This window comes from Weissella sp. ESL1139, assembly GCF_058506735.1.
Window position 1 is genome coordinate 1,095,759 of sequence record NZ_CP196375.1, and the last position, 57,671, is coordinate 1,153,429.

Consider the following 57,671-nt stretch of genomic DNA (forward strand, 5'->3'; position numbering starts at 1 on the left):
CGTGAGGCTTGTGTTGAAAAGCCGTATTTGAGTAAGATACCTTGGTACTTCACGGCGTCCCATGCTGGGTAAAAAAATGGGTTCTCAATCGATTGTTGCAACCAGTTAATAATCCAGTCATTTGGTGCTTCCTCGTCGACCATCTGCAAGAATGTGACTGCCATGGCTTTGTTTTCTTCGGCTTGGATTTGAGAGTCGGATTTCAATAACCCATCCAGCTTTTTGCGGGCATTGCCTTCCTTGGCGGTTTTAACCCATTGTTTCATCTGCTTGTTGAAGTAGCTGGTCGTCCAATTGTGGCGTTGTTTGAATACCCCTTCTCCCTCTGTAAGTACCTCGACAAGGTACTTGGCTGTTGTCTTTTGGAATGCCATTGGTATTACAGTTAATGCCCTTTGCACCTCACCTTCTGAATATGAAGTTGTTGCCACGTGGTTACTCGTTTGATTGTCGACAATGCTGTTACCATTCCCATCTTCATCAGCCACAAAGAGCTTCATTTCAGCATTAGATGCCTTGTGGTTGGCTCTGATAAGGTCTTTTTTTGCGTAATTAATGCTTGCCCGTTGCTTACCTGTTAGCACCATTGTGGCATCATCCAAGTTATGCCTGTGCATGGTTATCTCTGTAATCAGCAGTTGCTGGGCATCTGGTAGCTTGATGTGAAGCTGAGATGATAAATCTCGTGCTGTCACTTTAAAGGTCTCGCTGTTGATGATGTTGCTGATTGCTTGCTCATTAAATTGTGTGGTCATTGCCCTGCTACCCCTTGTTGTCTGGCTGTATTTGTGTTATGGTGTATTTTTGGAAATTTACGCCATTCTTTCGTGTGTTAAAAAATAAAATTGGTGTTACTTGTGGTGGTCATGATGGGTCGCCTCATATTGTTGGTAAAAGACCTGCTCAAGCACGAATGCCAATACCAATAGTAGGACACCGGCTACCCAATCGCCGTTACTGCCGAAAAGAAACAATCCAGCAAAGCCTGCCAACACACCCACCAGAAATATTTGAAATTCGGTCATATCCATTAGTCTGCCTCCTGTTCTTTATTTCTCATTGCATCCTCAACGTTAATATCAGGGACGACTTGCGAGACGTCAATTTGATTTTTCCACTGCCCCGACCGCTTATCCTTAAACAACTTCAGGTCTCCAATCAGTAACAGGCTCACACTTGCCTCATGAGCTGCCTCGAAGAGCTCTGGCTCAATGAATGACGTGAACTCAATAATCACCTTACCCCGATTGCCAACGCCCTCAATACTACCCAGACTCATGGTATTACCCTTACTTGTGTCGAACTGAGTCAACTGGGTAATTGTTCCTGATAAGGCGATAAAGTTAACGCCACCGTTGTTCTTGAATGTCTCAATTGCGTGTTCTGTTGCTGGGTTTGTTTCGAACATAAATATTTCCCCTTTTTAATTGATGCCCTCGCTGTATTTGGGCTGCTGGCTCTTACTGTTATTTGGTCGCTGATTAATGACGACTTGTGACCGTGTACAAGTTGTGTGGCTCGTATGGGTTATCGATTGAGCTGTCCTTCATCAACACCTTATACTTGCCTTCTTGTTTTACCAAGAAGTTATTTGCTACTGCTCGATGCAGTGACCATGTGTGGTCTTGACCATTAACTCTGGTTTTGAAGTTCTTGTTCGTTGGATACTTTGGGTTTGCGATTGAGGTCTTAACTTCAACCTTTTCACCCCTCTTGTTAATGTGATAAATGTGGGCATCGGCGGTAATGCTATAGCCTGCCAACACATTGCCTCTGTCATCCAAAAGAGGCACCTTGCCTTGTGCGATACGGTCGTTAAGGTATTGTTGGTTGGCAATATCAGTGGCATTATCACGTCCATCAAAGAAACGAGATACGTTATCGCTGTTGGTCGTCATCATCAGATTATCAATGTGGTTATTCGCCTTATTGTGGTCGATATGATGGATGACTGATTTATTCATCTTAGCCGACCATTCACCACTGTTAAATGAATAATAAACAAGGCGATGCAAGCCGATACTGACCGTCTTGTAATGCTTTGTAGTTCGCAAGGTGATGTAATAGTAGCCGTCTTTGCCTTTGGTAATTTTAACGGGGTGCCTATCAGCCCATGCAACTGCACCATCCTCCTTAACAATTAGGGTGCTATCAAGTACCCCCATTGGTGTAATTGTTACCCGTGCGACACGTTGACCATCTTCTTCCCTGATGGGGTTAACGATTGTTGTGAAGTTTTTGATTAATTGCTTGTCTAATGTTGTCATTTTATTACCTCCATGGTATTGACTGGTTCTGATTTGGTTGCTGATTAATTGGGTATTTTTTACCCTTACGCTTTACAATATACATCGGATGAAAAAAAGTTGTTTACCCCTTACCCCTCTAATGCCTTAACGACATTTTTCTTTGCCATTTTGTTGTATTTTTCAACAAATTTTCTTACTGACATGTTCTTAACATCATTCTTAACTTCTTTAAGTTGCTTAACTTCTTTAAGTTGCTCATCTGATAGTCCATTAAGCCAAACCTGTACCTTGCCTTTTCCTTGGTGCTTAGCCCCATTAACTTCAGAGATATGCTTGTCGTAAATCAAGCTGGCGTAATTGGGCTTGAAGCCATTCTTTAATGCTTGGTTGGCATCGAAATTCTTGAACTTCAATACAAGTTGCTCTTTCGTGTAAGGCACTGATGTGACATTGTAGTCCGACAACTCTTCCTTGGTTGCGGTATCAGGTTGCACGACCTCGAATACTTTGAGATACATTTCGTAAATTTGGTCAAGGTCTAACTTTCCTGACATCTGGTAGAGACGATTGAATAACTCTTGTACTGCAACATCAGCAACACGATGTTGCAATCTTTGGGTTGCACTGATTGGGTGAATATCGAATTGCTTGCGCATCTCATCCGTGTTACCCACTAACTGAGTAGCGTTGCGACTTCTTGTAATTGTGGTGAAGATTTGGTTTGATGAGTAAAAATGTTGTACCTTGCCTGCTGGTATTGTTTTATCACCGAAATAATACACGGCATCATCAACTGTTGCCCCTTGTGATACATTCACAACGACATAGGCTGTGAACTCAAGGTTCTTTTTATCCACGTTGGCTGGCAATTCAGTCAGGAATGGATACTTCTGCTTTAATTTATCTTGGTCATGGTGTAATGGGTTAAGGTAAACCTTTGTACCATTTGCCTCTTTGACAAAGGGGAAGATTGTACCGTAATCGTCTGGATAAGCCTGATTGACGTACTCATTAACCTCAGCACCCTGCTTGTGAGTTGGGGTAATGATTAAACTGTAATTCTTAACTGCTTCAATGACTGGCTCTGAATAATCTTGGTCATCATCCTTCGCTGAGTGGTCAATTGCCTTACTGAACAGGTAATCAACATACTCGGCGTCATACCCTTGGAAGCCCAACTTGTTAAGTCTGTAATTCTTAAGCATGACTTCGAATTTAACACTGCTTTCCAAGCGCCAGTTCTTCGGTGCAGTCAACTCACTGAACGTCACGTTATCATAAGCTTCAGCAACCCAATCCCACACGTTACCTGGGACGTTTAAGCGCAATAACTCTTCAATCATTGAATTGCCTTTGATGGCGTCCAGTTGCTTCGCATCACCATAAGCCGTAATGCTGATATTTGGTAAAAAGTAGGTGTCCCAGAAGAGCGCTTTTAACGTCGGAATATTAATCATTGACATCTCATCAATCAACACGACATCTTCGCCTGAGTAGCCATATAGGACGTGGATGTTATACCGCAACTTGTGCAATGCGTTGATTTTTGTCTGAGTAGCTAAGGGGCGTTGATACTCCTCTTTCAGCAACTCATCAATTTTCGACACAAGATTATCCTTTGCTGTACGTGTTGGCACAATAATAATCACGCTCTTTAATTGTAAGATGGCATCAATACCGTCATTGATTAATCGGGTACTCTTTCCTGTTCCTGGAGCTCCTGCGACTACCTTTAATTCTGTCATTTTATTACCTTCCTTTTGTCTGATTGGATGTATTATTTTTGCCTTCCTATAAGAATATACATCGAAAAAGTTAATTATTTGTATTTTCATTACTTATGGTGTTTTCCACCTGATATTCAGGGGTTGACTTTATTTCTGAACGTGATATCATATCATTATTGATATGATGGTCAGAGTTTACCCAATTTCCTGAAAATGAGTTAAAAATATTAGGGGCAATGTTGACGCCCCTGACTGTTATTACCATTATAACGCAACCAAATAACTTTTTGTGGAGTCTGAACACGCTTGAGGTTTGGACTCTTTTTTAATTATATGGCCAAGCAAACATTTCTTCAATACTATTAAAAAAGTTCTTGAATATTCCCCATATTGTCTTACTTTGTGAATGATTGCACGTATCGGCATTGACCAACTCGACTTTTTCGCAATTCTGCACGCCAAATGACAAAAGTACCACAAACGTTGATATATCAATGTTTCTAGCACGTAAACTGCACGCAAATTAAAGTGTAACACTTCCATCTCAGTATAAAGTAACAGGGTACAATTGTATCACCCAATAAGTACAGCATTTCACAAGCTCCGAGGAAGGGTCATAGACCCTGACAGAGCTTAACCCATTGCTGTTGGTTCGTGCCCTCCCTGAAGTAATCTGCTAACAGGTGGAACACCTGCCGAAGTCATTTCTGATAAGGGCACAGTTAAAGGGGTGTACCCCAAGGCTACCAGGTAAGTGACGACCGCAGGGAGGAGAGTGGAGCGAAGCGTAACGGTAAGCGCGACCAAAGGGAGTAAGACAAACAGGTTGTGGGTTTGGAAGAGGAGTGGTTTTCTCCTCTTACTAAGCCACATAAGGGTTAAGGGGTGTTAACCCCTTATCAGGGAAGGAGCTTTAGCGACTGGGGCTGAAAGCCCTACTTACTTGTTTTAAACCTGATAAACTTAATCCTTATTCTTACCCTGTTAACCCCAAGTCTTTTTTACCTGGTGGGTTACTGGGTTACGTATCGGGCTAAAGCCCTCAACTCCACCCCAAGGAACTTATCAGACATGTTCCCCTGTTTTCTTACCTGGTATGAGGCTTTCAGCCTCTGACAGCAAAAACCGCTGTCATTCACTGATAAGGGTTAACACCCTTAACTCATTGCGTGGACTAAGTTTGAGAAAACCACTCAAACTTCTTACCACGCTTCCAAACATGTCTTGATTCTTTCAGAATCGCTTACCGTTTCGCTTCGCTCCACTCTCGTCGCTTCGCTCCTCACGTACCTGGTAGCCTTCCTGGTCTTTTACCGAACTTATCTGATGTGGCTGGCTTCGCTTACGCTCGCTAACAGCCAACTCCCTGGTATTTCTTCAGATACTTATGGTATTGGCTGGTTACGTTACGGCTTCGCCTCCACTCCACAACAGCCCTATCAGCTACCACCGGTATTTCTTAAGGCTATTCCCGATACAGCTGGTTACGTTTCAGGCTAAAGCCCTCCACTTCACAACAGCTCATCAGGTATTCCCATCAGATTTAAAGTATTTCCTTCAGATATCCAAAAAATTGTTTAATGTTTTTCCCCTGTCTGACGTGCAGTCTGCAATGCTTAAAGTCGCTTGGCGTGCGGATTTGCGTGCTGTCAGGGGATGTTTTTAGGCTAAATATGCAAGAAAAAAGCCATGCCCACTCATGAGCACAGCCCTAACTTTTATTATTTATTCAATCAGATGTTTAATCTTCAATATCGCTAAATTTGTCGTAAAGAACTTTACCATCCTTCACCTTCAAGAGCTCTGAACTTCCATCTCGTGAATCTATTATTATAAATGTGCTTCCTTTACTTCTATCATCGTTACTTTTATCTTCAACTTCAGGTATAACTGTATTTCGCCAAGAGTAAATAAAGGAGGTCCTAACACTATCGTAGGTATCATATTCGTCACTGTTTGACTCTAAAACTTCTTGCCATTCCGTTCCATCTTTAATAACCAGCTTAAAAACATCTTTTTTTGGCTTATAGCTAACATGGAACTTAGAATGGTTCGTTAACTCAGACGCATAATCTTTCTTATCCAAAACAATTCTATCATGTCTAACTGAAATACCCACGCTTATAAAGAATACAATAATGAGACCAATTACAACCATAAAGCTAATACGGTTATTTTTCCTCTCAGCATCATTTTTTTCAACTTGTTTAGCCGTTTCTACTGCTTGTGGGTCAGGTTCTGGCTCCTGAGTCACATCATCACCGCTCAAAGTGCTATCCAATATGAACTTTTTTTGTCTCTCAAAGTCCTCATTACTAATTAACCCATTATCCAATAATTCCTTTAATCGCTTAATGTCATCAAATTTTCCCATAACGCACCTGTACTTATTATCTTAGTAATACCATGGAAAGATGAAGTAGTTATTTCCCTGTTGTCCACTTCCAGTTACTACTGCACCCATCAACATCCCAAATACTGCGCACCCAATGCTTACAATCATTATGATGGTACCTTTTTGTTTAGAACCCTCAATCTTACTAAGCAGGTAACCAAATATCACACCAGCCATTCCAAAAAGAACAGGTATAAATCCAATTGATACCAAAGCAGACCCTACCCCAAGCACCGTGTATAATTGTTCATGATTTTCTGAAGAAGCAGTTGGATTATTTTTTTCAATTTTCTCCTGCTCTGCTTTTTTATTAAGCGTTTTTTGAAAATTTATTTCCATTGCCTGTTCGTTCAGCGCCCTTTTTTTCAGTACATTGTAATCTTCCTCATTGATTAACCCTTCATCAAGCATTTGCTTATAGCTCTTCATCTTTTGTACAATGTCTTCTTCCCCATTGCTCATAACTAAACTCCTTAATTACTTAAAAATTTGATAACCCAAAAAACATCCAATTATAAATACCACTACCACAGAAAAAGCAATCCATAATATTTGCTTCATATTGCCCTTATTCGTTCTTTCAAGCCTACTTATAGACTCCTCTGTAGTTTCAGACGAAGGTATATCTTCAGACTTGTCGCTATCATTCTCAGTATCTTTTAAACTTCTCTCGGTACCTTCAGCCGCTCCATCTACAGTATCATTATTGTTTCTTTGGTCAGTTTCAGACTCTGTAGTATTCTCAATTAATTTTTCGGCACCTTTGTCATCCACAGTGTCATTTCTGTCCACTTGGGCAACTTTAGACTCTGTACTATTCACGCCTAATTCTTCTGTACCCTTGTCATCTACCTCTTCAATACTCTGTTTAGGTTTAATAGGAATACCAAGTATTCGAGACTTTTGTATCTCATATTCTTCCTCAGTAACTAATCCTTCATCTAATAATTCTTTTAGTGACTTCAAATCATCATACTTCATCGATTAATTCCCCTTTTTCTGTAGTTTTATTATAATTGATTGTTTCTTATTAAGGTTGATACTAACAATAATTTTCTCATAATTAATAATACCTTAAAATTTAGTCTGATTTACACCTTTTATTTAAGGTTGTTTTATAATTAACCTATCAATTGAAGTGGAGATTTAAAAAAATGAGTAGGAAGAAAGTTATTAAATTAATTTGTTTGCTTGTTGTAATACTAGGTATTGGAGTAGCATCAGGAGCAGTCATTGCTTCCCAACAAAAAACATCTACTCATATACAAGCTAAAAAAGATAAAAAAACTACTAAGAAAACAAATAAGCACGTTGATAAGAAAGCTACTAAGAAATCATCTTCAAGTTCAAATACAAATGACAGTAGCAGTAAGTTTGATAAACTACCTCAGAAAACACAACTTGCTTTGCTAGTTAATCATTACTCATTGTCTTATAAGACGACCCCCGTTACTAGCGGTGTGCATTACCTTCCATATATGGGTGTTAAAGATAAGATTATTATTACTAACGATGGTGGCGCAGGTAATATCTTAGAGCACTCTTTCATGGTGACTGATAACCAGGATGGTACATTCACCTTTTCAAGTGTGGAGTCATCCGCAGAAACGATGGCTTATATGGGAGCAAAGAATAGTTATTGGAAAAATTATGCTAAGACATCAAAATCAGCATTGATGTCAGAATACAATAAGTCAACAAGCACGATTGACAAACTTAGCTCATTAATCGATTTATCTCATTCATCGGAGGATTTCCAAACACTACCTGCTAGCCAAGTTACAATGCCTGAAAATGGTGAGCAAGGCGATAATGCATACAGTAGTAGCGACTCTAGCTATGATGACTCAGAGGATGCTGACTCAGAGAATGACGACTCTACAGCAGACGATGATGATGATTATTATTATAATAAGGCTCGTGAGCCTAATGCTGATTATAACCTTCCCGATGGTACCCACATTCACAATGACGACCAAGGCAACAGTTACACAGATGATGGTCAAATCATCGGTAAAGGTGATTAACCTATAATAAAGTATTAAAAAACGGTTTACCATTTAGCTATGGCAGGCCGCTTTTTATATGTCATCATTGATAACACCTATACACTTTGATATTTAATCAAATACTGTCTCACAGTGCTATTTAAAGCCTCTCATGTGCTCTGTGACACGTTTTATTACTATTCCAGCATAATTCACCATTAGTCACAAATAACGCTATATGTGCCTCTCACAAGCTAACGCAACATCATGTATTTAACCAGCAATCACTGCTTTATCAGAAGTAACAAACATCTCTTTCCCAAAACGTCTTTTAAACGTCCTATTTTGCCTTCTAAGCCATTTAAATCATCTTCATGAGTAATTACACGTTTACTTGATAAATGCTTTATATGAAGCTCTCACGTGCCAAATAAAGCACAAATCAATCGGAAAGTTATAATTTAATAAAATTGTAATAATGATGTTTAAGCCTATTCTGACGCATAAAACCGCTTGTCAAGGACTTTTTTTAGCAATTTAAAGTTTAACTTAATCGGATGAGTAGTTTATACTGAACATTGTCAGTTAAGCCCCCAAGCCTTTTCAAAATAAGAAAGGGAGTGGTTGCATGCTAAATAAATGTTTGACTCTTTCAGAAGGGTTAGGTATTCCGTGAGTTTTCTCATGTCAATACTTGTTGATGTTGTGGCTCTGCTAATTGTAGAGACATTAAAGGCATTGGTTGCCTTATACTTCAACCGACGTAAGTAGTTTAGTCCGTGTAATGGCATAAAAAAAAATACTCTGGTCACCATCCAAAGTTTACCAGAGTATCATATTTAGCTTTTACACTGTTGACTTAGTGCTTAACTGATTGTCAGGTGTAAGGGCATTAACTGATTTGAGCCTTTGGTAGTCGGGCATGACTACTAAGGGTTCTTTTTTGTAAATCAGCTAACATGTTTTTGTTTGAGGTTTTAAAGTTGCTCGAACCCCTACTAAATTCCTCTTTGTACCAAAGTACAGTACATTTGTTCTTTACTTTGGTACACATAGAGTGTAACACAATTCACCCAATTTGGCTGTAATTAATTGCGCAAATACTTGCTCAACTTGGTAAAAAGCCTTGTTATACCTGCTTTTACCGATGTTATTAATTGTGCAACTTATTGACAGCTTTTTCAATACCCTTACCCGCTAACTGGTCCGCAATCTGTAAAACTTCATCGTCATTGACGTGCGTGTACACGTCCATGGTGATTTCAACATTGGAGTGACCCAGTTGCTTTTGAACCAGTTTAGGCGAGATGCCTGCTTTAACAGCCTCGGTCGTGTACTGATGGCGCAAGGCATGCAACCCACCAATATCAGGTACCCCAGCCTCTTTCATGGCTTTCTTGAACCACTTGTAAGGTCGATTGAAGGACATGTATTTGTCTTCATCTCCTGTTGTGAAAAGTATGCGGGGGTTCAACTCACGGGACTTGATGTAATCTCGCAAACGGCTGGCTGTATCTTGGTCAATGCCAATCACACGATTACTGTCTTTTGTCTTCGTCGACCCCAGATAAACCCCGTCCTGACCGTATTTCAGCGCCTTGTTAATTTGGATGGTACGCCGGTTAAAATCAATATCTTTAACGGTCAGTGCCCCGATTTCTTGCCTTCTCATTCCAGTTTTGGTCAATAAAATAAGGTAGACCGATTGCTGTTTGTGAGTGTACCACAGGTCATTATACAGGTAGTCCAGCCACTGCTGGTATTCGGTATCTGACCACGTCTGCTTCTCCTTAGCCGGCTTCCTGTGAGGCATGGTGACTTTGCTAAATGGGGTCTCTTTGAGGTAACCCATGTGCACAGCATAATCGAACAATGCTCGTAACTGTCCCGCATTTTTAACAAAAGAGACCCACTTGTTTGCCCCCTTGTTAAGCCACTTTTGCACATCTTGGCTGGTCACCATAGACAAGTCTTGGTTGCCAAATAATGGCTTTATATCACGCTTCCAAAAGCCGTTGGTCTTATAAAGGGAGCTCTTGGTAACCCCACCTGCAATGTATTGGTCAAGCCACTCGTCATGGAGTTGATTAACCGTCATACCAGTTGCGTCGGGTAATTCGTCCATGTCATTTAACAGCATTCGCTGGACAAGTTCCGCCTCCTTTTTGGTTGTAAAACCTGAGAGACGTTGCCGACCTGTTTTCGTATAAACATCAATTGTCCATGATTTTCCTGCATGTCGAATTGCCATAATTATCCACTCTCCTGTGGTGAAATTTAAGCGTGCACGAGGTATACCAATTGGGGGGTGTAAAAATTTTGGTCAAATTGAGGGGGTTCATTACCTACCGGAAGCGCCAGAAACGTTGTTATACCGGTGTTGAGCCGGCGCACGGGTTCAAATCCCGTTGGCTCCTTATTAGGTTTTAGCAAATGCCTAGAAATCAACGTTTTACATGATATGGAAAAGTTTAAGTACACTAGTAATACACTGCGAAAGTCGTTTAAATCTGTTGGATACCATTGAAATTTGACAACAGGTGTATTGTAGAACCCAAATAAAAGAGGACTACCAACCGTGTAAATATGTCGCTGTTCATTCTTTGGATAGCGTTTTTATTTTGCCTTTTTTATTAGGAATATGACTGTATAATACCAACAATAAATTAAAAAACGCCGACAAGTCTTGAAGACTAGTCAGCGCTATCTAAAAATGTTTTCAAACCCCGATCTGTATTGTCTCACACAAACTTACAGTTTTTGATTTAACACTTATTTTATTTTTGGCTATCTACCCTATTCCATAGATATCTTGAACTTTCTATTTCTTGTTGTGAAAATGAATATTGTTTCATTTTACCAAAGTACTTATAAATTGCCCACTCATACCAATGGTTGATATATAATTTTAACATCCACTTTCGCCTTTCCTTTTGTGACACATTTGTGACATTTCTTATTTCATATTATAATTCATATAAATCGCATTGATAGAAAATAATGAGGTAAATGCACAAATGACCAATAATGTGATAAATAAACCAATTACTAGACAATCTCAAGTAAATCAAACGAAAACAGAATTTTTGACAGCTTTAATCAAGTTACTACAGACAAATAATATAACAAATTTACACGTATCAGATTTAACAACGGCAGCTGGCTACTCACGACGCACCTTTTATCGCCATTTTAGTTCTTTAGAGGATGTTTTAAAGAACCATACGAATTATTTAATTCTTATCCTATTTAAAAACTTATACCATCTCGATTTAAGTCAATCCCACTTTCAAGAATTTGTACAAGAATTCTTTTCATACTGGAAAAACCAAAAATTATTTTTAAAGATTTTACATGACCAAAATATGTTTTATTTATTACAACAAGCATGTTTTGAAAATATTGACAAAAGTAAGTTATCTACACTATTACATGATAACGAAAATTTTGATTTCATTATTTACTTTGCGCTATCAGGTATGTTTTCGCTATTAAAAAAATGGGTTGATGATAACTTTCAAAAATCCATTGATGACATGAAACAGATTGCCAGAGATATTCAAAAGTACATAAATTAGAAATATTTCCCAAAAATCGAATTATAACCAAAAAGGACTAACTATAGAAAAGTTTTCTTTCATACAGTTAGTCATTTTTAAATTTATTCTCCATGCTCTTTATCACTTAAAACATGGTCAGCATGTTCAAATGTTTCATTAATAACGTCCAAAATATGAGGATCAGTTAATCGATAATAGCTATATTTCCCCTCACGTTGACTGTTAACTAATTGATGTTTTCGTAATAAAGCTAAATTATGAGAAACAACAGACTGTTCCACTTCCAAAATTTCACTCAATTCTTTGACACTCATTTCTTGTTGTTCTAATAAAGAAAGCATTTGAATTCTAATTTGATTACTCAACAATTTCATAATACTCGTCATTTCATTCAGATACTTTTTATCCATCATGCTAATCACTCCTTAAAAATAAGACATTAAATGATTAATTAGACCACTATCCCAAAATATATATAATCCAACCAGGGTATAGCAACATTTCATTAACATTTCACCATATCGATTCATTAAACCAGTGACTAATTTGCTGTCAGAAACCAATCTAACTAAAAATACTACTAAAACAGTTAAACAACCAGTAATCAAGATTATGGCTAGTAAATTTTGCATAGTTTGTCCAAACATTACTGGTAAAAATATTGCCAAAACACAACCTGAACAAACTGATAAATACGTTATTAAAACTGTAATGATTGCACTACTTTGTTTCTTCTGTTCTGATTTTTCATCATTGTCATGTATAGCCATATAGATAGGTAATATACCTAATACACCTAATAACCATTCAGGTATAAACGTTGCTAATGATTGACTAATAATATAGCTCATTACAAGTAATATCATAACACCACTTAAATAGCCTAAAATTACCTGACTGATGTGGTACCTTTTCAATAAAAATAACAAAATAAAGAAAAAATCAAAATTAACGCCCCAAAAAGATAACAATAAAACACTTAAATTCATTTCGCTTTCCGCCTTCATACATGTCATTTATAACATATGTTATATATTAACATGTTTCATGGATTAAAAAAGTGTTCCTCAATCATGAGCAACACTTTTTAATCAATTAATCTCCGAAATTATGAAAATCATCAATGCTAACATTAAACCTAGCCATTGTATTTTTTGATTTCAAAAGATCTTCACGTGTGAAAGCATATTTTTTATTCTTAGCTAAATGCTTTGGTATTGGGCCTAGGAAAGCCATCCAATAATTAAAGATAATCCAGATAAACGCAATTAACAAATCCCACCAGCTATACAAACTAGAAATATCAACTGTGGTTAAATACCAAACTGAGATGACACCCAAACATACTGCAGTAAATAAACCTGGATTATAAAAACCCTTTAAACCAATAGGAAATACAATAACGTGACCTAATAATTCAACAAAGGCAAAAATAACAGCGGCTAGCATTGTCCAATGCCATTGTGGTGTGAACATTGATAATAAATATACTGCAACGGCAAACCAATTATTACCCCACATTGAATTCGTCTGATTTAATATCCACTTAGAGACATCTGCATCAACCGCATGTCCTTCTACTTTTAAACCGCCCCAGGCAAAGCCACCTGGCAAACCAAATTCCTCAAAGAAATGTAAATGAATAAAAATCATAGCAAGCAACAAGACCGTCATTTGATGATTCCATTGTCCCATACCTAAAATCAGCGCAAATATGCCCGCAATATAAACACTAAATAAATACCAATGATTGATTATATATTTCATATTAACCATCCCCTCCTCTTTAGATGACATACACCTTATTATATAGTAATGATTAATAAAGCATCACCGATTAGGGCTTTAAATGCACAATTGATTGATATTGTGACATATATGCTTCCGTTCAAACTTTCATTATTTATCTATTAGTACTTAACCATGCGTATCAAATGAAAAATTTCTAAATAATCACATTCCTATATTTGCGTACCATTTAAAATAAAAAATTGGGTAACAGCCATAAAATATGACTGCTACCCAATTTTCATTTTACCATCCTATATGATGACGACCTGCTGGTTCACTCAACACACCTTTTTTATAATCCGTAAATACATCATGGATAATATCAAAAGCTCGTTGTAAATCAGCCTCTTTAATAACTAGTGGTGGCTGAAAGCGTAACGTATAGCCACGTAATGAAATCATTAGTACCCCACGTTTGAACAAATTATAAATAATCGTATTTGTTGCTCTTTCATCACCCAAACCAGTTTCAGGATCAACAATATCAATACCGCCATTTAGACCATACAATCGAACATCACCAATAAAATCAAAGGCTTCCTTTTGTTGATTAAAGAAATCTTTAGCTACTTCGCCTAATTTAGCAGAACGTTCAACTAGGCCTTCAGATTTAATAACATCCAAAGTTGCTAAAGCAGCTGCAGAACTAACAACATTTCCGGCTGTTGTATACACATTAGCTGGCGCATCAAGACTTTGCATAATCTCACGTCGTCCTAGTACAGCACTCAAAGGTAATCCAGATGCCATTGACTTCCCCATTGAAATTAAGTCAGGTTGTAAACCAAAGCGCTCAAATGACCAGAACTTACCAGTTCGACCATAACCTTGATTAACCTCATCAACAGCTAACAAGATACCATTTTCATGAGCAAATTCAGCAACTTTCTGCCAATAACCAGCTGGTGGTGCCATAATACCACCATCCCCCTGGATAGCTTCAATCATAATGACCGCTGTTTCTTCAGCCGGCAAATAATTTTCAAATGGCTCTTTGAATTCTGCAAACATGCGATCAACAAAGTCTTCATCACTTTCACCAGGCAACTGCTTGTCAGCTGATGGAAATGGTACTTTAAAGAATCCTGGCATTAATGGTCCCATTTTACGATTCATATTTAAGCTAACTGCTGATGCCGACATAGAACCGTATGTTGACCCATGATATGCACCCATAAATGACACAACATTTGGCCGTCCAGTATAAGCACGCGCAAACTTAATGACGGCATCATTAGCATCTGATCCAGAATTACCAAAAATAACCTGCCAGTCATCAGAATTACCTGGTGCTAATTTAACCAATTCTCCCGCTAAGCTAGATTCTGTTGAAGTGGCAAAATAAGCTGCCGTATAATGGACTAATTTCTCAGCTTGTTGCTGAATAGCAGCAACAACCTTGGGATGTGCATGACCTGTATTAGTAGCACTTGCACTCGCCAACAAGTCAATATACTCATTACCAGCGACATCTTTTAAAATAGCGCCTTTTCCGGAATCAATCACAACATCAAAATAATATACACGACCAGCACCAGCAAAATTCTTTTCTTCTTTATTCAGAACTTCATTATTTTCGACCATAGTTATTTTCAATCCCCCTTTTCCTTAAAAATAACGTTAATCTTTAGCTTGCTTTCTTAATACTGAATGGTTTGCACCATAAGTGAAATAAACAATAATTCCCACAATAAACCAAATTAACGCATAAACCTTAGCTTCAACACTAAGTCCCCAGAATACCCATACGGACAAAATTGCACCAATTGCAGGTGTTACAGGATAACCAGGCATTTTAAATCCAGCTTCAGGTAAGTCTTTACCTTCACGCTTATGCAATGCGTACATTGCTAATGACACAAAGATAAATGCAATCAATGTTCCTGCTGAAATCAACTCAGACAAAAATGAGAATGGGAAGAATGAACCAACAAGAAGGGCAATGATTGTTAAGATAAGCAAACCACGGTTAGGTAGTCCTTTATCTTCACTAACTTTACCCAACCACTTTGGTAACATACCATCACGACCGAATGAGTAAAGTAGTCGTGACCCAGCCATCATCATTCCAATCAAAGCTGTTACCATTCCAACAACCGCGATTGTTGATGTAACAGCTGCAACAATCGGATGTCCAGCTTCACGTAATGCCCAACCAACTGGTTCAGCATTGTCAACATATGCGGTATACTTAAACATTCCAACCAAAACAATTGAAACGGCAACGAACAAAATTACCGCAATAATCAATGAACCTAAAATACCACGAGGCATTGTCTTCTGTGGGTTAACAGCTTCAGCTGAATTTGAGGCAATCGAATCAAACCCAACATACGCTAAGAAGATTCCGGATACACCAGCCCAAATTCCTTGGAAACCACCCATTGTAGCGCCATGTGGATCATATGCTGGCACAAATGGTGAGTAGTTTTCTGGATGAATAGCTGTTAAACCAACAAAAATAAATAGTAAAATTGCAAAGACTTTCACAACAACCAGAATAACTTCAATACGTGATGCTTCATGCACACCACGAGATAATAGCAACGCAACTAATCCGATGGCAATAAAGGCAACAATATCAATCACCCCACCTTTTGGACCACTAACAGATGAAGACCAACCAAATAATGTGTGCGTATCTAATGCCCCGGACAAGGAAGCCGGTAAAGTAACACCAACTTGGGTTAACAAACCTCTAAAATTGGCTGATAAACCAGATCCAACAAAGGCCACAGCAATAATATATTCTGCTAACAGTGCCCAACCAGCAATCCAACCGAATCCTTCACCAAATAGTACGTTAATCCAAGAATAAGCCGAACCGGCCACTGGCAATGTTGAAGCCATCTCGGCATATGCTAATGCCACAAAACCAGCAACAACTGCCGCTAACAAAAATGAAAAGACAACACCCGGGCCAGCATATTTAGCTGCCACAACACCCGGTAAGGTAAAAATAGCTGTTGAAACAATTGTTCCAACTCCTAATGCCAAGAAATCCTTTGTATGCAAGATACGTGGCATTTCTGAATCTTTACTGATATATGTTGACGCGTCCTCTCGCGCCATAAACTTTGACCATAGCCCCATATATTCTTCTCCTATCCTAAGATAACTTTAATAACTATGAACATGAACTATTACAATTCTAAAAAGTAATAACAAAACAACAAAAATAGTTAAATAATGACTACTCTATCCTCTATAATTTCTTCAATAAATTTTATATACGATAATAAAAATAACCATTCCAAAACCAATTATTATCCATAATACCGCGTCAGTGACAAAAGTCAATAATTTTCTAATTTTCTTATCATTTATTACACAGAAAAGCCCATGAATACAGCCTAAAAAACATTACAAAAAATCAATCCAACTAAAAAAGCAGGTAAGAAAAATATAAAATTCTTATCTGCTCATAAATTTATTTGTTATCAAAAAGATTGTCTATTACTCCAATCTTAACAAAAAATCTAATTAATTTAATTCCTTTGTTGAACCGCGGTCAACATAACCGTGTGGCAAAATAATATTATTCATCGCAAGGTCTTCGCGATTCATTAATTTTGTTAACATACGCATTGCAACCGCACCAATATCATAAATTGGTTGTGTAACAGATGATAATTGTGGTCGTGTAATTAAAGTAACCTTTGAATCATTACTTGTAATAATTTCAAAGTCATCTGGCACCTTAACCCCAATATCAGTTAAGCCATTAATTAACCCAGCTGCCATTTCATCATTAGCTACCACTGCTGCTGTTGCGGCTGAATCTTTGATTGTATTAGCCAATTGGTAACCTGATTGATAACCATAATCACCCTGGAAAGTCAATTGTTCATTATATGAAATTTCAGCAGCTGCCAAAGCATCTTGATAACCAGGCAAACGTTGTTCTTTATTCATATAATGATCTAAATCACCCGTCACAAAGGCAATATTTTGATGACCACCCTTAATTAAACGAGCCGTTGCATCATTCATCGCTGAACGATACTCAATATTAACTGAAGGTTGTTCTGAATATTCATCAAGTAAGCCGGCCAATACAACTGGTACATCAGCCTTTTTAAATTCTTCTCGGATAGCATCATTAATGATATTACCCATAAAGATAATCCCATCAACTTGCTTGCCCAACAAGTTCTCCATTACTTGAACTTCTTTTACATTTGATTCATCAGAATTTGCCAAAATGATTTGATAGTGATACATTGCCGCAATATCATCAATACCACGTGCTAACTCAGCAAAATAATGATTAGTAACATCTGGAATCACAACACCAATCGTTGTTGTCCGGCGTGATGCTAAACCACGGGCAACTGCATTTGGGCGATATCCCAAACGTTCAATCACTGCATTAACCTTTTCTTTTGTTTCAGATTTAACATTTGCATTACCATTTACAACACGTGATACAGTGGCCATAGACACCTTGGCTTCACGAGCGACATCATAAATTGTTACTGTTTGTTTATCCATTACTATTCTCCTACAAATACAAATATTTACTTAAGTTCTTAATTGGTTAAAACGATTTTTAAATCTATTTTATTAAATTTATGAACTCACGTGCTCAAATGAAACCGTTTACACTGTGATTGTAACATGTTTTCATAATTTGTTTCATCATTTAATAATAATTTCACACAATGACTAATTGTAACATATCTTTTCTTCATTGATAGGCAATTTTTAAAAATGAGCGTACAATTGACCATATAATTATTTAAAGGAGAATTTTTTAATGACTGATAAACTTTCATCAATCCAAAGTTGGCTTGAAGAACAACAACTAGATGTCGCTTACTTCTCAGACTTTCATTCAATTGATTATTTAACTGGATTTAGTTCTGATCCAATCGAACGTGTTTTAGCTTTATTTGTGTTCCCACAAGATGAACCATTCATCTTTGCACCAGCACTTGAAGTTGAAGCTGTTAAGAGCACTGGTTGGCAACACCCTGTTTATGGTTACCAAGATCAAGAAAATCCTTGGGAATTAATTAGCAAGCATTTGCATGAACACACAACGCACACAGAAAAGTGGGCTGTCGAAAAGGATCAATTAACACTTAACCGTGCTTCATTTATTCAAACTGCTGTTCCTGAGGCAAAGTTCATTGGTAATCTATCACCATTAATGACAGAAATGCATCTTATTAAAACACCTGATGAAATTGTTAAACTACACAAGGCTGGTGATGATGCTGATCGTGCTTTTGAATTTGCCTTTAATGCTTTGCAAGAAGGCGTTTCTGAACTTCAAGTAATGGCAAAACTAGAATATGATCTTAAGTCATCTGGTGTTGCTGGTATGTCATTTGAGACCCTAGTACAATTCGGTGCTCATGCTGCTGAACCACATGGAGATACTAGCAACAATACCCTAAAGTCAGGTGACCTAGCACTATTTGATTTAGGAACCATTTATGATGGTTACGTATCTGATGCCACTCGTACAGTTGCTTTCCAATGTGTTAGCGATCATCAACGTGATGTTTACAACGTTGTATTAGAAGCCCAATTAACTGCGCAAAACGCAGCTAAGCCTGGTATGACTGCTGGTGAATTAGATGGTATTGCACGTGATGTCATTGCCAAGGCTGGTTATGGTGAATACTTTGTTCACCGTTTGGGTCACGGTATGGGTTCATCTGTTCACGAATCTATCCAAATTGCACAAGGTAATGAACTTGTACTGCAACCTGGTATGTCATTCTCAATTGAACCCGGTATCTATATCCCTGGTGATTTAGGTATTCGTATTGAAGATTCTGTTATCATGACAGAAAATGGTGTTGATCCTTACACACATTCATCAAAGGATCTTCGTATAATTGACTAAAATATAAGATTTTACAATAAAAGCACTAGCTCATATTTTGAGCTAGTGCTTTTTAGTTTAATTAACTTTACTTTTCTTCAGTGTCAGATAATCCCTTTGCCCCAGTCTCTGATAAACCAAGGTTTGGATCTAATACTTCAGGTTCAACTTTTTCTTCAGTTAATTCTTCAAAAGATTCTGAATCAACAGCATCATCAGTTGGTGATAATACAATATCTTCTTCCTCTTCTGGTTCACTATGTAAGTTGCTTACTTTTTCTTGAGCAGATGAAATTAAATCATCGGCCTTACCACGCAACTCAGCTGACTTATCTTCAGCAGAAGCCTTTAAATCAGCTACCTTTGAATCAAAGGCATAACTTTTATCTGATACAAAGTCATCGGCCTTATCACGTACAGAAGCCACTGCATCAGTAGCAGCATAGCCATAATCAACAGCCTTATCACGTACATTTGCAACTGTTTCATTAACCTTAGCCTTTAAATCAGCTTGTTGTTCTACTGTTAACATTTTATAGTAGCCATATCCTGCTGCTGCTACGATACCACCAAAGATCGTTCCTGCTAAAAATCCCTTTGTTTTTGACATAATCTGATCCTCCTATTATATTAACTATTCTGATTTTTTAGCTGCTTTTTTATTCTTATGGTTCTTGCGTGCAGTATTAGCAGCAAAAACAGCTGATGCAACCTTAGACGTATTAGAATGGCCTGAATTCTTTACCTTACTTGCTAAATTACTTGTTGCTGTATTTAACTCAGATACTGATGTTCCCAAATCAGCAATTGCTTGGAAAGCTGGGTCAATCGTTGATACCTTACCATTCACATCCGTTAACAACGTATCAGCGTTAGCTAAAATATCATTAGCGCTGCGAGCGATAACATCAACATCCTTGGTAATCACACCCAACGTTTGCGTCAACTTGACTAAGAATAATCCAATAAATAGAACTAATAATAATACAGCTACTGCTAATATTATTAGAGCAATTTGTCCACCTGACATATCTTCCCTCCTTGTTTATAAATTTCATTTTACATTTTTATTGCGCCACTGGCAATTACCATATGCTAATAATTCAGTAAATTTGATTTTATACAATATACAATAAACCTTGAAAATATTTATTTATCCAATGATAATTCATTGACCAATTCTTCAAATTCATCTAACCGTTGCTCAAATACTTTAAACGTCTCTTGCAAATAAGTTGGCTTAGTCATATCCACACCGGCCTTCTTCATGACATCAATCGGAAAGGCTGAAGCACCTGCCTTTAGGTAATCCTTATAAGCATCCACAGCAGCCTCACCACCGTGAAGAATTTTATCTGCTAATGCCGTTGCTGCCGCAAATCCAGTACTATATTGGAATACATAATAATTATAGTAGAAGTGCGGAATGCGTTCCCATTCATGCGCAATTTCTTCATCAAATGTTAGTGCGGGACCATAATAACGCTTATTTAGTTCACCATAGGCTTCATTCAACAAATCAGCCGTTAATGGTGTCCCTGCAGCATCCGTTTCGTGCATCCATTGCTCAAACTCAGCAAATTGTGTTTGTCGGAACAAAGTTCCTTTAACACCATCCAAATATTGATTTAGGATATAGGCTTTTAACTTTTTGTCATCAACCGTACGCAATAGATAATCAGTCAATAGATTTTCATTAGTTGTTGATGCAATTTCAGCCAAGAAAATTGGATAGTCTCCATATTGATAAGGTTGATTCTTACGAGTTAAATATGAATGTACTGAATGTCCCATCTCGTGAACCAATGTACTCAAATTATTTAGGTTATCAACCCAATTTAGCAGAATATAAGGGTTAGTGTCATAAGCACCACCTGAGTATGCCCCTGAACGCTTTCCTTTATTTTCAATGACATCAATCCAACGATTATCAAAAGCTTTTTGCACAATTTCAAGGTAGTCTTCACCCAAAGGTGCTAGTGCTTTTAACGCTTCTGCCTGAGCACTTGGGTAATCAATGTCATAATCAGGTTCACCTAGAATTGGCGTATATAAATCATAAGAATGTAATTCTGATAGCCCAAGAAGACGCTTACGTAATGCCATATAACGATGCAACAAAGGCAAGGCATTATTTACTTCTGTAACCAGTGTATCATAAACAATTTCTGGCACATTATTAGCAGCCAAAGCAGCTTGACGAGCTGAATCATAATGATGCACATTTGCTAAATAATTATGACCTTTAACATGACTACCAATTAATGATGCAAAAGTATTATCCAAGGCCATATATGATGCATAAAAAGTTTTAAAAGCATTTCGACGTACTTCAGGATTAACTGATTCTAACAATCGTGAATATACACCATCTGACAGTGTTTCTAACTCACCATCATCATTTTCAACAGCATCAAAAGTGATATCAGCGTTATCTAACATACCAAAAGTCCGTTCAGAAGCACCGAAAACATCCCCAGCTGCTGCCAAAAGCTTTTCTTGGTCTTCAGATAAAACATGACCTCTTTGTGTCAAAATATCTTCAAAGTAATGAGTGTATTCTTTTAAGCGTGGTTCTTCATCAAAATAAGCTGATAATTGCTCTTCAGAAAGTGACAATACTGCTGGATCAAAGAATGCAATTGCAGCTGATACTTTTGCAGCTAGTGACTCAGCTTTATTAATCAATCCTTGATAAAAACCATTTGCAGTATCTTGATCAGACTTCATTGATGCATAAACATATAATGTTTCCAAATCACGCATAAGGCCTAGACCATATTGCAAAGCATTATATAGTTCCTTACCTGAATTAATCACAGTTTCTGCAAAAAAATCAGCACTTGTTAATCTTTCGGTCAATTCATCGTATGCGCTTTGCCATTCATCATCACTTGCAAAGATTTTTGATAAATCCCATGTAGCTGATTCTGGTAAATCTTCACGCAAAGGTAATTCTTTTGCCATAATTTTTCCTCATTTCAGTCTAATATATGGTTCATTTTAACATACTTCTCCCACTTCTTCAGACGAAATCAAAAGATAAAAGTCATACTTGTTTGTATTTTTTAGGTAAGTTAGCCAATTTTTCTTGATAAGTCGAAAACCACACCAAAGGCTTAGTTAAACTAACAACATCCGCTGATAAGGTTATAACCTGTGCTTGCTTCAAATCCATTAATAAATAATACAACCACAATTTTTGCACCACTTTTAATGAAAGACTACCAAATTGTTGCCAGTCATTATTTGAGAAAAGCGTCATTATTTCATTAAAAGTACAATCTTTATCCTCTAACGCAAGTAAAATATGACTAATTATTTGCCATTGTGGTATTTTCAAACCGCCAGGTAATGGATAAACAGGATGACATATCCACGGAATTCCGACTACAATGCGGTTTATTGGATATAATTTATTTTGTAATTCCCGAACGGCTGGATTAGCCTGTAAGACCTTTTGTTGAAGTTTTAATAATTGCTGTGGTTGGTTATTAATATACCGCCGCTCCATAACATGCGTTTTACCATCCATTTGCCACCAAGTTTGCCAAATAAGCCCGCCAGTTATTGGCCAAAAAGCAATCTGTAACTGCCTTTTATATATTGTTGCAAACTTAGCATAAGTTCTTGCTTGGATTTTCTTCTTACGATACGTATCTCCTAGAATCCAAATGACTTTTAAGTCCAACTGTTGATAACCATACGTACGTTCTTTTATTTTTTGTGTTGTGATTGGGGCACATTGAAACTCAACCACAAGCCATTTTGAGCCTTTCCTAACCATTAAGTCTGGTCGTTGTTTAATCTTAGCAAGCCATGGTTCTAACAAAACCTCATCATAATGAGACGATAAAAATGTGAACAAATCTAACTTTCCTTGTAGATGCATGGTCGTCTCTCCCTCAGTCGCTACTGAACATGCAGCGCCTTTTGTGTGTGCAAAATGCGGTAAATTAATTTGTCCTTTTTTTAAGCACACATCACTTGCACATCCTGGACAATAATACTGACCATTAGATAAAGCCTGATCAGCTCGGATTAACTCTCCGCTATTTTTTACTTTAGCAATAAACATTGTCCTACCTCTCTATCTAATAAAGACGGCATATCTCAAAGTTTGTCCACAAAAAATATCCTTTAATGATTGCGACTTCATAATTGCCCAATCGTTAAAGGATATCTTATTTGTTTATTTAATTTTAACTAACCAAAATAGCTAACAACATTCTTAATTGCATCATTCTTAAAAATAACCTGACCATGTTCAACAAGAACATCAGCAGATATGTCAGAAATCTGTGCAAATTCTTGACTCATAGCTGTTACATCTGCCATTGTATATTGATACTCAAGATATTGGCCATCAATATGCACAATATAGTAAAACTTTTCTTGATACTTTATTAACGTTGTATCAACAATGAATTCTTGTTTTTGCATATTCAACGAAAATTGAATAACATTTTCAAAATCATCAAATTGCAAAACCAATTCTCTATCTAACTGTGGTGCAGAAACTGATTGTGTCATATCAACTTCTTGATTAGCTTCGCTCACTTCTTTTTCATTATTAGGTTTATTTACCGATGGTTTTGGTGCTTCGTGCGTTTCTGAACTATCATCATCTAACAATGCATCAAGTACATCATCAGAAACATCGTCATTTGAGTCAGTAACATCACGTTTACCGAGAACTGAATTAAGCATTCCTTCCATCACTGATTTATCATCAATATTTTTAGAAATAAATAACTCTAACCCATTTCGATTAGGCAAAACTTGGAACGTTACTGCTTCATTATTTTCAAAATCACCTTCAATATCAATTTCTTCTAAAATACTATAAAAGAACTCTTCGATCTTATCTTGGTTGCCCAGCAAATCAACAATTGAGATATCCCGCTCTGCTAAATCATCATTTGTTACCACAACGCGAATTGTATCATCATTTATTCGTTCCATCTCCATAATGGGCACCCCTTTCTTCCCAATAAAATTCTAATAATATGGGAGTTTTCCTTCTAAAACATTATAGCAAACTCTATGCGCTTTTAGTCGATTACATCAGAAAAAAGTTGATGTAAAACGACACATCAACTTTACTATAAATTATTATCATATATCATAAAACACGATTCACTACAAATCAACCATTGCAGTGACACGCGCTAACTCTGCCTGGCGCATCTCATGAGGTAAGAAGCGACGAATTTCGTCTTCATTATAACCAACTTGCATACGCTTTTCATCTATAATCAATGGACGCTTTAACAGCGCTGGTTCTTCATGTAATAGATCAATCAAATAACTTAATGACATGTCATCAAGTTTAACATTCAGTTTTGTAAACAATTTTGAGCGTGTTGAGATAATCTCTTCCGTACCGTCCTCAGTCATACGTAAAATATTTTTGATTTCATTTCGTGTTAACGGCTCTTTAAAAATGTTTCGCTCTTCATATGAAATACCATTTTCTTTCAGCCATGCACGTGCTTTTCGGCATGAGGTACAACTAGGTGATGTATATAACGTTACCATAATGGCCTCCTCTCGGCACTACAATGATTCAACTATTCCTTTATATGATACATTATAACTTTATCAACCCTAACATGTAACCCTTTTTTGTCAAATTTTTGTAATAAATTAAAAAAATCTCATTAATTAGCGTTAAATTACTGAAAATACTGTTATTTATCCCCTACACCCGCTTCAATCAACAATTGTTCCAATTGCCCAATCAAACTATACATTTGCTTTTCTGTTTGCAGCTGTGTGTTATTTTCGGAACGTTGCGTGCTAATGGCTGTTGCAACCACTTCACTTAAGTGTTGCTGCATTTTTTGTAACTGCATAATTGCATCTATTTCTTCATCAAGAATAGCTTGGCGTTTATGACCACGACGACTATTTTTTTGCTTAAACAGCGTTAATGTTAATACAAATTGATTTTCAAAAGATATTAATATCGTATAAACATTGATATTGATCTCATTAATTAACAATTGATTACTCTCATAAAATGCCTTTATGTAGTCAGCTTGTTGCGACACAATTTGATTAGTGTCATCTAAATTTGCCAGCCGATTATTAAGTAACTGTTGAAAGTGCTGCAGTTCTTTTATTTTCGCGTCATCCTCTGAAATATCTGCATCTTTAAATGCATTGGGTAATTCTCTTTTTTCAATATCACGCATCTTCATAGCAATACCAGCTTGATACATACTGAACTCTCGCTGGAATTGATCGTTTTTATGATAGATGCTATCTAATAACTCATTATCATCGATAAGTTGCTTTTGATAAAATTGTAATTTTTGACTGATTTCGGCAATATCTATACTAATTTCTTGATATGTCTGAATGATATTTTCTTGAATAGTTTGGTCCTTTTTCAAAATTTTGGTAAAGAAAGGCGTTTTACCAGGAATTAATTCATTCGCATCAATTTTTTGCAAAACTAGTTGCAATAAGATTAACACATCATTTATTTTAGTCCACGTATCATGTTCTTGATTTTGGTTTGAAATACGTTGATAAAATTGTAAAACTCGTGCTTGCGTTTCAGTAGCGTATCCATTAACTGCTTCTTTTTCGTCTGCATCTAAAGTATGGGCTAATGCCAGTGCCTTCACACGTTCTTTTGAGGACAAATTTTTATAATTTTCTTTTGCAATTTGACCTTGTAAAACTTGTTTATGCATAACCTTTTCTACTCCCCACACCTACATATGAATATACCTTTATCTAACAACATTTACCAACTGATGACTGAATATTTATTTTTTATGAGTATTCGGGTGCTCTTCAGCAAAAATATATTCAGCGCGTTCTTCTTGATGCTCCAAATCAGCCAAGTGCCGACGTGACCAGCGATATAAAATTAGAACCAAAATCATTATACCAATCGCAATTGATTGGATTAAAATGCCGATTGTATCATCATGATAGACTAATAGATTACGTAACATTGCTGTAATTCCAATATACATAAAATTTTGTAATGAAATATGATTTTGCAAAAAATACTCTTTCGTTAATACCACAAACTCAAAAAACAAAAATGTTTCTAAAACTAATTGTGTCACTTCATAAAAATTATCTGAAAAATTAGATTGCCAAAGCATTTCAACTAACAACCAGACATCCCTTAAAAAGAAACCAAACATAATGATACCTAAAAGTAGCATACCAAGACCCAAAATGACATTGTACACCCTTTCAAGATATTTATATTCCATAGAATAACCCCCAATATTTGTTATCTTTATAATAGCAAAGGCAATTAATTAGTGCTACTACAATCAAAAGTAAGCATCATGCATTGTACTATTATGGCTTAAAATAAAAGCTCTAAATAGTCTCTACCAAGACCTTTAGAGCTCCATGTATTATCAATTCACTACCTAAACACTTTGTTTTGAGAAAGCGGCAAAGCTTAGTTGCTTCTTTCTAAAATTATATTGGCTACTTTCATAACGATGATAAGGGAAATCAGAAGATGATTCCCAATCTGTCCAATTCTTTTTAACTTGCCAGGTTGATAAAATAGAAATTTCATGGGCATTATCAGTTCGTTGTAAAATGTATGAACTGATAAAACCTGGCGTCTCTAAATCAAACGTGTCTGAATTGTAACGAAGAATAAAATTATCTCGTTCCATATCATTAAGCGTAATTGTCGTAAAATTCATCCAACCACGTAATTCTTCGGTAGCGCCGTGACTTGAAATGATTTCATAGCTAACTGGCATAGCGAAGATCGATTTTTTATCCGTTGTCTTCTCCAACAATTCATATCGTTGCCGATCAGCATCATCCTGCATTAAGAGTAATTCACGCTGTAAATTCTCATTCTTAAGATTCTGTAAAACTGCTCGTGATCCAAATGTTTCATGTAAATACTCTGTCATACTAAAATCTCCCTATTTTGTGCGACGTGCGACGTAAACCAATACCAAAACATTGACGAACCTAACTAACTACCTAAAGCAATACTAATTAAACCAAGTGCGGCAATGCCGTTATTTAACATATGCAAAGCCATTGAATATTGAATCTGCTTTGTTTTTTTGTAGACAATTGCTAAAGCAACTCCCATTAAAGAATATTGTAACAGGGCAAACCATTGGAAATCCTGAAAAACATGGAAAAATCCAAATAAAATTCCAGAAATAACAACATTTAACCACCATGGACCATCCTTGAAAAAATAATTAAGAACAATCCCACGGAAAATTAACTCTTCAACTAATGGTGCAATGAATACTGCCAAAACGACTACAAAAACTAACGCTGAGCCCCCACGACCCGCCATTTCTTCTAATGCGACTTGATTACTAGCTGTCGTTGTTTGACTAGAAAATATTTTTTGCAAGATGACGGTAATCATGCCTGCACCCAATATCATCATGTACCCATAACCGATCCAAAGCAATTTATCTGCTCGAAATGGATGTAAACCTGTTTTAGGAGATTGTTTTCGAACTGCATAAAGCAAAATTTTAACACTAATATATGTCAAAATAAATGCCACAACCACCATCGTAATGGTACCTAACGGATTATTGCGATCGACATATAGCCACTTTGTAACACCTACTTTACTATAGGTACTGCCTAATTGAATAACAAAATCTAAAATAATACCCACAATTAACCAGATTACACCCATGATCATGATGCCGATATTTTCAATCTTCTTCATCTTTATCTTTATCCTCCTTCTTCTTAGGTTGCAAGGCTAAAGACAAAACAGTCATAAATCCGGTTCCTAAAATAAATAGCAAAACTAAACCGCCACCTGTTAACCAAAGTGACCACTTAGCTACCTTAGCGAACCAGAAAAAACAAATAAATATAATTGTTAAAATTAAACTTGCGCCAATTTGAATTACGAATCGCATTTAATTACTTACCTGCCAATACGTATTGATTGAGCACCTCAGCAATAGCACCTTCATTATTCGTACGCTTTGTTACCACATCAGCAACATTTTTAACAGCTGTAATACCATTTGCCACACTAATCGCTAATCCAGCAGCCTCTAGCATCTTTAAATCATTGTTGTTATCACCAATGGCCATAATTTCATCTTTGGTAATACCCAATTTTTGACCCAATAATAACGAGGCTGTACCTTTATCAACACCTTTGCGATTAAATTCAACATATCGATCAGACGAATAAGTTGCCTCAACGCTATCAACACCAACTTTGGCAATTACGGCATCGTGGATTTCTTGACGTACCTGTGCATCCTGATGTTCAAAAATAACCTTCATGATTGGCTGTTCGTCATCTAAAAATGATAAATCGTCACTTGTTAGTGCTTCATATTCAACACCACGAGTCGCCAAATAAAGTTTATCAGTATCGCTAACATTATAAATAAACAATTTATCAACTGTATAGACATGGACATCCACTAAATCATTAATCAAACCTGCTACAAATATTTCTTTTGCTAAAGGCAATGGCATCTCCTGTGTTGCAATAAGCTTATTATCTTTATTTTCAACAATAGCTGACCCATTATATGAGATAACATATTGGTCAGCATGATTAAATAATTCCAATTTCTTTAGCATATTTTGTACAGATTCAAATGAACGGCCAGTATTCGGAACAAATTTAAATCCTTGCGCAACTGCACTTTTTACTGCTGCGACATTTTCTTCATGAATTGAGCCATCATCATTTAGAAACGTTTCATCCAAATCTGATACTAACATTTTGTATGTCATTGGCTTTCCCCTTTATTTATTCTTATTGTGTATATTTTAACAGAAATATTTGCTTAACTAATAATTATATTTGTAATAGCATACTAGTTTAAGAATTTTTAGTATTTGATTGATATTTTTTGACTTCATCAATAACATATGTCACTATTGGAAGAAGTTTAATAAAGGAGATAGTTTTTTATGCGTGGTTTTGTTAATGAGTTCCGTGATTTTATTATGCGCGGTAACGTAATGGACTTAGCAGTCGCTTTCATTATGGGGGCTGCCTTCCAAGGTGTTGTTCAAGCAGTTGTTGATGATTTAATCATGCCATTGATTGGTATTATTACCGGTTCAATTTCATTTTCAAATATTGTTTGGCATGTTGGATCAGCCAATATTAAAGTCGGTTCATTCATCGGTACATTGGTTACTTTCCTATTGACTAGTTTAGCTGTTTTCTTGATGATTAAGGGAATTCGTAAAGCCCAATCTTTGACTAAGAAAGATGACGAAGAAGAAGAAATCCCAGAAACCGAATTAGAAGTTTTGCAAGAAATTCGCGATGCCTTAGCTGATAAAAAAGATTAGCATTGCACACTAATAGAAATTTTATTTTTTAAAAAAATGCCCTTAACAGTAGTGCTGTAGCTGTAAGGGTGTTTTTTTAATTTTGTCAAGACGTTGAATTTATTAATTATATTGGCTAATATAGTTATCAGCTGGTAAGCTCACTCATGTACTTTATAAGTTGAGTATTTAGAGAAAATAAATATAATCCTGAAGGAAGAAGGACTACCATGGTGATTATCACAGCTGGTATGATCGGTGTTGGGAAAACAACACTAACTGATTTGATTGCAAAACATCTTAACACGCAGGCTTTTTTTGAACCCGTTGGTGAAAACCCCGTGTTGCCTCTATATTATGCGAACCCAAAACAATATGGATTCCTATTACAAATTTACTTTTTAAACAAGCGTTTTGCGATGATAAAGAAGGCTTTATCAGACGATAACAACGTTTTGGACCGTTCAATCTACGAAGATGCTCTATTTACACAAGAGAATCACCGTGAAGGTAATATTTCTGATGCTGAGTTAAAAGTTTATATGACGCTATTGGATAATATGATGACGGAAATTCAAACGATGAAAAAGGGACGTCCTGATTTAATGGTTTATGCCTACGCTGATTTTGATACGATTTTGTATCGTATCAAGAAGCGTGGTCGTGATTATGAACAATTCGAAGACAATGATGAATTACGTCAATACTATTTCAAAATGTGGTCAGCATATCAAAAATGGTATGAAGACTATGATGCATCCCCTAAGATGAAGATTGATCTTCAAAAATATGATTTGGAAGATGAAGAGAGTCGACGAATTGTCTTAGAACAAATCGATGATCGTTTAGCAACATTATCTAAATAATAATTATTCACTAAAAAAGACGAAGAACAAACGTTCCTCGTCTTTTTGTTGTATTTCAAAAATATTATTTAAAATTATACGACCCAACAAAGTCTGGTGCAATTTCAGCATCAGTCAATGATGCCGTTTGAACCTGTTGTCCCGGTTGTGATGCTGTCACATATTGACCGTTACCTGTATAAATTGCCACTTGCCATGGTGCACCTTGGCCACCCCAGAAGAGCAAGTCTCCTGGTTGTGCCGTTTGACTAACTTCTGCACTAGAGTGTACTTCTGATGCCTTAACATGGGCCTTTTGCGCCACAGTATACATTGGCATATTTACACCAGCATCATGATATGCTTTAGCAACCAAACCAGATGAATCTAATCCAGCAGTGGTTTTACCACCCCAAGCATATGGAATCTGTTGGTCAGCATAATCCGTAGCAGCTGACACAATAGCTGCACGTTGTTCAGCTGTTAAATTAGCAACTGTCTTCGTTTGGCTAACCATTTTTGATGCATCATCATTCGTTGATGTTGTAGCCACACTCTGATCTTGCGTTGCCACATCATCCAATGAATTTAACACAACATCTCCATTAGTCATTGTAGTTGCTTGCTTATCTGACTGTGTTGACTTTGCTGACTCAAGTGGTGTAACTGTAGTCGTGCTCTTAGCTGATACGCCTTGTGTTGAAACTGAAGCATCACTATATGTTTGTGACTGAACAGAAGCGTCAGGTGCTAAAGATTGATCTGATACAACACTACTATCAGTATAAGGTACAGTATCAGCAGCACTACTATCAACTACTGGAGCCTCAGATTCAGCAGGAGCGCTTTGAGCCACACTACCACCATTTGGAATGTTAAGTGATTGTCCAATACTTAGCATGGTTGTATCAGCATCTGGATTAGCAGCTTGTAAATCAGCTACTGAAACACCATTCATCGCTGCTACAGTTGCCAATGTATCCCCATCTTTAATGGCATAAGTCCCCATATCATCTGAACTAGTACCATTATCATTAGCTTCAGAAACAACTGCATCCTCAGCTGGCGTACTTGGTTGATCAATATCAGACTCATCAGTAGTCGAGTCATCATAGTATGAAGCTACTTTATCAGAACTTTCATCTTCAACATCTGATTCACTAATGGCATCTGTCATTGCTTTAGAAGCAACATTGTTAATGTTACTCTTAGGGGCTTTAGTTTTCTTTGTATCATCTTTAAACGTGGCTAACTTTGAATCTTTATGACTTTTACCACGAAGAATGTCTGACTTCATTGTAACTTGGCTAGACTTTTCATGAATAAAGTCTGCTACATTTGAAAATTGTCCAATTTGTTGCTTGTTAGATGTAACATCTACTGCATCTTTAACTGCTGCCTTAACATCAGGTATTTGTGTTGTTGCAATTACACCAGCTGCACCGGCAATACCTGTGAAAAGCAATTTAGTTGAAGCCTTTACCATAGGTTCAACTCCTCTCAACTTATTTTTTAAAGGTCAACCTAAATACACATTCCCCAATCATACTTAAATCTCACTTAATATTTATATAATACCTTATATTTCTTTAAATTTTTAGGGGAACATACGTTCTTTTTTATTATACAAAAAAAGAAATTAAAATAAAGCTGACTTATTTATCAGATACACTGATTAAACAACATCATTTTAATTCCTTAGATATTTATTTATAATTTAAATTGATTCTTCGTCTAATGGGAAAAGTCTAGTTGCTTTAACGGCACGTTGCCATCCCCGATAAGCTTTTTGCACCTGTTGTTGATGCGCCAATATTGGATCTTTCACTTCTAAATTATTCCCCACCGGCAAACTAGTTTGATCTGCCCAGAAACCAACGCCTAATCCTGCAAGATATGCCGCACCTAAGGCCGTTGTTTCAAGCTGGGTAGGTCTTTTAACTGGCTTGTTTATTAAATCAGCCTGGAACTGGTGTATATAATCATTTGCAGCTGCCCCACCATCAATCACTAAACTTGCGACTTCAAGGCCAGTATCATCTTGCATTGCTTCTAACACATCACGCGTTTGATAAGCAATCGACTCTAGCGTTGCACGAACAAAATCTCCTTTAGTCGTCGCGCGCGTTAAACCAAACATTGCACCACGCGCATTTTGATCCCAGTAAGGTGCACCTAGGCCGGTAAAAGCTGGCACTAAGTACACTGGAGCAATATGTTGCTCACGAGCTAGTGAAGCAATTTCAGCTGTTTCCTTAGCATTATCAATAATCTCAAGACCATCTTTAAGCCATTGAATAGCCGCACCGGCAATAAACACGGAACCTTCCAACGCGTATGTAACTTCACCATTAATACTATAGGCAATCGTTGTTAATAAGCCATTTGTCGACCGAGAAATATCATGACCAGTATTCATGACAATAAATGATCCTGTGCCGTATGTGTTTTTAACATCACCCTTTTTAAAGGCTTGATGACCAATAAGCGCTGCTTGTTGATCACCAGCAATACCTGATATTGGCACCTGTAATCCAAAGAACACATAATCAGCAGTATAACCAAATACACCGGCTGAATCACGGACTTCAGGCAATAACGCTGCTGGAATATTAAATTCAGCCAATAAATCAGTATCCCATTCTTTAGTATGGATATTAAACAACATGGTACGTGAAGCATTTGAATAATCAGTTGCATGGACTTGGCCATTTGTTAAATTATACAAAAGCCAGGTATCAACAGTTCCAAACAATAATTCACCTTTTTCAGCTCGTTCACGAGCACCAGGCACATTATCTAATAACCACATGATTTTAGTTGCTGAAAAATATGCATCTATCCATAAACCAGTTTTTTCATAGATGTAATTCGTAAGACCTTTTTCTTGTAAGCTTTCAGCAATTTTATCACTTTGCTTTGATTGCCAAACGATAGCTGGTGCAATTGGCTCACCAGTTATGCGGTCCCAAATGATGGTTGTTTCACGTTGATTAGTCAAACCAATACTGGCAACTTTATAAGGCGGAATATTAGCTTGAATAACAACTTGTGCCATAACTTGACGAGCATCATCCCAAATTTGCATCGCATCGTGTTCAACCCAACCAGGATTGTTAAAAATCTGTGGCAATTCTTTTTGCGCCTTAGCCACCACCTGGCCATTTTCATCAAACAAGATTGCTCTTGTACTTGTTGTCCCTTGATCAAGCGCCATTATATATTGATCAGTCATCTGTTTCCTAGCTCCCACTCTTATTCTTAATATGATTTGATACAAAAAAAGATGGAACTAAATCCGTTCCATCTCTATCATACGAGATTATTTTTCAGAACGTAAAACGCCACCGTCCATATAACGATCAGGTTGCATCTCATTAACAACCACCTTAATATCTTGACGTGGTACACCAATATGCGTTTCAATTGCGTCTGTGACATCTGTCATCATCGCCTTCAACTGCTCATCACTGCGTCCTGCAACTAAATCAATATGAACTAATGGCATCTTTATTTCCTCACTTATTTTTCTTCACTATTTAAATTAATTTTATCAGCTTCTTCGTCGATATTCAACGCGTCTGTAATTTGAGCTTTAGCGGCAACACGTTCACGTTTAATTTGTGATTGTAAATCTTCATTCCAAAAATTATTTGATACATCAACCGTACTAACAATATTCACAAATGCATTGGCATCGATCGATTTGACTAAATTCTGCATTTCAGTCAACTCATAACGTGAAAGAACCATCATCAATGTTGTATTAGGTTCTTGTGTAAAAGCTCCTCTTGATGGTAATACGGTAATACCGCGTACCAAAGCTTCTTGTAAACCTTGGATAACTTCATCAGGATGTGTGGTAACAATAAACGCTGTTAACTTTTGATGACGAGTATGAATAGTATCTACCATGACTGACGTTGCATAAATACCAATAATTGTGTACATCGCATTTTGCCAACCAATGAATGAACCAGCAACCACAACGATAAAGACATTGATAAACATATTGATAGAACCAATTGACTTACCAGTCGTTTTTTGAACAATCATGGCAACAATGTCCATTCCACCAGTTGAAAAACCAACTTTAAAGGTCAAACCAATCGAAATACCTAACAACAAACCACCAAACAAACCAGCTAAGATTGGTTCGTGAAATACTAATGTTGTTTTAGGTAAAACAATTTGCATAAATGAAGCCGCAAAATTATTTAAAAAAGACAAGATTGTAAATTCTCGTCCGGCATAGATCCATCCAGCAATTGCCAAAGGAATATTACTTGCCATTATTATTGCTCCAACTTCAACGTGAAGACCAAAAACTGAATCAAAAAATAAACTAATTAACTGAGCCACACCATTAAACCCACCTGAAAAGATGTTATTTGGAATAAAAAAGTTATTCATTGAAATTGCTACTAAAACTGCTGTAATAACAAATACAACTGCCTTAATACCATATTCACGTACCCGTGCCGTTACCACAATCTACGCCTCCTATCTTAAACAAAAAATCATTTTACTATTATTACACAAATTAGGTGAAAATAACACACTACAATTTAATATTTAGGTTTTACTATATAATTATTAACCCAAAGCATAAAAATAGTGGACACATAAAAATTTTTATATGTCCACTATAGTAATTTATTACTTAAAACTACTAATATATTGGCGATTCTTATCATCATCGAAATCTTTTTCAGACTTGGCAATGACAATCGATGCTGTTGAATTACCCACAACATTAACCACGGTACGACCCATATCAACCAAACGATCAACACCGGCAATAAAGGCTAATCCTTGAGCAGGTACCCCAATAGTTGATACAGTGGCCAACAAAACAACAAAAGAAGCCCCTGGCACACCAGCCATTCCTTTAGACGTAATCATCAACACAACCACAAGGGTAACTTGTTGTGCCAATGACAAGTGAATACCATAAGCTTGTGCCATGAACAATGCACCAATTGCTTGATAAATTGCAGAACCATCTAAATTAAACGTATAACCCGTTGGGACAACGAATGAGACAATTCCTTGACTCACACCAAACTTTTCCATTTTGCTTACAATACGTGGTAAAGTCGCTTCAGATGAAGCTGTTGTAAAAGCTAAAACAATTTCATCTCGTAAGACTCTAAACAAATCAAATACATTCAAATGATAAATTTTTAGAACAATCCCTAAAATGACCACAATAAAGAACAGCATAGCCAAGTAGGCCACAAAAATAAAGTACCCGAGTGATTGTAAGGACTTTAATCCCATTTGTGCGACTGTTGAGCCAATTAACGCACCAACACCAATAGGTGCTAGGCTCATAACCCAATTGGTTACTTTGAACATCACTTCAGCAACCGCATCTAGTAAATCAATAATAACTTGTCCTTTAGGACCAATCGCTGCCGTTCCTAACCCAAAGAATACCGAAAATAAAATAACTTGGAGCATTTTATTATTCGATAACGAAGAAAAAATATTAGTCGGCACAATATCCATAATGGTGTCCCAAAGGCTACCTGTACCAGCCGATTTTGCCGTTGATAAGTAATTACTAATATTACTTGCCTGTAAATTATGAATGTTAACATGAGCACCCGGTTCAAATACATTTCCAGCAATCATTCCTAGAATTATGGCAATTGTTGATAAAATTTCAAAATAAATAAGGGTTTTTAAACCAATGCGCCCTAATTTACGCATATCACCCATTTTGGCAATGCCGACAGTTAAACTTGAAATAACAATTGGTAATACAATCATTTGAATTAAGCCAATAAACATGGTTCCAATATTTTGCATTGCTGTAATTGCCATCTTGTTTTTGAAAAAGATCACCCCTAAAATTACACCAACTATTAAACCAATAACTATTTGCCAGCCTAAGCTCAACCTATGTTTTTGACTACCTTTATTGTTAACGGTACTCATATTATCCCCCCTTAAACTATTTTTTATTCAAAAAAGCCAACCTCTCGACTAAGAGGTTGGCTTTTTACTAACAGTTTACCCTTGTTAGCGGCGTGCTTCTTGAATACGAGCAGCCTTACCGTGCAATGCACGCAAGTAGTACAACTTAGCGCGACGTACACGACCATGACGAATTACTTCGATTTTATCAACACGTGGTGAGTGCAATGGGAATGTACGTTCCACACCAACACCACTTGACATCTTACGAACAGTGTATGTAGCTTGGATACCCGTACCCTTACGCTTGATAACAACACCTTCGAAGATTTGGATACGCTCACGTGAACCTTCAACGATACGTGCGTGAACACGAACTGAATCTCCGGCACGGAACTCTGGAATATCTGTACGCAATTGGTCAGCGACCAACTTCTCTAACAAAGCGTTTTGACGCATAATTAATTCTCCTCTTCGATAATCATTCCACCACCTGGCCAGCGGATTACCGGGTTTTATTTAGTACTCTTGAGCACCAAAAATTATAATATCACAATACAAGCTACTTCACAAGTTATTTATTTACATTATCCCGTTCTTCTTGAATCACTTCATTTAGTAACTTTCGTTCATCTGATGTAAATTCATAATTTTTCAACAAATCAGGTCGTCGTTGATACGTTCGCCGAATTGCTTCTTTATGTTTCCATGTCGCAATATTTGCATGGTGACCAGATAGCAAAACTTTTGGTACAGTTAGGCCTCTAAAGTCGGCTGGACGCGTATACTGGGGGTATTCTAATAACCCCGTTGAAAAAGATTCATCCACTGCTGAACGATCATCGCCAAGCGCTTCATCTAATAAACGCACGGTTGCATCTACGACAACCATGGCACCTAACTCACCACCAGTTAAAACAAAATCACCAAGTGAAATTTCATCATCTACCAATGTCCGAATGCGCTCATCATATCCCTCATAATGACCAGCAATAATCGTTAAATGCTCTTCTTTAGCTAGTTCTTCTGCCATTGGTTGATCAAAAGTCTTACCAGCTGGATCCATCAAAATAACACGACCACGATTACCAGCTTCCCTTTCAACTGCGTCCATCGCATCAAATAGTGGCTGTGGCATCAATAACATGCCCTGGCCACCACCATAAATTTCATCATCTACTTTGTTATGCTTGTTAGTCGTATAATCTCTGAAATCAGTGACATTAAAATCGACTAACCCACGCTCAACCGTTTTACCGATAATAGATTCACGCATTGGTGCAAACATATTAGGAAATAGACTCAATACATCAATTCGCATATTTAAATTTCCTCTAACAAATTAACTTTAGCAATCCCCTGATCTAGATCAACTGCTGTTACAACATCTTCAATAAAGGGTAACAAAAGATTTTCTTGACCTTTGCGCTGCACAACCCAAACATCATTTGCGGGCAATGGCATAATCTCAGTTACTGTCCCAATAACCTGTTGGGAATCATTATCCATAATTTTTAAACCGATAATATCATGGTAATAATATTCATCATTGGGCAACGTTTGTGGTAATTCATCAGCAACCAATAATTCGCTATCTTTATACTGCTCGACATCATTAATATTTTGCATATTCACAAAGCTCAATAAAACAAATTGCTTATGTTCGCGTACGGTTGCAATTTGAACTTCAACATTATCAGGCTTCACAGCAATAATTAATTTACCACCCTTTTGGAAGCGTTCCATGGGAAAATCAGTTGTGGGTACAACTCGCACTTCACCTCGAATGCCATGCGTATTAACTATTTTACCAACTTTATACAAAGTCATGTTTTCTTCCCTTTTCATTTAAATAATATTAATTGTAGTATACCAGTAAAATAAAATTAACTAAACAGGCAATAAATATTATTCTTTACTAACAAAAAAAGAATCCATCAAATGGATTCCTTTTTTAGTTATCAAATTACTTTGAGTACTTTGCGTTATGGTACTTTTCCATAATGCCGGCATTTGACAACAAGTTCTTAACAGTATCTGATGGTTGTGCACCATTGTTCAACCATGACAAAACTAGTTCTTCGTCTAGCTTTACTTCTGATGGTTGTACTAGTGGGTTGTAAGTTCCCACTGTTTCAATAAAGCGACCATCACGTGGTGAACGTGAGTCTGCAACAACGATACGATATACAGGGTGCTTCTTTGAACCCATGCGCTTCAAGCGAATTTTAACTGCCATATTTTTATATTTCCTCCAGTCGTTTTCTACAATTAATACTATAACAGACTATCCAACTGGTGTAAAGTGTTTTCCCTTTACACTTTGTAATTAACGTCGCTTTTTCTTGTTTTTCCGCATTTTACGGGCCATTTGCTTCATCGCAACGTTAGCCATCTTACCCTTCATGCCACCACCAGGGAAGCCAGCACCACCATTGCCGCCACCCATAGCGTTCATCATTTGCTCCATACCAGCCATGTCACCATTCATGACACCAGACATCATCTTTCTCATTTGATTAAATTGCTTAACCATACGATTAACTTCAACCACTGGTCGTCCAGCTCCCGCAGCCAAACGACGCTTACGAGATGGATTTAATACATCTGGATTTTCACGCTCTTCGGGGGTCATTGACATCACAATAGCTTTAAGATGAGCCATATCTTTTGGATCGATTTTAGCATTCTTTAAGGCTGGATTATTAGCCATCCCTGGAATCATCTTCATGATATCTTCCATAGGTCCCATATTTTGTAACTGATCCATTTGATCAATAAAATCGTTGAAATCAAAAGTATTTGATTTCATTTTTTCCATTGTCTCGGCAGCTTGCTTTTCGTCATAATCTTTTTGGGCTTTTTCGATCAAAGTCATCATGTCACCCATACCAAGAATACGACTAGCCATACGATCTGGATAGAAAATATCCAAATCTGTCATCTTTTCACCTTGACCAACATATTTAATTGGCTTACCAGTTACAGCACGAATTGATAAAGCAGCTCCACCACGTGTGTCACCATCTAACTTAGTTAGGACCACACCAGTAATATCAAGACGATCATTAAATCCTTCGGCTGTTTCAACAGCGTTTTGTCCAGTCATCGCATCGACGACCAACATAATTTCATCAGGATGTGCAATATCTTTGATATCAGCTAATTCTTGCATTAACTCTTCGTCAATTTGCAAACGACCAGCCGCATCAATAAAGACATAATCTGACTTTAATTCGGCTGCTTTTTCCATTCCAGCTTGCACAATATCACGTGGATTAACGTCTGTCCCTTGTTCAAAAACAGGCACATCAATTTGTTCACCCAGTGACTTTAATTGTTCAATAGCGGCTGGACGATAAACGTCGGCTGCAATCATCAATGGTCGAGCATTTTGTTCATCTTTTAGCTTTAAGGCTAATTTCCCAGCTGTTGTCGTTTTACCAGCACCTTGTAGACCAACCATCATAATAACCGTTGGAATCTTTGGTGATTTATTCAATGGCGCAGCTGACTCCCCCATCATGGTCGTCAACTCATCATTAACAATAGATACAATTTGTTGGGCAGGGTTTAAGCCATCCAAAACCTTTGCACCAGCCGCTTTTTCACGCACACTACGTACAAAGTCTTTAACAACTTTAAAATTAACATCGGCTTCTAGCAATGCTAAACGAATCTCACGCATTGTCTCGCGTAAATCCGCATCGGTAACTTTCCCTTTACGTCGTAAACCACTTAAAGCTTTTTGTAGTCGATCTGTTAAACCTTCAAAGGCCATAATTTTACTCCTCTTCTAATGTTACTAATTGTGATGCTAAACGAATCAAACTATCATCATCAGAATAATTTTTTTGAATATACGCATTTAAATTATCAGCTGCACGAAGTCTATTTTGGTAATCATCATAAAGATGTAACTTATCTTCGTAGTTTTCTAGTAGCTGCGTACTCCTCTTGATATTATCATAGACTGCTTGGCGGGAAACCTGAAACTCTTCAGCAATCTCGCCTAAAGAATAATCATCTGCATAGTACAATTGTAAATAATTATTTTGTTTAGTAGTTAATAATGGTTCATAAAAATCGCATAGCATATTTAAACGCATACTCTTTTCTAATTCCATAACACTTACTCCGTTAATAAACTACCAAATAGACTCTTAACGAAATCATTAGCTTCAAATGGCTGGATATCAGTAACCTTTTCGCCTAATCCAACCCACTTAACAGGCAAATGTAATTCGTTACGAATTGGTAAAATAATTCCACCTTTGGCTGTTCCATCAAGCTTAGTCAAGATAATTCCGGTAACATCGGTTGAATCTTTAAACAACTTAGCTTGCTGAACCGCATTTTGACCAGTGGTTGCATCCAAAGCTAACAAAACTTCTTGTGGCTCATTAGGCAATTCACGCGTAATAACACGCTTCATTTTCGCTAACTCTTGCATCAAGTTAACGTTATTTTGAAGACGACCAGCTGTATCCACAAATAGAATATCTGCATCTGTATCAATTGCTGTTTTAACACCATCAAAAACAACTGAAGCTGGATCAGCCTTAGCTGCACCTGTTACAACTGGCACATCATTACGTTCACCCCAAGCCACTAATTGTTCGGTAGCACCAGCTCTAAAGGTATCTGCTGCTGCCAAAACAACTTTTTTACCTTCATTTTTATAATAAGATGATAGCTTACCAATTGTCGTTGTCTTACCAACACCATTTACGCCGACAAGTAAAATAACAGTTGGACCTTCAGACGCAAAATGCATTGAAGCATCTTCATTGATTCCTTGGCTACGGTACAAATCAACCAACTTATCAACAATGACTTCTGATACTTCTTGCTTACTCTTGGCATTCTGCAACTTAACTTCATCACGAAGTTCATCAGTTAATTGAACAGCTGTTTGAGCACCAACATCCGCACCAATTAAAGTTTCTTCTAAATCATCAAAGAAATCTTCATCAACTGAACGGAAGTTAGCCATAAATGAATTCCAACGTTCTGACCAAGTTTTCTTGGTCTTAGTCAACCCACTATCCAGCTTTTCACTAGCATCTTTCGTTTCTGTTTCTGTTTCTGTTTCTGTTTCTGTTTCTGTTTCTGTTTCTGTTTCTGTTTCTGTTTCTGTTTCTGTTTCTGTTTCTGTTTCTGTTTCTGTTTCTGTTTCTGTTTCTGTTTCTGTTTCTGTTTCTGTAATATCGGCTGTTGGCATAACAATGTCAATTGCTTCACCTGGTGTTGGTTGCAAAACCTCAACTTTCACAATTTCCACTGGTGGCAAACCATTTTCCCAGCTTTGCGGATAAATGACCTCCACTTCAACGGTGTCTGCTGCTGGCTTCTTTTTAAAAAAATCAAATAATCCCATTTTTTCCCCTTTAATTTTCTATGAGCGTTTCATCTAAATCAGTCAAACTAACTGATACCATAGTCGAAACTCCTGGCTCTTGCATAGTAACCCCGTACAAAACATCAGCTTGTGTCATTGTCCCTTTACGATGCGTAATGACAATAAACTGTGTCTGTTGGTTAACTTCATGCAAATAGTTCGCAAAGCGGTCAACATTGGCTTCGTCCAACGCAGCTTCAGTTTCATCCAAAATTGCAAATGGCACTGGTCGAACAGCTAAGATTGCAAATAATAAACTAATTGCAGTTAATGCCTTTTCACCACCAGAAAGTAAACTCATTTGTTGGAATTTCTTGCCAGGTGGCTGTGCCTCAATATCAATACCACTTGTTAACAAATTATCAGGATTTGTTAAGACTAATGATGCTTGACCACCACCAAACATTTTCACAAAAATTTTCGTAAATTGTGCTGCTATAGCATCGAATGTCTGCTTAAACCGTGTTTTCACTTCTTCGTCCATTTCAGACATTGTTTCTTGCAAATTATCTTTGGCAGCAATCAAATCATTTTGCTGTTGTGTCAAAAAGTCATATCGTTCTTTGACTTCTTGATACTCTTCAATTGCATGTAGATTTACGTGACCAATTTCATCGAGACCTTGCTGCAATAGTTTCAACTTCGTTCGAATCGTCTGCACATCCATATCAAGTAATTCAGACTTCGCAAACTCAAACGATGTGTCATAGGTTTCTTCTAGCGTTCTCTCATTAGTATTAATTAATGATTTTAGTTCACCTAAACGTCCGTTAAGTTCAGACATAGTCGTCATGATATGATTAACTGTATCTTGAATTAAATTCAAATCATCATTTAAAGTATCAACTTGTTGTTGCACTGATTGCAAATCAATTTTAATCTGCGTTAAAGTTTGCTCACTAGCTTTTTTATCAGTTTGTTGTGCTGCAATTTGTTGATGTAAACGCTCTTGGACGTCATCTTTATCTTGGGTTAAATCCTCTAACTGATGTTGAATAGCCGTAATCTGATTTTCTTCAGTTGTTTTTCTTTCCAATAAATCTTTTGCTTGTCGCTCTAATGATGATAGAAGTGCTTCAGATTTAGCTAAGGCTGTTTTATCAGCATTAATAGCTTTATCAGCCTGACTAATTTTTGCTTGTAACTGATCTTGTTCTTGCAAAACATTATCTAATTTTTGTTGCAATTGCTGTTGTTGCACTGTTAACTCAGTAATTGATTGTTCATTTTGATCGATGCTTTCCTGGGTACTTTTATTATCATCCGCTAGTCGATAATCATATTGTAACGCAGCTTGCTCTTTCTGCACTTGTTCCAAGTTTGCTTGCGCAAATTGTAAATCAGCTTTTTTGGCTTGCATTTGTTTATTCTGTGATAACAATTGCTGCTGTTGCTGATTAAACTCAGTCGTTGCTACCTCTAAATCATGATCAATTTGCTTAAGTTGCTGTTCAAATGTTAGGACTTTTTGATGCACTTCTTTTTCTTGTTGTACCAATTTATCAATTTCTGATTTCTGTGAAAGTAAACCATTACCATGTTGGCGATTAGCACCACCAGTCATTGAACCACCTGCATTCATCACTTGACCATCTAAAGTCACTAACCGCACACGATGCTGTAATTGCTTAGCTATGCCAATCGCAGCATCCATATTTGTGACAATGACAGTTGTCCCTAATAGATTAGCAATAATATTTTTATAAGCACTATCTATGCTCACCAGTTCAGTTGCAACACCAACTACCCCATTCAATCGAGCGATCGTTGTTAATTGATAATCACCTAAATGTCGTGCCTTAACAGTTGATTGCGGCAAAAAAGTTACCCGACCTAAGCGATGTTTTGCCAAATAACTAATAGCTGATTTTGCAGCTTGTTCATCAGTCACAACAACATGTTGTAAAGCTGAACCTAATGCTGTCTCAATCGCAATTTTGTACTCATCTTTAACCGTGATTAAATTAGCAATAACTCCTTGAATACCAGTAAACTGGTCCTGTGCCTTCATCAAGTTCTTAACACCTTGATAAAAGCCGTCATAGTTTTCAGCAACATGCTGTAATGATTGCAAACGTGTACTTACCCGTTGTTCCTGTGTCATTTCAGCAAACCATGCTTCTCGAACATCGTGTCGTTGCTTTTCTAATTGTTGACCATTGCTTTTAGTAGTTTCAAAAGCCTTTTGAGCCAACTCACTTTCTTGCGCAACCTTTTCTGTGGCAGTGATTTCAGTATTAACTTTATCCTGCGCGTCCTGTAAACGTCGCTTTAATTGTTCAGCACGTTGGCGCAAACGCAATGATTCTGCATCGCTACGTTCCGTCTCCTGAGCTAAGTAATTTTTTTGATTTTTAGCACTTGTTAATGCCTGCATAGTTGCAATTAAATCTTGACGAACTTGCTCAATTTCCTGGTTAAGCTCATCCAGTTTTGTCTGTGGATGCGTTGCTGTGGCATCAGCAATCTGATGTTGATATTGTTGCTGTTCTGCTTTTTGCTCTGCAAGCTCTTGTAAACATTCTTGATAGTGCGTATCAATTTCTGTTAAATGATCGTTGACTGTCTGCAAACGTTCATTCAAATTCTTAGTTGTCTCAGAACGATTTTTATAACGTTCAACTTGTAAGTTTTGCTCACCTGTTAGTTTCTCAATTTGTTGCGTTTGTTTTAACAATGCCGCCTGCGAACTCTGCTGTTGTGCATTTAATTTAGTCTGTTGCTTTCTAGCATCTTCCAGCGCTTGCTTTTTATCTTGGACAACTTTGGTTTGCTCGTTATAATCAGCTTGACTTTGGTCAATTTTTTTAGTTAACTGTTCTTTTTCTTGATACCAATCTAATAATTCTAGCACTAACCGTGATTGATCTAACTTGTCATATGAAGCTTTTGTTTTAATGTAATCTTCTGCTTTACCAGCTTCTTTAGCTAATGGATCTAGACGTCCTTGCAACTCATATAAAATATCAGCAACTCGTGTTAAATTATCATGAACATCAACTAACTCTTTTTGAGCCTTATCTTTATTTTGTTTATATTTATAAACCCCAGCGACATCTTCAATAATGCTACGGCGTTCGATTGGCTTTTCACTAAAAATACTCTCTACTCGTCCTTGAGAGATAATCGAAAAACTTTCTCGGCCCAATCCAGAATCCATAAACAATTCATGAACATCCTTCAATCTGACATTGACACCATTTATTTGATAATTAGAATCACCATTGCGATAAAGCTGCCGTGTAATCGTAATTTCTGTATATTCCGAATGTAAATAATGATCAGTATTATCAAATACAATCGACACCTCAGCACGATTCAATGGTGAACGTTGTGAAGTACCACCAAAGATAACGTCAGCCATTTTATCACCGCGTAATCCCTTCGCTGATTGTTCACCCATAACCCAACGAATAGCTTCAATTATATTTGACTTACCTGATCCATTGGGCCCAATAACCCCGGTAATTCCTGGCATAAATTCAATTTTGGTTCGTTCAGCAAACGACTTAAAGCCAGTTATCTCCAAAGTTTTTAATTTCATTTTATATTCCTAATCGTTCTTTAAAGATTGGTAAGCTTTACGTGCAGCCATCTTTTCTGCATCTTTGGTAGACTTACCAGTACCAATTGCTAACGGTTCGTTATCAACAGCTACTTGTACTGTAAAAATTTGCTCATTATTTGAAATAGCTTGTTCATCTAATTTAAGGTATGTAATCTTAACAGAACCATCACGTTGCAAATATTCTTGTAGCTTTGACTTATAATCAATGAATTGATCGTAAAAGCCTTGGTCAATTTTTACAAACATAATATCTTCTAAGAAACGCATTACCGTCTCTTGTCCTTGATCCAAGAACAAGGCACCAATAAAGGCTTCCCAGATATCTTCTAATAATGAATCACGGTTACGAGCACCTGATAATTCTTCACCGCGACCTAATTGTACATAGCGGTCTAGATGCAACTCACGTGACAAAGCTGCGAATGATTTTGTCTGGACCATTGAAATTCTCAACTCTGTCAATCGACCTTCATCCCAATTTGGAAAGCGTTTAAATAAATAAACGGCTGTAGATTGTTGCATAACCGCATCACCAAGGAATTCAAGACGTTGATAATCATTACCCACATATCCTGGATGTTCATTAATATAATTTGCTTGTGTTAATGCTTCTTCTAGTAACTTAGTATCATTAAAATGAATATGATGATCAGCTTCTAAATCTTCTTGTAGTTGTTTAAACATAATCCTACCTTCTTTTGTATATACACTTCTTTATTATACCAGAACACAATATTTCTTTATGCTTTTTATGCCAAATTTGGCAAAAAATGAGGACTGCTTTATCCACAGTCCTCATCATTTCTTATTTACTTAGTACGTGAAGCAATGTAATCAACTGTATTGTTAACAGTAATTAACTTTTCAGCATCTTCATCTGAAATTTCAGCACCAAACTCATCTTCCATTTCCAATACTAATTCAACGAAATCAATTGAATCTGCATCAATATCTTTTGTAAAATTTGTTTCACCCGTAATTTTAGCTGGATCTAATTCAAAGTGATCTGCTACTAATGTCACTACCTTATCAAAAATTTCTTGTCGTTCCATAATTATCTAACTTCCTCTTCTAAAAAATTATGCTTTTAAATCATTAACAAGCTTTTATTTAGCTGATTTTGACAAATCAGACTTATGCTCAGCTACAAAGGCCTCGGTCTTTGCTACTAAGTTTGTTTCCAACATCGTATGAATTTGCTTCATCGTATTAGCAACAGCACTTGGTCCGGCTGAACCATGGGTCTTAACAACAGGTGCTTTAACACCGATAACAACCGCACCACCATGTTGTGAATAATCCAGTTGTGATTGAATGCCCTTCATAGCTGGTTTCAACATTAAACCACCTAGTTTGGTCTTCATACTACCACCTAATATTGTATGCTTTAATAAGCGCAACATTGCCAAAGCTGTTCCTTCAGTTGCTTTCAATGCAGCATTACCTGAAAAGCCATCAGCCACTACGACATCAGCTGGTCCTTGTAATAAGTCACGAGATTCAACATTACCCACAAAGTTAACATACTTTTGTTCAGAACCATGCTTTAGTAATTGATGTGCTTCTTTGTGAACAGGATCACCCTTATCTTCTTCAGTACCATTGTTCAACAAACCAACACGTGGTTCATTAAAGCCAAGAACTTCTTTGGCATAAAATGAACCCAAAATACCATACTGATATAGATGAGTTGGACGATTTTCAGCATTAGCACCAACATCCATCATTGCAAAGGCATCGTTTGGGCCATCCAATGCTGGCAAAACTGTCAACAATGCCGGCCGATCAATACCTCTAATACGACCTACTGTAAAAATACCAACGGCTAATAAGGCACCAGTATTTCCAGCAGAAAAAATCGCATCAGCCTCACTATCTTTAACGGCTTGCGCTGCCATTACTAATGAACTTTGCTTCTTCTGACGAATGGCTTTAACAGGTTCTTCACCCATTTCCACTATTTCATCAGACTGTACTAAAGTTAGACGCGTTGTATCTTTTACTAATGGCTTTACTTTATCTAATTGGCCATACAATAAAAATTCAGTATCAGGCATATTATCTCGTGCCTGTTCAATACCTGCTACAATCGCTTCAGGGGCATTATCGCCACCCATTGCATCCACAGCAATCTTATACATAATTAACTCCCTTACGGATTTACTTAAAATTTCATTAATTGCAATACTATAAAATGTAACACATTTTATCAAATTGGTAAAAACTTAAATTTGAATTTAATCAAAATTACGAAAACGGCTCATGGTTTCAGACAACATTTCTGCTAATGATGCCATTCCTGGAGATTTATCCCAGTCTGGTTGACTAACAATTTCAATTGCTTCTTCCTGTGCAATATTCATCATGGTTAAGTCAGCAACTGGATCACCGACTCTAAATTCTGGCACACCTGATTGACGATTACCTAACACATCGCCAGCGCCACGCAATTCAAGATCCTTTTGTGCCAATACAAAGCCATCAGTTGTTGCCACCATGGCTTCCATACGGTCAATACCATACTGGGTCTTAGGATCACTAACCAAAAACGTATATGCTTGTCTTGAACCACGACCAACACGACCACGTAATTGATGTAATTGTGACAAACCAAATCGATCAGCATCTAAAATCATCATAATTGTTGCATTTGGCACATCTACCCCGACTTCAATCACGGTTGTTGCGACCAGCACTTGAAATTCATTAGCCTTAAAGGCTGTCATAATTGCATCTTTTTCATCATTAGATAAGCGACCGTGTAATAAACCGACTTTATATTCTGATGCAAAATATGCCGACAATTCTTCATACATGGCTTGTGCGTTTTGAACATCCAGCGTCTCAGATTCTTCAATTAATGGCGTCACAACATATGCCTGTACACCACTAGCGAGTTGTTTCTTAATAAAATTAATCGCCTTATCAAACTGATTATGCCGCAACCAATATGTTTTTGTTTGTTTTCGGCCAGCTGGTAATTGATCAATAATCGACACATCCATCTCGCCATATGCTGTAATCGCTAAGGTTCTTGGAATTGGCGTTGCGGTCATTGCTAATATATCAGGATTCATCCCAACGTTTCGCAAAGTCGCTCTTTGTTGCACCCCAAAGCGATGTTGCTCATCAATCACAGCTAATCCCAAATTATGAAAGGCGACATCTGGTTGAATTAGCGCATGGGTTCCAATAATAATATCAATATCGCCATCTACTAAGTCAGCCAATATTTGACGACGCGCAGCTACTTTCGTTGAACCAGTTAGTAATTCAACACGTACCTCATTTGGATCAAAAAAATTGCCAATGGTTTGGGCATGTTGTTGCGCTAAAATTTCAGTTGGCGCCATTAATGTGGCTTGCATCCCCGCTGTAATAGCCGCATACATGGCCAGAACCGCAACGATCGTTTTACCAGAGCCAACGTCACCTTGCAACAGTCGGTTCATATGAACTGGGCGTCGCATATCACGCACGATTTCGTTAACAACCTTTTTTTGGGCATCTGTTAATTCAAATGGTAATGTCGCAATAAACGCTTTTAATTGGTCATTATCATATTTAACTGATCGTCCCTGATTATGACGATCCATCTGCTTAATAACCTGCAGACGCATTTGAAAGACAAAAAATTCCATAAAAGAAGCTGTTCGTCGTGCCGCTGCCGCAACTTGCTCATTTTCTGGTGTATGCATACCAAAAATGGTATCATGATAATTCATTAATTGATAGCGTCGCCGAATATCAGCAGGAATAATTTCCTGGTCTAATGAATCTTTATACTTTCCTAATGCTTGAAAAATTAAGTCTTTAATCGTACCGGCTTTAATTTCCTTAGATGATGGATAAATAGCTTCTAATTCATCTTCACTATTTTTTGGAATCATTTTAATAGCTGATAAACTTTGATGCGTTTTACTATATGTACCGTAAATCGCGATTTCATGACCGATTTCAATATTTTTACCAAGCCATGGTTGATTAAAAAAAGATACTTGAATAGTATCATTTTCGACCGTTAATCTAAAATTTAAACGCGTCTTTTTGTAGCCCATCCGGCTAATGACAGGGGCTGATGTGACAACACCTTTAAAAGTTACTTTTTCACCATCAAGAGTTTGTGAAGGTAATTTTTGTGCCAAATCATTATAACGCCGCGGATAATACGTTAATAAATCGGCTATTGTAAACACGCCCAATTTATTTAACGCTTGTTCTCTTTTCGGACCAACACCTGACAATTCCGCAATACTATCTAGCAAACTAGGCATATATCTCTCCTATCATCTATAAATTAACAAAAGGTCTTTAGCAACTAATCACTAAAGACCTTTTCATAATTCTGACATGCTTTTATAGCTCACTCATGTCCATGTGCTAAATCACGTTAGAATTCTATTCAACTGAAATCAGAATTGGGTACAATGGTTGACCACCATCATGAATTTCAAACTCTAATTCATCATCAATTGATTGACCGACCTTTTGCAATGCTTCTGCATCCTCAACCGTCGCGTCTTGACCATAATAAATAGTTACTAGTTCTGATTCTTCGTCAGCCATTTTCTCAAGTAATTGAGCAGCTGCTTGATTAACGTCACCATCAGGGACTGCAACCACAATATCACCGTCTAACAAACCAATTGCATCGCCAGCTTGAATTGAAAGTCCGTTAATGGTTGTACTACGAACAGATGTCGTCACTGAACCAGACTTTACATCAGCGAGCGTTGCTGCCATTGCATCAGCATTTTCTTCAAGTGATTTCATTTGATCATAGCCTAATACTAGTGCTGTCAATCCTTGTTGAACCGTCTTAGTCTTAACAACTTTAACGGGTACATCAGCTAATGACATTGCTTGTTCAGCTGCCATAACAATATTACCATCATTAGGTAAAATAATAGCTGACTTGGCATGGCTATCAGTAACTGCCTTTAACAAATCTTGTGTTGAAGGGGCTTGTTCACTATCAATAATGGTGGTTGCACCAGTTGAAGCAAAGATTTCTTTGATACCTTCACCAGCAGCAGTTGTAATAACTGCAACGTCTGGTGCTTGCGTCTCATTTTCAGTGGCATCATCTTTTGCTTCAGCTTTTTGCTCAGCTGCAACCGTTGCAGCTTCAGCTTGTTGATCACGCATATTATCAACCTTAACTTTACGCAATGAACCAAAGTGAGTTCCCCAGTTAATAACATCACCTGGGTCTTCTGTATGAACATGCACTTTAACAACGTCATCGTCATTGATAACTAGTAGTGAATCACCTAATGCTGCTAAATGATCATAAAATGTATCATAATCAAATTTCTTATCATAAGTCGTACCCTTAGCAATATCAACCATGATTTCTGTACAGTAACCATATTTAATATCTTCAGGATTTAATTGACCTTGAACACCAGCATTATGCAATGACAAAACCATTGCATCTAAGTTAGCATTATCCAATTCTGTTGTGACTTCTTCACCAGACAAAACGGCATAAAAAGCACTTAGTACAATGACTAACCCTTGGCCACCTGAATCAACCACACCAACTTCTTTCAAAACTGGCAATAAATCTGGCGTCTTAGCCAAAGCTTTTTCAGCAGCTGCCAAAGCATCCGCCATCACTTGTGTCGCATCATCTGACTTTTTCGCTGTACGATTTGCAGCCGCTGCAGCCTCACGAATGACTGTTAAAATCGTTCCTTCAGTAGGCTTCATAACTGCTTTATAAGCTGTTTCAGCACCGCCCATTAGTGCGTCCGCCAAATCACGAGCTGATAAAGTTGCTTTATCATTAATCTTTGATGCAAAACCGCGGAATATTTGCGATAAGATAACTCCTGAATTACCACGAGCACCCATCAACAACCCCTTAGCAGTTGCTTGCGCTAATTGACCAAGATGGGTATTGTCTTCATTGCGCTCATATTCAGCACCACTTGCCATTGATAATGTCATATTTGTCCCAGTGTCACCATCAGGAACTGGAAATACATTTAATTTATTTATTTTTTCCGCATTATTTTTTAACGCATCCGCTGCTGCGTTAATCATTTTACCAAATTCAACATTGGTAATCGTTGTTACAACTTCCACCGTATTCAACTCCTTATACCCAGGCTAATCTCCCAGTATACGTACACCTTGTACTGTTACATTGACACTGCTAGCAACAATACCTAGCATCACATTTAGGTCATTTTTTACACGTGCTTGTACACTTTTAGAAATCTCGGAAATTTTCATGCCATACCCAACAATAATGTGAACATCTACTGTGACACCACCATCTTGTTGACGAACAACAACACCTTTTGAGAAGCTATCACCATTTAATATTTGATTCACACCGTCACGTAACGGATTCTGACTTGCCATACCGACAACACCATAATTATCGGTTACAGCTCCGGCTACGATTGTTGCAATTACGTCATTTTCAATTTCAATTGCACCTTGTACTGTTTGGATTTTTACTGTCATTAGAATGACCTCCATATTAAGCTAATGCTATTTTACCACATACTATGTATTAAAATTGCTGATTAATTAGCAACATTATGCTTATTAATAAAAAAAGCTATATAAAAGAAAAAAGCTACCAAACGGCAGCTTTATATTTCTTATACACGCTCAATAGAACCGTTCTTCAAACCAGCCTTCAAAGTACGAGCTGATAGGTACACCTTCTTAGGTGCTGAACCGTTAATCTTAACCGTTACTTTTTGCAAGTTTGGCTTCCAGCTACGACTACTTGAGTTAAGGGCGTGTGAACGTTGCTTACCGAAACGAGTACGCTTTCCATTTACTGCATCAACTGCCATATGTTTACCCTCCAATCTTAAGCTCTTTTATTCAGTGCTTTTATTTACTTGATTAATAATACCAAACCCTCACATAATAAGCAAGAGTTTTCTGTAAAGCATTTTTACTTTACACTTTATTACTGCTCTGCTGTTTGTCCAATCAAATCTTTACTTTGAATAACAGCAACAATACCGCTTTTAAATGAGAAATGATTTTCATTACCCACAAACTCATTTGATGAGAACGAAAATGGATTACCTGACCAATTTGATAAATGATATTTTTCATCATAAAGTGTCAAACCTGTTACCGGTGTTAACGGCATAAAACCAACATATTTCATAACAGGATCTTTAACAATTGTATGTTTACCAGGAAAGAAAAAATCAATTCGATTAATCCGGTCAATAATAGTAACTTTCTCAACGATATCTTTGAAACGAGGTTGTGTAAATATCCATATATTCGACAACAGTTGATCAATACGTCCCCCGGTAGCGCCATATATTTCAATTTGACTCGGATTATAATACTTTTGCACTAACGTTAATAACAATTCAGTATCTGTATCATCTTTCTCTGGTTTAACACTAACCAAATTAGGTAATTTACTAATAATTTCTTGACGTTCATCAGGCGTTACTGAATCAAAGTCACCTACTGTCAAAATGGGCGTTTGTCCCAACTCCAAAAGTCTTAATGAACCTCTGTCGGCTGCCGCCCAAGGTCCGTCTAACTCACCATTACGTAAATCATCAGGCCATTCAGAAATTGGACCACCAATCAATAAACGTATCCGTTCCATTAGTCAGTTGTAACATCCTTTAACTTGGCAATCTTTGCAGCCGGATCAACCTTGTCATACACATATGAACCAGCAACAGCAACAGTAGCCCCGGCATCATAAGCCATTTTTGTCGTCTTGTCATTAGCGCCACCATCGATTTCAATATCAAAATGGTAACCTTTATCAGCCTTAATTTTTGCTAATTCAGCAATCTTATCAATGGTTTCAGGCAAAAACTTTTGACCACCAAAGCCTGGGTTTACGGTCATTACCAACACCTGATCGACCATATGCAAAACTGGTTCAATCAATGCAACAGCTGTTCCTGGATTAATAACCACCTCGGCTTTGACACCATGTCCCTTAATTTGTTGTAGCGCACGATGAATATGATTAGTGGCTTCATAATGAACACCAATAATATCAGCACCGGCTTGGGCAAATTCGTCAATATAACGTTCAGGATCAACTGCCATTAGGTGCACATCCAATGTCATATTAGTGACTGGACGTAATGCTTTAACCCAGTTGGGTCCGTATGAAATTGATGGCACAAACATACCATCCATCACATCGATGTGTAAGTATTCTGCACCTGCATCTTCAACAAGCTTAACATCGCGTTCTAGATTCAAGTAATCTGCAGCAAGAATTGATGGTGCTACCTTAATTGTCATAACTTATTCCCTCTTTAATATATTCTTTAATGTTTTTTATCATGTTTATTATAAACCGGTCGCCGACCAGCAATCAAATCATAAAACAATTTATAGTTTTCGTAACGTGAAACCATGATTTCGCCATTTTCAACTGCTTCTTTAACAGCACATCCTGGTTCATTTAGATGGACACAACCTCTAAAACGACAATTAGCTGCGTATTCATTTAAATCACGAAAATACTGTCCTAAATCACGAGCCGGCATATCAAACACTTCAAATGAAGAAAAGCCTGGTGTATCAGCAACTAATCCACCATACAACGGTATCAAAGATACTTGTCGTGTCGTATGTTTACCACGACTTAAAGCTTGTGACACCTCACCAGTTTGTAAGTTTAATCCTGGCGAAAGATGGTTCAACAAGGTACTTTTCCCTGCACCAGTTTGTCCCATTAAAACTGTTAATTTATCCGCCAACATTGTTTTAACTTCATCTAAACTGTTATCATCAAAAACTTCTTCTGGCCAAATAACTTTGTAACCAATTTGGCGATATCCGGCAACCATATCACTAAAGGACGCTTTTTCTGCTGCTGATAATAAATCGGTTTTTGTAAAATAAATGACCGGCTCAATGTTTTTTTCTTCTAAAGCAACCAATTGTCGGTCTAACAAATTACTAGACCATTCCGGCATTTTAACAGCTGTTACAACAATCACCTGATCAACATTAGCGACTGGTGGTCGTACAATGCTATTTTTTCGTGAATCGATTGATAAAATGTAACCTTCATTAGGTGTTTCAGCACTAAAATCAACCCAATCACCTACTAATGGCTTTAACGACTTTTTACGAAAATTACCACGTGCGCGGGTACGAAATAATGTGCCGTCAGACGTTAACACATCATAAAAACCGGCTAATGCTAATTGGATTTGTCCATGGTACTCTGCCATCAATTCTCCTATCTAATTTCTTATTCATCATCGGAAGTTTCAGAACTTGATGACGGTGACGTTGCAGATGAGGCTTCACTACTTGCCTCACTTGAAGGTTCGGCTTCACTTGTAGAGCTCTCACGTGAAGATGAACTTGGCTGTTGTGTTGGTTGTTGCGGCTTATTAGCAGGAGCTGAAGGCCGCTTTGATGGTTTTTGTTGATCTGACTCACCTGGCTTTTGCGGTGCCTCATTAGTTGCTGGCGCACCCGTTGATAACGTAATTAGAATTGCCGTATTTTTAGCAACCTTCACACCGGGTGTGACTGATTGCGCCACAACTTTGCCTTTAGCAACGCTATCAGATGGAGTGCTATCAAAATTAACCATGACATCATTATTTTGTGCCCATGTTAGTACTGTATTTTGTGATTTACCAATGAAATTAGGTACTGTATGTTTCTTAGGTCCCTTAGAAACTTTGAAACGAACCTTTGTCTTACCAGGAACTACTCGATCTTCAGCATCAATATTTTGCTTCACAATGTATCCCTTTGGTACCGTGTCATCAGCAACCTTCTTTTGCGAAACTTTATAACCCTTATTGCGTAACTTATCACTAACAGAACTGTACTTTTCATTAACGTATTCACCAAAGCGCACCTTATTAGTACCCTTAGAAACGATTAGATTGATAACTGTATCAGTAGGAACTGTTTTACCACTCTTGGGATCAGTTTTCACAACTTTACCTTGTTCGATATCATCTGAATTAACTGTATCAACATCCCCAACTTTTAGACCGTCTTCTTTAATCGTCTTTTTAGCACTAGCTTGTGTCATACCAGTTACGTCAGACACATGCACCTTGTCTGGTTGCATTGAGCCGTACACAAAAAAACCAATTAACAAAACGATAACGACGATAATAGCGCCCCATATATAGCGTCGTTTTTTACGACCTTTCTTAGGCTTTTCGTTTTTTTCAGGTTCTTTAGGTGCCATAACTGGTGCTTCTTCTGCCGTTGTTTGTAGTTCGCTTGTTTTAGGCTCAACAAAGTTCGGACGCTGATCTGCCACTGCTTGAATATCAGCCAGCGGAATCACCTTGGTTGCTGTGTTATCTTCTTCAGCCACATCTGCGTCTTCCCAACGTGGTTCATTAATACGATTTGCTGACAAAGCTGTCGATAAATCTTCTGACATAGCTTCAGCAGATGCATAACGGCTCATCGGATTTTTGGCAGTTGCCTTAAAAATCACATTCTCTAATGCTTGTGGTACCCGTGGATCAACATCACGTACTGATGGCATCGGACTTTGTGTATGCTTAACCGCAATCGCAACCGCCGTTTCACCATCAAATGGTACATGTCCAGTAATCATTTCAAATAGGATAATTCCTAATGAATAAATATCACTGCGTGTTGAAGCACTTTCACCACGTACTTGTTCGGGAGCCATGTAATGAACTGAGCCAATTGCCGTATTGGTTTGCGTCATACCAAATGAACTCTGAGCCCGAGCAATACCAAAATCTGAAATTTTAGCTTCACCTTGATCACTGATCAAAATATTTTGTGGTTTCAAATCACGATGAATAATCCCCGCTTGATGGGCAACTGCAATACCAGCTAAAATATCCTGCATAATATCAATAATACGACTAACTGGAATTGGCCAATTTTTAGCAATATATTGCTTTAAATCCATTCCAACGACAAATTCGGTTACTAAATATTGTGAGCCACCTTCTTCACCGTAATCGTATACTTCAATAATATTTGGATGTAAAATCGACGATGTCGCAGCAATTTCATTACTGAAACGACGCCGTGTTTTTTCATCATCACGCATATCAAAGCGCATTAATTTCAATGAAACATCACGATCTAAAATAATATCATGAGCACGATAAACATTAGCCATCCCACCTTCACCAAGTGGTTCGATAATGCGGTAACGTTCTCCAATTAATTGATTTGGTCGCATTAATAAGCCTCACTTTCTTGATGACCAATGAGCACTGTAACATTATCCGAGCCACCAGCTTCATTTGTTTGTTCAATTAAATTAGTAACGGCATCGGAAATATTAGGCGCTGCTAGTACTGTTTTCAAAATTTCATCATCTCTAACATGTTTTGGCATACCATCAGTTGTCATCACAACATAATCATCAGCATAAATATTAATGATAAATAAATCTGCCTGGGCATCCTCAGTAACGCCCAATTGACGTGTAATTAAATGCCGACCTGGATGAGTAACAGCCTCATCCGGTGTAATAGCGCCTTCTTGCACTAATTCATTAGCTAAATTATGATCGGTTGTCAATTGACGCATTTGGTGTTGCCTAATAACGTATGCTCTTGAATCACCAATATTAGCAACAACCATTTCATTAGCCAAAAAGACTGCAATGACCAAAGTCGTTGCCATACCATTCAAGGTACGATAACGTTGCGCCGTTTTCACAATAGTCTCGTTTTCACTATTAATGCAATCAATTAGCCATTCTTTTGCATTTTCAGACGTTGTAATATTAGTCTTTTCCCATTGATTACCAATATGTGATACTGCCATCGTTGCCGCAACATCACCACCATTTTGTCCACCAACACCATCAGCTACAATTGCTAATTGCGCACCATTTTGATTAATGAAGACACTCACATAATCTTGATTATCAGTACGCATACGGCCAGTGTCAGATGCATAAGCTATTTTCATATTTAATCATCCCTTCATAGATACACTAATTGACCGTTATTGCTTAACTAATGTTGCAACAAAGAAACCATCAGAACCGAAATCATCTGGATATACATGTAGCATACCACGATTATCCAAACCATCTAAATCAAACACTGTCTTTGTAGGCACCAACTTAAA

Annotated in this window: 58 protein-coding genes (2 of these 58 cut by a window edge); 5 read left to right on the plus strand and 53 right to left on the minus strand. The window is 37.2% G+C overall.

Features of this window, described 5'->3' with window-relative positions; all coding sequences use genetic code 11:
* The 8 genes from ACSYSF_RS05320 to ACSYSF_RS05355 form a co-directional block, all read right to left on the minus strand.
* A protein-coding gene (locus ACSYSF_RS05320) for a hypothetical protein (protein ID WP_489866949.1) crosses the window boundary here: on the minus strand, nt 1–755 show its 5' portion. 46 nt of this gene lie to the left of the window's left edge; only the first 755 of its 801 coding nucleotides appear in the window; the start codon lies at nt 753–755; the stop codon falls past the left edge of the window.
* A 96-nt stretch (nt 756–851) separates the two neighbouring features.
* The gene (locus ACSYSF_RS05325) at nt 852–1,031 is read right to left on the minus strand and encodes a hypothetical protein (RefSeq protein WP_489866950.1); all 180 of its coding nucleotides are present in this window, start codon (nt 1,029–1,031) and stop codon (nt 852–854) included.
* Entirely contained in the window at nt 1,031–1,408 is a 378-nt protein-coding gene (locus ACSYSF_RS05330; RefSeq protein ID WP_489866951.1) for a hypothetical protein, read from the minus strand. The genes ACSYSF_RS05325 and ACSYSF_RS05330 overlap by 1 nt, the downstream gene beginning before the upstream one ends.
* A gap of 73 nt (nt 1,409–1,481) precedes the next feature.
* On the minus strand, nt 1,482–2,267 hold the full coding sequence (locus ACSYSF_RS05335) for an HNH endonuclease signature motif containing protein (protein ID WP_489866952.1): 786 nt from the start codon (nt 2,265–2,267) through the stop codon (nt 1,482–1,484).
* Between the two features lie 110 nt (nt 2,268–2,377).
* Entirely contained in the window at nt 2,378–3,994 is a 1,617-nt protein-coding gene (locus ACSYSF_RS05340) for an AAA family ATPase (RefSeq protein WP_489866953.1), read from the minus strand.
* A 1,723-nt stretch (nt 3,995–5,717) separates the two neighbouring features.
* The gene (locus tag ACSYSF_RS05345) at nt 5,718–6,350 is read right to left on the minus strand and encodes an SHOCT domain-containing protein (RefSeq protein ID WP_489866954.1); all 633 of its coding nucleotides are present in this window, start codon (nt 6,348–6,350) and stop codon (nt 5,718–5,720) included.
* A 21-nt stretch (nt 6,351–6,371) separates the two neighbouring features.
* On the minus strand, nt 6,372–6,833 hold the full coding sequence (locus ACSYSF_RS05350) for a hypothetical protein (protein ID WP_489866955.1): 462 nt from the start codon (nt 6,831–6,833) through the stop codon (nt 6,372–6,374).
* 15 nt (nt 6,834–6,848) lie between these two features.
* Complete coding sequence (locus tag ACSYSF_RS05355) at nt 6,849–7,352, minus strand: SHOCT domain-containing protein (RefSeq protein WP_489866956.1); 504 nt, start codon at nt 7,350–7,352, stop codon at nt 6,849–6,851.
* A gap of 173 nt (nt 7,353–7,525) precedes the next feature.
* On the opposite strand from ACSYSF_RS05355, the gene ACSYSF_RS05360 reads away from it, so the two are divergent.
* Nucleotides 7,526–8,398: a hypothetical protein gene (locus ACSYSF_RS05360; protein ID WP_489866957.1), complete on the plus strand. Its 873-nt coding sequence runs from the start codon at nt 7,526–7,528 to the stop codon at nt 8,396–8,398.
* 1,114 nt (nt 8,399–9,512) lie between these two features.
* Here ACSYSF_RS05360 and ACSYSF_RS05365 read toward each other — a convergent pair.
* Nucleotides 9,513–10,610, minus strand: a complete 1,098-nt coding sequence (locus ACSYSF_RS05365) for a tyrosine-type recombinase/integrase (RefSeq protein ID WP_489866958.1) — start codon at nt 10,608–10,610, stop codon at nt 9,513–9,515.
* A gap of 766 nt (nt 10,611–11,376) precedes the next feature.
* Here ACSYSF_RS05365 and ACSYSF_RS05370 point away from each other — a divergent pair.
* The gene (locus ACSYSF_RS05370; RefSeq protein ID WP_489866959.1) at nt 11,377–11,937 is read left to right on the plus strand and encodes a TetR/AcrR family transcriptional regulator; all 561 of its coding nucleotides are present in this window, start codon (nt 11,377–11,379) and stop codon (nt 11,935–11,937) included.
* Nucleotides 11,938–12,020: 83 nt separating this feature from the next.
* Here the strand turns inward: ACSYSF_RS05370 and ACSYSF_RS05375 are convergent, their stop codons facing one another.
* From ACSYSF_RS05375 to ccpA, 6 genes are all read right to left on the minus strand, one after another.
* On the minus strand, nt 12,021–12,332 hold the full coding sequence (locus tag ACSYSF_RS05375) for an ArsR/SmtB family transcription factor (RefSeq protein WP_489866960.1): 312 nt from the start codon (nt 12,330–12,332) through the stop codon (nt 12,021–12,023).
* A 12-nt stretch (nt 12,333–12,344) separates the two neighbouring features.
* Nucleotides 12,345–12,908 carry a cadmium resistance transporter gene (locus tag ACSYSF_RS05380; RefSeq protein ID WP_489866961.1) on the minus strand — a complete coding sequence of 188 codons (564 nt, stop codon included), beginning with the start codon at nt 12,906–12,908 and terminating at the stop codon, nt 12,345–12,347.
* Nucleotides 12,909–13,014: 106 nt separating this feature from the next.
* Nucleotides 13,015–13,686, minus strand: a complete 672-nt coding sequence (locus ACSYSF_RS05385; protein ID WP_489866962.1) for an HXXEE domain-containing protein — start codon at nt 13,684–13,686, stop codon at nt 13,015–13,017.
* Between the two features lie 267 nt (nt 13,687–13,953).
* Nucleotides 13,954–15,294, minus strand: coding sequence for an aspartate aminotransferase family protein (locus tag ACSYSF_RS05390; RefSeq protein ID WP_489866963.1), 1,341 nt, complete (start codon nt 15,292–15,294; stop codon nt 13,954–13,956).
* Between the two features lie 36 nt (nt 15,295–15,330).
* Nucleotides 15,331–16,803 (minus strand): APC family permease, encoded by a 1,473-nt coding sequence (locus tag ACSYSF_RS05395; RefSeq protein WP_489866964.1) that lies wholly within the window; start codon nt 16,801–16,803, stop codon nt 15,331–15,333.
* Nucleotides 16,804–17,193: 390 nt separating this feature from the next.
* Nucleotides 17,194–18,204 (minus strand): catabolite control protein A, encoded by a 1,011-nt coding sequence (gene ccpA, locus ACSYSF_RS05400; protein WP_489866965.1) that lies wholly within the window; start codon nt 18,202–18,204, stop codon nt 17,194–17,196.
* A 265-nt stretch (nt 18,205–18,469) separates the two neighbouring features.
* Here ccpA and ACSYSF_RS05405 point away from each other — a divergent pair, with 265 nt between their 5' ends.
* Nucleotides 18,470–19,570 (plus strand): M24 family metallopeptidase, encoded by a 1,101-nt coding sequence (locus ACSYSF_RS05405; protein ID WP_489866966.1) that lies wholly within the window; start codon nt 18,470–18,472, stop codon nt 19,568–19,570.
* Between the two features lie 67 nt (nt 19,571–19,637).
* On the opposite strand, the gene ACSYSF_RS05410 is transcribed toward ACSYSF_RS05405, so the two are convergent.
* The 12 genes from ACSYSF_RS05410 to ACSYSF_RS05465 all read right to left on the minus strand — a co-directional run bounded on the left by ACSYSF_RS05410 (nt 19,638) and on the right by ACSYSF_RS05465 (nt 29,299).
* Nucleotides 19,638–20,159 (minus strand): hypothetical protein, encoded by a 522-nt coding sequence (locus ACSYSF_RS05410; protein ID WP_489866967.1) that lies wholly within the window; start codon nt 20,157–20,159, stop codon nt 19,638–19,640.
* A 24-nt stretch (nt 20,160–20,183) separates the two neighbouring features.
* On the minus strand, nt 20,184–20,579 hold the full coding sequence (locus tag ACSYSF_RS05415; RefSeq protein ID WP_489866968.1) for a DUF948 domain-containing protein: 396 nt from the start codon (nt 20,577–20,579) through the stop codon (nt 20,184–20,186).
* Between the two features lie 119 nt (nt 20,580–20,698).
* Nucleotides 20,699–22,516 (minus strand): oligoendopeptidase F, encoded by a 1,818-nt coding sequence (gene pepF / locus ACSYSF_RS05420; RefSeq protein WP_489866969.1) that lies wholly within the window; start codon nt 22,514–22,516, stop codon nt 20,699–20,701.
* Between the two features lie 82 nt (nt 22,517–22,598).
* Nucleotides 22,599–23,627, minus strand: coding sequence for a competence protein CoiA (locus tag ACSYSF_RS05425; RefSeq protein ID WP_489866970.1), 1,029 nt, complete (start codon nt 23,625–23,627; stop codon nt 22,599–22,601).
* A gap of 128 nt (nt 23,628–23,755) precedes the next feature.
* Complete coding sequence (locus ACSYSF_RS05430; protein ID WP_489866971.1) at nt 23,756–24,520, minus strand: adaptor protein MecA; 765 nt, start codon at nt 24,518–24,520, stop codon at nt 23,756–23,758.
* A gap of 171 nt (nt 24,521–24,691) precedes the next feature.
* Nucleotides 24,692–25,090, minus strand: a complete 399-nt coding sequence (spx, locus tag ACSYSF_RS05435) for a transcriptional regulator Spx (protein ID WP_489866972.1) — start codon at nt 25,088–25,090, stop codon at nt 24,692–24,694.
* Between the two features lie 152 nt (nt 25,091–25,242).
* Nucleotides 25,243–26,256: a toxic anion resistance protein gene (locus ACSYSF_RS05440; RefSeq protein WP_489866973.1), complete on the minus strand. Its 1,014-nt coding sequence runs from the start codon at nt 26,254–26,256 to the stop codon at nt 25,243–25,245.
* 75 nt (nt 26,257–26,331) lie between these two features.
* Nucleotides 26,332–26,793: a phosphate-starvation-inducible PsiE family protein gene (locus ACSYSF_RS05445; RefSeq protein WP_489866974.1), complete on the minus strand. Its 462-nt coding sequence runs from the start codon at nt 26,791–26,793 to the stop codon at nt 26,332–26,334.
* Nucleotides 26,794–26,958: 165 nt separating this feature from the next.
* The gene (locus ACSYSF_RS05450) at nt 26,959–27,465 is read right to left on the minus strand and encodes a hypothetical protein (RefSeq protein ID WP_489866975.1); all 507 of its coding nucleotides are present in this window, start codon (nt 27,463–27,465) and stop codon (nt 26,959–26,961) included.
* 65 nt (nt 27,466–27,530) lie between these two features.
* Nucleotides 27,531–28,259: a CPBP family intramembrane glutamic endopeptidase gene (locus ACSYSF_RS05455; RefSeq protein WP_489866976.1), complete on the minus strand. Its 729-nt coding sequence runs from the start codon at nt 28,257–28,259 to the stop codon at nt 27,531–27,533.
* Nucleotides 28,246–28,458, minus strand: coding sequence for a hypothetical protein (locus tag ACSYSF_RS05460; protein ID WP_489866977.1), 213 nt, complete (start codon nt 28,456–28,458; stop codon nt 28,246–28,248). The genes ACSYSF_RS05455 and ACSYSF_RS05460 overlap by 14 nt, the downstream gene beginning before the upstream one ends.
* Nucleotides 28,459–28,462: 4 nt before the next feature.
* Nucleotides 28,463–29,299, minus strand: a complete 837-nt coding sequence (locus ACSYSF_RS05465; protein ID WP_489866978.1) for a Cof-type HAD-IIB family hydrolase — start codon at nt 29,297–29,299, stop codon at nt 28,463–28,465.
* A gap of 180 nt (nt 29,300–29,479) precedes the next feature.
* Here ACSYSF_RS05465 and mscL point away from each other — a divergent pair, with 180 nt between their 5' ends.
* A complete protein-coding gene (mscL, locus tag ACSYSF_RS05470) occupies nt 29,480–29,869 on the plus strand; it encodes a large conductance mechanosensitive channel protein MscL (RefSeq protein WP_489866979.1) in 390 nt (129 codons plus the stop codon).
* Nucleotides 29,870–30,078: 209 nt separating this feature from the next.
* Nucleotides 30,079–30,714, plus strand: coding sequence for a deoxynucleoside kinase (locus tag ACSYSF_RS05475; RefSeq protein WP_489866980.1), 636 nt, complete (start codon nt 30,079–30,081; stop codon nt 30,712–30,714).
* A 64-nt stretch (nt 30,715–30,778) separates the two neighbouring features.
* On the opposite strand, the gene ACSYSF_RS05480 is transcribed toward ACSYSF_RS05475, so the two are convergent.
* The 26 genes from ACSYSF_RS05480 to rsmB form a co-directional block, all read right to left on the minus strand.
* The gene (locus tag ACSYSF_RS05480; RefSeq protein WP_489866981.1) at nt 30,779–32,179 is read right to left on the minus strand and encodes a C40 family peptidase; all 1,401 of its coding nucleotides are present in this window, start codon (nt 32,177–32,179) and stop codon (nt 30,779–30,781) included.
* A 231-nt stretch (nt 32,180–32,410) separates the two neighbouring features.
* Nucleotides 32,411–33,928: a glycerol kinase GlpK gene (gene glpK / locus ACSYSF_RS05485; RefSeq protein ID WP_489866982.1), complete on the minus strand. Its 1,518-nt coding sequence runs from the start codon at nt 33,926–33,928 to the stop codon at nt 32,411–32,413.
* Nucleotides 33,929–34,015: 87 nt separating this feature from the next.
* Nucleotides 34,016–34,201 (minus strand): 2-hydroxymuconate tautomerase, encoded by a 186-nt coding sequence (gene thmT / locus ACSYSF_RS05490; RefSeq protein ID WP_489866983.1) that lies wholly within the window; start codon nt 34,199–34,201, stop codon nt 34,016–34,018.
* A 14-nt stretch (nt 34,202–34,215) separates the two neighbouring features.
* Nucleotides 34,216–35,184 carry a YitT family protein gene (locus tag ACSYSF_RS05495; RefSeq protein ID WP_489866984.1) on the minus strand — a complete coding sequence of 323 codons (969 nt, stop codon included), beginning with the start codon at nt 35,182–35,184 and terminating at the stop codon, nt 34,216–34,218.
* Nucleotides 35,185–35,352: 168 nt separating this feature from the next.
* Entirely contained in the window at nt 35,353–36,639 is a 1,287-nt protein-coding gene (locus ACSYSF_RS05500; protein ID WP_489866985.1) for a dicarboxylate/amino acid:cation symporter, read from the minus strand.
* A gap of 84 nt (nt 36,640–36,723) precedes the next feature.
* The gene (rplS, locus tag ACSYSF_RS05505; RefSeq protein ID WP_092461838.1) at nt 36,724–37,077 is read right to left on the minus strand and encodes a 50S ribosomal protein L19; all 354 of its coding nucleotides are present in this window, start codon (nt 37,075–37,077) and stop codon (nt 36,724–36,726) included.
* A 115-nt stretch (nt 37,078–37,192) separates the two neighbouring features.
* Nucleotides 37,193–37,939 (minus strand): tRNA (guanosine(37)-N1)-methyltransferase TrmD, encoded by a 747-nt coding sequence (gene trmD, locus ACSYSF_RS05510; RefSeq protein WP_489866986.1) that lies wholly within the window; start codon nt 37,937–37,939, stop codon nt 37,193–37,195.
* Between the two features lie 2 nt (nt 37,940–37,941).
* A complete protein-coding gene (gene rimM, locus ACSYSF_RS05515) occupies nt 37,942–38,448 on the minus strand; it encodes a ribosome maturation factor RimM (protein WP_489867503.1) in 507 nt (168 codons plus the stop codon).
* A gap of 136 nt (nt 38,449–38,584) precedes the next feature.
* Nucleotides 38,585–38,857: a 30S ribosomal protein S16 gene (gene rpsP, locus ACSYSF_RS05520; protein ID WP_002828499.1), complete on the minus strand. Its 273-nt coding sequence runs from the start codon at nt 38,855–38,857 to the stop codon at nt 38,585–38,587.
* A gap of 90 nt (nt 38,858–38,947) precedes the next feature.
* The gene (gene ffh / locus ACSYSF_RS05525) at nt 38,948–40,399 is read right to left on the minus strand and encodes a signal recognition particle protein (protein WP_489866987.1); all 1,452 of its coding nucleotides are present in this window, start codon (nt 40,397–40,399) and stop codon (nt 38,948–38,950) included.
* 4 nt (nt 40,400–40,403) lie between these two features.
* Nucleotides 40,404–40,745: a putative DNA-binding protein gene (locus ACSYSF_RS05530; protein WP_489866988.1), complete on the minus strand. Its 342-nt coding sequence runs from the start codon at nt 40,743–40,745 to the stop codon at nt 40,404–40,406.
* A 5-nt stretch (nt 40,746–40,750) separates the two neighbouring features.
* Nucleotides 40,751–41,998, minus strand: coding sequence for a signal recognition particle-docking protein FtsY (gene ftsY / locus ACSYSF_RS05535; protein ID WP_489866989.1), 1,248 nt, complete (start codon nt 41,996–41,998; stop codon nt 40,751–40,753).
* Nucleotides 41,999–42,008: 10 nt separating this feature from the next.
* Nucleotides 42,009–45,563, minus strand: a complete 3,555-nt coding sequence (gene smc / locus ACSYSF_RS05540; RefSeq protein WP_489866990.1) for a chromosome segregation protein SMC — start codon at nt 45,561–45,563, stop codon at nt 42,009–42,011.
* A 9-nt stretch (nt 45,564–45,572) separates the two neighbouring features.
* Nucleotides 45,573–46,271, minus strand: a complete 699-nt coding sequence (gene rnc, locus ACSYSF_RS05545; RefSeq protein WP_489866991.1) for a ribonuclease III — start codon at nt 46,269–46,271, stop codon at nt 45,573–45,575.
* A 125-nt stretch (nt 46,272–46,396) separates the two neighbouring features.
* Nucleotides 46,397–46,639 (minus strand): acyl carrier protein, encoded by a 243-nt coding sequence (gene acpP, locus ACSYSF_RS05550; RefSeq protein ID WP_489866992.1) that lies wholly within the window; start codon nt 46,637–46,639, stop codon nt 46,397–46,399.
* 54 nt (nt 46,640–46,693) lie between these two features.
* Nucleotides 46,694–47,728, minus strand: coding sequence for a phosphate acyltransferase PlsX (gene plsX, locus ACSYSF_RS05555; protein WP_489866993.1), 1,035 nt, complete (start codon nt 47,726–47,728; stop codon nt 46,694–46,696).
* A gap of 96 nt (nt 47,729–47,824) precedes the next feature.
* The gene (recG, locus tag ACSYSF_RS05560; protein ID WP_489866994.1) at nt 47,825–49,861 is read right to left on the minus strand and encodes an ATP-dependent DNA helicase RecG; all 2,037 of its coding nucleotides are present in this window, start codon (nt 49,859–49,861) and stop codon (nt 47,825–47,827) included.
* Nucleotides 49,862–49,985: 124 nt separating this feature from the next.
* A complete protein-coding gene (locus ACSYSF_RS05565) occupies nt 49,986–51,680 on the minus strand; it encodes a DAK2 domain-containing protein (protein WP_489866995.1) in 1,695 nt (564 codons plus the stop codon).
* Nucleotides 51,681–51,704: 24 nt separating this feature from the next.
* A complete protein-coding gene (locus tag ACSYSF_RS05570; protein ID WP_489866996.1) occupies nt 51,705–52,067 on the minus strand; it encodes an Asp23/Gls24 family envelope stress response protein in 363 nt (120 codons plus the stop codon).
* Between the two features lie 140 nt (nt 52,068–52,207).
* On the minus strand, nt 52,208–52,408 hold the full coding sequence (gene rpmB, locus ACSYSF_RS05575; RefSeq protein ID WP_002828513.1) for a 50S ribosomal protein L28: 201 nt from the start codon (nt 52,406–52,408) through the stop codon (nt 52,208–52,210).
* Nucleotides 52,409–52,527: 119 nt separating this feature from the next.
* Nucleotides 52,528–53,196: a thiamine diphosphokinase gene (locus ACSYSF_RS05580; RefSeq protein WP_489866997.1), complete on the minus strand. Its 669-nt coding sequence runs from the start codon at nt 53,194–53,196 to the stop codon at nt 52,528–52,530.
* Nucleotides 53,196–53,855 (minus strand): ribulose-phosphate 3-epimerase, encoded by a 660-nt coding sequence (gene rpe, locus ACSYSF_RS05585; protein ID WP_489866998.1) that lies wholly within the window; start codon nt 53,853–53,855, stop codon nt 53,196–53,198. Before rpe ends, ACSYSF_RS05580 begins: the two co-directional genes overlap by 1 nt.
* A 26-nt stretch (nt 53,856–53,881) precedes the next feature.
* Entirely contained in the window at nt 53,882–54,796 is a 915-nt protein-coding gene (gene rsgA, locus ACSYSF_RS05590; RefSeq protein WP_489866999.1) for a ribosome small subunit-dependent GTPase A, read from the minus strand.
* Nucleotides 54,797–54,816: 20 nt separating this feature from the next.
* Nucleotides 54,817–56,769 carry a Stk1 family PASTA domain-containing Ser/Thr kinase gene (gene pknB / locus ACSYSF_RS05595; protein WP_489867000.1) on the minus strand — a complete coding sequence of 651 codons (1,953 nt, stop codon included), beginning with the start codon at nt 56,767–56,769 and terminating at the stop codon, nt 54,817–54,819.
* Nucleotides 56,769–57,509, minus strand: coding sequence for a Stp1/IreP family PP2C-type Ser/Thr phosphatase (locus ACSYSF_RS05600; RefSeq protein WP_489867001.1), 741 nt, complete (start codon nt 57,507–57,509; stop codon nt 56,769–56,771). Before ACSYSF_RS05600 ends, pknB begins: the two co-directional genes overlap by 1 nt.
* A gap of 36 nt (nt 57,510–57,545) precedes the next feature.
* On the minus strand, nt 57,546–57,671 hold the 3' portion of the coding sequence (gene rsmB, locus ACSYSF_RS05605) for a 16S rRNA (cytosine(967)-C(5))-methyltransferase RsmB (protein WP_489867002.1). Its footprint extends 1,245 nt past the window's final position; only the last 126 of its 1,371 coding nucleotides appear in the window; its start codon lies off the right edge, out of view; the stop codon is at nt 57,546–57,548.

Bases quoted from the DNA above. Each gene is read 5' to 3' on its own strand.
- rsgA (WP_489866999.1), bottom strand. From the start codon at position 54,796: ATGGCAGAGTACCATGGACAAATCCAATTAGCATTAGCCGGTTTTTAT.
- ACSYSF_RS05365 (WP_489866958.1), bottom strand. From the start codon at position 10,610: ATGGCAATTCGACATGCAGGAAAATCATGGACAATTGATGTTTATACG.
- ACSYSF_RS05570 (WP_489866996.1), bottom strand. From the start codon at position 52,067: ATGACAGTAAAAATCCAAACAGTACAAGGTGCAATTGAAATTGAAAAT.
- thmT (WP_489866983.1), bottom strand. From the start codon at position 34,201: ATGCCATTAGTTCATATTGATTTAGTTGCAGGACGCAGTGATGAGCAG.
- spx (WP_489866972.1), bottom strand. From the start codon at position 25,090: ATGGTAACGTTATATACATCACCTAGTTGTACCTCATGCCGAAAAGCA.
- ACSYSF_RS05360 (WP_489866957.1), top strand. From the start codon at position 7,526: ATGAGTAGGAAGAAAGTTATTAAATTAATTTGTTTGCTTGTTGTAATA.
- acpP (WP_489866992.1), bottom strand. From the start codon at position 46,639: ATGGAACGACAAGAAATTTTTGATAAGGTAGTGACATTAGTAGCAGAT.
- ACSYSF_RS05405 (WP_489866966.1), top strand. From the start codon at position 18,470: ATGACTGATAAACTTTCATCAATCCAAAGTTGGCTTGAAGAACAACAA.
- trmD (WP_489866986.1), bottom strand. From the start codon at position 37,939: ATGCGAATTGATGTATTGAGTCTATTTCCTAATATGTTTGCACCAATG.
- ACSYSF_RS05580 (WP_489866997.1), bottom strand. From the start codon at position 53,196: ATGGAACGGATACGTTTATTGATTGGTGGTCCAATTTCTGAATGGCCT.
- ACSYSF_RS05390 (WP_489866963.1), bottom strand. From the start codon at position 15,294: ATGGTCGAAAATAATGAAGTTCTGAATAAAGAAGAAAAGAATTTTGCT.
- recG (WP_489866994.1), bottom strand. From the start codon at position 49,861: ATGCCTAGTTTGCTAGATAGTATTGCGGAATTGTCAGGTGTTGGTCCG.
- ACSYSF_RS05335 (WP_489866952.1), bottom strand. From the start codon at position 2,267: ATGACAACATTAGACAAGCAATTAATCAAAAACTTCACAACAATCGTT.
- ACSYSF_RS05465 (WP_489866978.1), bottom strand. From the start codon at position 29,299: ATGACATACAAAATGTTAGTATCAGATTTGGATGAAACGTTTCTAAAT.
- ACSYSF_RS05480 (WP_489866981.1), bottom strand. From the start codon at position 32,179: ATGGTAAAGGCTTCAACTAAATTGCTTTTCACAGGTATTGCCGGTGCA.
- glpK (WP_489866982.1), bottom strand. From the start codon at position 33,928: ATGACTGATCAATATATAATGGCGCTTGATCAAGGGACAACAAGTACA.
- ACSYSF_RS05455 (WP_489866976.1), bottom strand. From the start codon at position 28,259: ATGAAGAAGATTGAAAATATCGGCATCATGATCATGGGTGTAATCTGG.
- rnc (WP_489866991.1), bottom strand. From the start codon at position 46,271: ATGTTTAAACAACTACAAGAAGATTTAGAAGCTGATCATCATATTCAT.
- ACSYSF_RS05340 (WP_489866953.1), bottom strand. From the start codon at position 3,994: ATGACAGAATTAAAGGTAGTCGCAGGAGCTCCAGGAACAGGAAAGAGT.
- ACSYSF_RS05345 (WP_489866954.1), bottom strand. From the start codon at position 6,350: ATGGGAAAATTTGATGACATTAAGCGATTAAAGGAATTATTGGATAAT.
- pknB (WP_489867000.1), bottom strand. From the start codon at position 56,769: ATGCGACCAAATCAATTAATTGGAGAACGTTACCGCATTATCGAACCA.
- ACSYSF_RS05440 (WP_489866973.1), bottom strand. From the start codon at position 26,256: ATGCATAAACAAGTTTTACAAGGTCAAATTGCAAAAGAAAATTATAAA.
- smc (WP_489866990.1), bottom strand. From the start codon at position 45,563: ATGAAATTAAAAACTTTGGAGATAACTGGCTTTAAGTCGTTTGCTGAA.
- ACSYSF_RS05425 (WP_489866970.1), bottom strand. From the start codon at position 23,627: ATGTTTATTGCTAAAGTAAAAAATAGCGGAGAGTTAATCCGAGCTGAT.
- ACSYSF_RS05370 (WP_489866959.1), top strand. From the start codon at position 11,377: ATGACCAATAATGTGATAAATAAACCAATTACTAGACAATCTCAAGTA.
- ccpA (WP_489866965.1), bottom strand. From the start codon at position 18,204: ATGGATAAACAAACAGTAACAATTTATGATGTCGCTCGTGAAGCCAAG.
- ACSYSF_RS05475 (WP_489866980.1), top strand. From the start codon at position 30,079: ATGGTGATTATCACAGCTGGTATGATCGGTGTTGGGAAAACAACACTA.
- ACSYSF_RS05385 (WP_489866962.1), bottom strand. From the start codon at position 13,686: ATGAAATATATAATCAATCATTGGTATTTATTTAGTGTTTATATTGCG.
- ACSYSF_RS05415 (WP_489866968.1), bottom strand. From the start codon at position 20,579: ATGTCAGGTGGACAAATTGCTCTAATAATATTAGCAGTAGCTGTATTA.
- rpsP (WP_002828499.1), bottom strand. From the start codon at position 38,857: ATGGCAGTTAAAATTCGCTTGAAGCGCATGGGTTCAAAGAAGCACCCT.
- ACSYSF_RS05500 (WP_489866985.1), bottom strand. From the start codon at position 36,639: ATGAGTACCGTTAACAATAAAGGTAGTCAAAAACATAGGTTGAGCTTA.
- ACSYSF_RS05330 (WP_489866951.1), bottom strand. From the start codon at position 1,408: ATGTTCGAAACAAACCCAGCAACAGAACACGCAATTGAGACATTCAAG.
- ACSYSF_RS05355 (WP_489866956.1), bottom strand. From the start codon at position 7,352: ATGAAGTATGATGATTTGAAGTCACTAAAAGAATTATTAGATGAAGGA.
- ftsY (WP_489866989.1), bottom strand. From the start codon at position 41,998: ATGGGATTATTTGATTTTTTTAAAAAGAAGCCAGCAGCAGACACCGTT.
- ffh (WP_489866987.1), bottom strand. From the start codon at position 40,399: ATGGCCTTTGAAGGTTTAACAGATCGACTACAAAAAGCTTTAAGTGGT.
- plsX (WP_489866993.1), bottom strand. From the start codon at position 47,728: ATGTATAAGATTGCTGTGGATGCAATGGGTGGCGATAATGCCCCTGAA.
- mscL (WP_489866979.1), top strand. From the start codon at position 29,480: ATGCGTGGTTTTGTTAATGAGTTCCGTGATTTTATTATGCGCGGTAAC.
- rpe (WP_489866998.1), bottom strand. From the start codon at position 53,855: ATGACAATTAAGGTAGCACCATCAATTCTTGCTGCAGATTACTTGAAT.
- ACSYSF_RS05450 (WP_489866975.1), bottom strand. From the start codon at position 27,465: ATGACAGAGTATTTACATGAAACATTTGGATCACGAGCAGTTTTACAG.
- rpmB (WP_002828513.1), bottom strand. From the start codon at position 52,408: ATGGCAGTTGATGCAGTAAATGGAAAGCGTACTCGTTTCGGTAAGCAA.
- ACSYSF_RS05445 (WP_489866974.1), bottom strand. From the start codon at position 26,793: ATGGAATATAAATATCTTGAAAGGGTGTACAATGTCATTTTGGGTCTT.
- rplS (WP_092461838.1), bottom strand. From the start codon at position 37,077: ATGCGTCAAAACGCTTTGTTAGAGAAGTTGGTCGCTGACCAATTGCGT.
- ACSYSF_RS05325 (WP_489866950.1), bottom strand. From the start codon at position 1,031: ATGGATATGACCGAATTTCAAATATTTCTGGTGGGTGTGTTGGCAGGC.
- ACSYSF_RS05430 (WP_489866971.1), bottom strand. From the start codon at position 24,520: ATGGAGATGGAACGAATAAATGATGATACAATTCGCGTTGTGGTAACA.
- ACSYSF_RS05380 (WP_489866961.1), bottom strand. From the start codon at position 12,908: ATGAATTTAAGTGTTTTATTGTTATCTTTTTGGGGCGTTAATTTTGAT.
- ACSYSF_RS05600 (WP_489867001.1), bottom strand. From the start codon at position 57,509: ATGAAAATAGCTTATGCATCTGACACTGGCCGTATGCGTACTGATAAT.
- rimM (WP_489867503.1), bottom strand. From the start codon at position 38,448: ATGACTTTGTATAAAGTTGGTAAAATAGTTAATACGCATGGCATTCGA.
- ACSYSF_RS05350 (WP_489866955.1), bottom strand. From the start codon at position 6,833: ATGAGCAATGGGGAAGAAGACATTGTACAAAAGATGAAGAGCTATAAG.
- ACSYSF_RS05375 (WP_489866960.1), bottom strand. From the start codon at position 12,332: ATGATGGATAAAAAGTATCTGAATGAAATGACGAGTATTATGAAATTG.
- pepF (WP_489866969.1), bottom strand. From the start codon at position 22,516: ATGGCAAAAGAATTACCTTTGCGTGAAGATTTACCAGAATCAGCTACA.
- ACSYSF_RS05530 (WP_489866988.1), bottom strand. From the start codon at position 40,745: ATGGAATTAGAAAAGAGTATGCGTTTAAATATGCTATGCGATTTTTAT.
- ACSYSF_RS05395 (WP_489866964.1), bottom strand. From the start codon at position 16,803: ATGGGGCTATGGTCAAAGTTTATGGCGCGAGAGGACGCGTCAACATAT.
- ACSYSF_RS05410 (WP_489866967.1), bottom strand. From the start codon at position 20,159: ATGTCAAAAACAAAGGGATTTTTAGCAGGAACGATCTTTGGTGGTATC.
- ACSYSF_RS05460 (WP_489866977.1), bottom strand. From the start codon at position 28,458: ATGCGATTCGTAATTCAAATTGGCGCAAGTTTAATTTTAACAATTATA.